We start from the raw sequence: 54,543 nt of genomic DNA, 5'->3' as shown, positions 1-54,543 counted from the left end.
GATGGTGCGCCGCCAACGGGCATGGGGGCGACGGGTATGGCGCGCGCAACACTGATCGGCTTCTCCGCGGTCGCCATGTGGGCGCTGCTGGCGCTGCTTACGGATGCTTCGGGCGCCGTGCCGCCGTTCCTGCTTTCGGCAATCACCTTTACGATCGGCACCTGCGTCGGGCTGGTTGCCCGGCTGTTCATGCCGGCAGCCGGCGGCGCCGCGAAGATACCACGCAAAGTCTGGGTGATCGGCATTGCCGGCCTGTTCGGCTACCACTTCTTCTACTTCACCGCGCTGCGCAATGCGCCGGCCGTCGAGGCCAGCCTGATCGCCTATCTGTGGCCGCTGCTGATCGTGCTGGGATCGGCGCTGATGCCTGGCGAGCGGCTGGCCTGGAACCACGTCGCCGGCGCGCTGCTCGGCCTTGCCGGCACGGTCCTGATCGTCACCAAGGGCGGCGGGCTTGCCTTCGACGCGCGTTATGCCTTCGGCTACGCCATGGCCGGCGTCTGTGCGGTGCTGTGGTCGTCCTATTCGCTGTTGTCGCGGCGTTTCCCGTCGGTGCCGACCAGCATCGTCACCTGGTTCTGCGCCGCCACCGCGGCCCTTTCGCTGGTCTGCCATCTGTTGCTTGAACAGACGGTGCTGCCCGCCGGCGCCGGCCAGTGGCTGGCCGTGCTCGGCCTCGGTCTGATGCCGGTGGGGGCGGCGTTCTATGCCTGGGACATCGGCGTCAAGCGCGGCAACATCCAGGTGCTGGGCGCGGCGAGCTACGCCGCGCCGCTGCTATCGACGCTCGTGCTGATTGCCGCGGGCTTCGCCGAGCCGTCATGGCGCATCCTCGCCGCCTGCGTGCTGATCACCGGCGGCGCGGCACTGGCGGCGAAATCGCTGTTCCTGGGCAAGAGGGCCACGAGCGAGGCAAACGCATGATGCCGTTTCCCGGCGGCATCGATGCCAGTGCCAATGCGACGCTGGTGTTTTCGCTGGCGGCGGCGGTGATTTACGCGTTCAGCCTCGGCATGCCGCCGCGCCTTTCGCGATCGGCTGCAAGGACATTGGCGGTTGCGATGTTGGCGGTGCTGGTCGTGCAACAGGGCGGCCCATGGCTGCTCGTCGCCGCGCTGGGCGTCAGCGCCGTCGGCGACGCCTTCCTGTCGCGCGACGGCGAGAAGGCATTTCTTGGCGGCACGGCCAGTTTTCTTGCCGCGCATGTGCTTTATGTCGTGCTGTTCCTGCGTGCCGGCGGCGGCCTCGGGCTGCTTTCGGCCGAGCCGTGGCGGGTAGCGATCGTGCTGGCGATGATCGTGTCGGTGCTGGCCATGCTTTTCGCGCTCCGGCGCCGCGTCGGCCCGGGCTTGCGTTTGCCGATCGGTGTGCATGCCGCGGCACTGCTTGCCATGGGCATTGCGGCGCTCAGCCTGAACAGCGTCTGGGTCGTCGGCGGCGTCGTCCTGCTCATGCTGTCCGACGGGCTGCACGCCGCGGAAAAGTTCCTGCTGCCGGCAATCTCGCCGCACCGCATCTGGGTGCGCCATGCGGTCTGGGCGCTGTATTACGTCGGCCAGCTAGCGATCACGCTGGGTTTCCTGCTGGGCTAGGTGCCTAGGGCGTTCCCGGCAGCCAGCCTGGTTCGGCCAATTCGAAGGCCGCGAAATCGAACCCCGGCGCCACGGTGCAGCCGACCAGGGTCCATTCGCCGAGGCTGCGTGCCGACTGCCACCAGCCTGCCGGCACGACGATCTGCGGCCGCTCGCCTGCGGCAAGCGCCGTACCGAGGATCTCCTCGATGACGGGACCGCCTTCTCGATGTATCGACAGCGCCAGCGGCGCACCGTCATAGAAATGCCAGACCTCGGCCGCGTCCTTGACCCGGTGCCAGGCCGACAATTGGTCCTTCTCGAGGAGGAAATAGATCGCCGTCGAATGGCCGCGCGTGCCTGTCGCGCCGTCGCGAAAGGTCTCGGCATACCAGCCGCCTTCCGGATGCGGCTTCAGGCCGAGCAGGGCGATGATTTCGGCGGAACTGGTCATGACCCTAGCTCCTGGCGCCGCTCAGAAATTGTCCTTGCGCTTGCGGATCTCGGCGAACACTTCGGCGTCGGAGGCCTTCTCCAGGCCGAGATGCCTGCGGATCGCCGGATCGTGCCAGCGCAGGAACGGATTGGTCGACAGTTCCTCGCCGATCGTCGTTGGCAGCGTCGGTTTGCCGTCGGCGCGCAGCGCCTCGATTTTCGCGGCGCGCTCTTTCAGCGCCGAATTGGTCGGGTCGACGGTGAGCGCGAAACGGGCGTTGGCCAGCGTATACTCATGGCCGCAATAGACGACCGTCTCGGCCGGCAGCGCCGCGAGCTTCTTCAGGGATTCGTACATCACCGGCGGCTTGCATTCGAGCAGCCGCCCGCAGCCGAGCGCAAACAGAGTGTCGGCGGCGAATGCCACTTTCGACGCCGGCAGATGATAGGTGACATGGCCGGCCGTGTGGCCGGGTGTGGCGATGACCTCGATCCGCTCGTCGCCGAGGTGGACGACCGAGCCTTGCTCGACAGTTTCGTCAATGCCGGGAATCTTTGCCTTTTCGGCTTCCGGCCCGACAATGCGCAGCTTGAAGCGCTCCTTCAGCGCCAGATTGGCCTCGACATGGTCGAGATGGTGGTGAGTGGTCAGGATCATCGTCGGGGTCCAGCCGGTGCGCTTGATCGCCGCCAGGATCGGCGCCTCCTCGGGCGCGTCGATGAGCGCCGTCTCACCGCTTTTCGGGTCATGCACCAGCACGCCGAAATTGTCGCTGCGGCACATGAATTGTTCGATCTCGACGGGCATCGTATCTCTCCCTTTATTGCCGCAGACATAGGGCGCCTGCCAGCCGATGTCATCTGCCTTTGTTGAACTTGGACTGCTTCGAAGCTACCGTTCCGCCCATGCATTCTGACATTGTCGATCTCCGTTCGTTTTATTCGACCACGCTCGGCCGCCTGGCCGAACGCTCGATCACCATGGCGCTGTCCTCGATATGGGCCGTCGTGCCCAACGAGCGGCTGGTCGGCCTCGGCTACACCTTGCCGTGGCTGGAGCGCTTCGGCAGCGATGCCGAGCGTGTCTTTGCCTTCATGCCGGCAACGCAGGGCGCGGTGGTCTGGCCGGCGACCGGGCCGACGGCGACCGCCCTGGTCTTCGACGAGGAACTGCCGCTGGTCGATTCCTGCATCGACCGCATGCTCCTCGTCCATTCGCTCGAACATGTCGAGAACCCGCGCGAGACGCTGAACGAGATCTGGCGGGTGCTGTCGCCGGCCGGCCGTGTCGTCATCGTCGTGCCCAACCGGCGCGGCGTCTGGGCGCGCTTCGAGCACACGCCTTTCGGCAATGGCCGGCCGTTCTCGCGCGGCCAGCTCACCGAATTGCTGCGCGAAGCGAATTTCACGCCGGCGGCGTGGTCCGATGCGCTGTTCTTCCCGCCGTCGCCGCGACGTTTCATGATGCAGTTTCACAATGTGCTGGAACGCGCCGGCCGGCGCTTCTGGCCGATCTTTTCGGGCGTTATCGTCGTCGAGGCGCAGAAGCGGCTCTATCAAGGCGTGCCGGTTGCCCAGCGCGCGTCCCGCCGTGTCTTCGTGCCGGTTCTCTCGCCGCATGGCGCGCCGACGCTTGGCCGGCTGTCGCGGACCGAACGTCTGGCGCCGCCAAGATGACGCGTTCGTGATCCGACGCAGGCTTTTTCTCACCTATCTGTCGCGGACAGGTTGGCTGCCCGATTGAAGGCATACGCGGTCGATTCTATGACCGGGTTTCAGCACCGCTTCCGAATGCAAGGATCCACTCATGGCTGATCTTCCGGATGTCGAGGCCAGTGCCCAGAAGCTTGCCACGTCGATTGAAGCCAGCAGCCTGCGTGAGCAGCTGGCAACAATCAAATTGGCGCTGACCACCTCGCCAGTGCGAAAGCAATTGTTTTGGGCCGCGATCGGCATCGTCGCAGTCATCGTGGCGAGCTCGATCGGGCAGATTCTGCTCAATCGCTGGAACCAGCCTTTCTACGACGCGCTGGCGCGGCGCGACATGCCGGCTTTCCTGCATCAGCTTCTGGTCTTTGCCGGCATCGCCGGCGGGCTTGTGGTGCTCAATGTCGGCCAGACCTGGCTCGACCAGATGCTCCGCCTGAAGCTGCGCGAGGCGCTGACGCTCGACCTGATCGACGAATGGATGCGGCCGGCGCGTGCCTTCCGGCTGACCCATGCCGGCGCCATCGGCGTCAATCCCGACCAGCGCCTGCAGCAGGATGCCGGGCATCTCTCCGATCTTTCCACCGGCCTCGGCATCGGCCTGCTGCAGTCCTGCATCCTGCTTGCCTCCTTTGTTGGGGTTCTGTGGTCGCTGTCTTCCGGCTTCGTCTTCCACATAGGAGGCCATTCGCTGGCCATACCCGGCTACATGGTCTGGGCGGCGATCCTTTATGCTGGCACCGCCTCCTGGTTGAGCTGGCTGGTCGGACGGCCGCTGATCCGCTTCAACAACGATCGCTATACGCGTGAAGCGGAGCTGCGCTCCTCGGTGGTTCGCGTCAACGAGAACGTCGATGCCATCGCGCTGGCGCATGGCGAGGCCGATGCCAGGCGCCGGCTCGAATTCGATCTCGGCATGGTGCTGGGCGCCATGCGGCGCATCTACAGCGCCCAGATCAATCTTTCCTGGGTTACCGACACCTATGGCTGGATCACTGTCGTCGCGCCGATCCTTGTCGCCTCACCGGTCTATTTTGCCGGCGATATCAGCTTTGGCGGCTTGATGATGGCAGTCGGCGCTTTCAACCAGGTCCATTCCTCGCTGCGCTGGTTCATCAACAATATCGGCGGCATCGCCGATTGGCGCGCTACGCTGATGCGGGTCGCCGACTTCCGCATCGCGCTTGGCGACACCGACGCGCTGCACCATACGGAAAGGCGCATTTCGTTCGGCGAAAACCCGGACGGCAGCCTGACCTTCGAGAAACTCGAGATCGCCTCGCCGGAGGGATGCACCAAGCTTGCCGAGCCGCATGTCGAAATCCGCGCCGGCGACCGGGTCATGCTCACCGGAGATCCGGGCGCCGGCAAGACGCTGTTCTTCCGGGCCATTGCCGGTCTGTGGCCATGGGGCAGCGGACGGATCGGCATGCCGGCCGGAGAAGCGCCGATCTTTGTTCCGCGTACCCCCTATTTCCCGCTAGGCAAGCTGCGCGAGGTGCTCAACCATTCAGACGGCGCTGCGGAGGCGAGCGATGCCGAGATCTCGGAGGTGCTGGCCGATGTCGGGCTGCAACGCCTGTCGTCCTCGCTCGATCGCTCGGCGCGCTGGGAGCGTGAGCTCAGCGACGACGAGCAGCGTCTGCTGGCCTTTGCCAGGCTGGCCTTGCGACGGCCGAAATGGGTGATCATCGACGAGGCGCTGGACGCGTTCGACGGCCCAACGCTGAGGCAAGTGCTGTCGATGCTGGAGAAGCGCCTTCCCGACGCCGGGATCCTCAATATCGGCCGCGGCCAGCACTATGCCCGCTTCTTCCGCCGGGCGTTGACCATCGTCAAGGATGCCGGCCAACCGCCACTCAAGCCGGCCCGTATCAGGGCAGGTGCCATCGAACCGCCCCCGGCTATCGCCTCGGCCGGCCGAAAGAAATAGAAGGCAAGCTTTATTTCGCCGCGATCGCGGCGAAAAACTGTCGCGATCGTTTCAGATGGGAACGTTCCGATCGGCCATGCTTGACGCTCTCGCCCTGCTCGCCTGCCTTGCCTGCACCCCGGCGGCACCTGCGGCCGCGCCGGCCAATGCAATTGTCGTCGATGTCGAGCTGGTGCTGGCCGTCGACATCTCGCAGTCGATGGATGAAAGGGAGTTTGCCCTGCAGCGCGCTGGCTATGTCGCGGCGCTGCGCCACCCCGACTTCATCAACGCCGTGCGTGCCGGCACCTCCGGCCGCATCGCCATCGCCTATTTCGAATGGGCTGGCACCATCCGCGACGATGGGGTCATTGCCTGGCAGGTCGTCGACAGCAAGGAGAGCGCCAACGCTTTCGCCGACAAGATCGCGGCCCGCCCGTTCAGGAGCTTTCGCGGCACCTCGATCTCCGGTGCAGTGGCTTTCGGCGCCGAGCTTTTCGACGGCACGGCCTTCGCCGGCAAGCGCCGCGTCATCGACGTCTCGGGCGACGGCCCAAACAACACCGGCCTGCCGGTCACAACGGCACGCGATGCGGCGCTGGCGAAGGGCATCGTCATAAATGGGCTGCCGATCCTGATCAGCCCGTCACCCACCTTCAGCCATCTCGACCGGTATTATGCCGAATGCGTTACCGGCGGGCCGGGCTCGTTCGTGCTGCCGATCTATGCTGCTTCCGAATTTTCCACCGCCACTCGCCGCAAACTGATCCTCGAGGTCAGCGGCATCGAGTATCCCAAGGTGGATCCGAGGACGATCCGCATCGACGCACCGATCGACTGCCTGCAAGGCGAGCGCGACCGGCGGTTTTTCTCGGACCCATATTTCCCGGAACTTGACCGGTAAGGCTGGCCCAGGCGTAGGCTAGGCTGGCGGCAGGCCGAAGGCCGGGAACAGAGATGGCCCGAGCGGCCCTATGAAGATCGTCAAGGAAGCGATCCCGCCCTCGGCCGCGTCGAACACATGCAGGGAATGGCCCCGCCATTCAGGGCCATCGTGGCTGCGGGAATAAACCCCGACCGCCGGCTGGGCATTGGCGCGGGTGGCCAGTGTGCGGAAGCCGCCAAACCTCGGCCAGACGGTCTCGAAGAAACCGCGGATCGCTTCGCGGCCTTGATACCATTCGCGCCAGGGCGGCATTGTATAGATGGCGTCCTCGCGCAGCAGCTCGATCAAGCTGTCGAGATTGGCGGCCTGCCAGGCCTGCATGTAGCGTTCGAGCAGCAGGCCTTCTTCGGGGCTGGGCCGTGATCGGCTGGCCGGCCGTCCCTGAGGATAGCGCGCCGCCAGCGTTGCGCGGGCGCGCTGCAACGCGCTGTTGATCGAAGCCGTCGATCCTCCCAGCAAACGCGCCGTCTCGACAGCCGACCATCCGAGGACGTCGGCAAGCAGCAGCGCGGCGCGCTGCCTGGGCGGCAAATCCTGGATGGCGGCGACGAAGGCGAGCTGGACGGCCTCGCGGCTCTCGTAACGGGCTTCCGGACCTGGCTCGCTGCCGGCAATGTCTGGAAGCTCGGCGTCGGGGTAGGGCTCCAGCCAGGCGATGTCGGCTACCGGCCCGCCTATGGCCGCTCCGTGCGAGGGCGGCCGTCCGGGTTCCCGGAGAATGCGGTGCGCCCTCGACCTCGCCTTGATGGCGTTGAGGCAAGCGTTGGTCGCGATCATGTAGAGCCAACCGCGAACCGAACCTCGCCCGTCGAACTCCGACCTGGCGCGCCAGGCGCGAAGCAACGTGTCCTGGACGAGGTCGTCGGCCTCGTGCAACGAACCCATCATGCGATAGCAATGCAGCTTGAGCTCGCGGCGATGGGCGGCCGTGACCTTCTCGAAGGCCAGCCGATCGAGGATCGGCTGGCCTGCTGGTTCCAGAGGTGGTTGAGCGTCTGTCATGCTACTTTCGGGCTGCATCCGGATTCCGGGTCAGGTTCGCATTACGCGCGCCTCAGGCGGCCGGGGCAAGCCCGCTACCGCTCACCATGAAGGAACTGCCTTGCGGCTGACCGGTGGCCAGCGCGACCACCGCCCGTCCGACATCGGCCGGCGTTTGCATGTCGGTCATGGCGGCGATGAAGTCCGCCGGCTGGATGCCCATATAGGCCGCGATGCTGTCGACGCCGGCCTTGCCCACGCCGGTCTCCGGCATGATGCGCATCGGCGCGAGCGCCATGAAGCGCAGGCCGAGGCCAAGTCGATCGGCCTCCTTCTGGCTATGACCGGCCAGGAACATCTGCATGCGTTTTGCGCCGGCATAGCCGCCGGCGTTCGGTGGTCCGCCGGTCAAGGCCGCGCCGCTGGAGATCAAGACGATCCGGCTCCCCGGCTTGAGCGGACGCCGCAGAGCGGCCCGGCAAAACAGGAACGACGCCTTGACGTCCGTGTCCCAGTTTGCCGAGAACGCCTTCCAGTTCTGTTCGCGCACCGGCGCGGAAGGCGCCAGCGCGCCTGCGCAGATCACCAGCACGTCCGGCTCCAGCGCGCCGAATACCTTGTCGGGGGCGGAGTCCACCGTCGCATCGACCGCGAGCGTCTTCACGCCCGAGACCTCCCAGGCAAATTGCGCCAGGGCCTGTTTTCCGCGGGCGACGGCCAGCACCGTCGCTCTCTCCTTGAGGGCGGCCTCCGCGATCGAGCGGCCGACACCACGGCTGCCTCCGACGACGACGACATTCTGATTTTGCAACGATCCCATGGATCACCTCTCTGTTCCCGGCCGCCGGACCATCCAGGCGCGCTCATCGATAAGGACAGCGCAGGCGCGCCAAAATCATCGGTGCCAGGCAGAAATATCTTCAGGTGACGGCAGCGGCGCGCCGGTTTTGTATTCAGTGTCATTACCTCTGGGGTAATCGACCAGCGCACTAGGTCTCGGCAAACTGCTCCCATCAAGCCGGTTGTCCGGCTTTCGACCATCAGGGAGTTACGCCATGACCGCCTACGCCGTCGCCCATATGCGCCAGGTCACGCCGGGGCCGCAGATCGTCGAGTACCTGCACAAGATCGATGCCACGCTGGAGCCGTTTGGCGGGCGTTTCGTGGTGCACGGAGGCGAGGTGGAAGTCGTTGAAAACACCTGGCCGGGTTACCTCATAATCATCGAGTTCCCCGACAGGCAGCAGGCGCGCGCATGGTACGACTCGCCCGCCTATCAGGAGATATTGCCGCTGCGCACCGGCAATTCCCAATCCGACGTGGTCTTGGTCGACGGCGTCCAGCACCCGCACAAGGCCACCGACGTTCTCGAATAAGGGGGCGATTTGCTACGGTTGGCTTTTATCGTTTCAACAGGAACACCGCCTGCTGGCCGAAAAAGTTCCAGAACCACCACGGCATCGAGAAGCCGATCCGCTGACCGTTGGCGTCGAGCGCGGTTGCCTTTTCCACCGTCGCGCCAAGCTCGTCGCACAGATTGACGAAATCGCGAATGGTGCAGAAATGGATGTTGGGCGTGTCGTACCAGGAATAGGGCAGGTCCTTGGTCACCGGCATGCGGCCGTTGAAGAGCAGCGAAAAGCGCACCCGCCAATGGCCGAAATTGGGGAAGGAGACGATGGCGCGATTGCCGATCCGGAGTAACTCGTCGAGCACCAGCTTCGGATTGCGGGTCGCCTGCAAGGTCTGCGACAAGACGACGAAATCAAAACCCTTGTCGGGATAGAATTGGAGATCCTTGTCGGCATCGCCCTGGATGACCGACAGGCCCCGCGCCACGCATTCGTTGACGCCGCGCTGCGACAGTTCCAGCCCGCGGCCGTCGACCTTCTTGGTCTCCTGCAGCAATTCGAGCAGCAGGCCGTCGCCGGAACCGACGTCCAGCACCCGCGACTGCGGCGGGATGAGATCGGCGACGACTTCGAGGTCGACGCGCTGGGCGCGGTTGACGCTCATGCGTTCGGCTCTTGCCTGGCGCATGGTCCTGATCCGAAAAGTCTGCAACTTTTCGGGGTCATGCGCCAAGCCCTCTCGCGCGCGCGGCCGAGGCGATGAAGCCTCTGATGGCGGCGAACAGTTCCGGCTCGTCGAGCAGGAAGGCGTCGTGGCCGCGGTCGGTCTCGATCTCGACGAACGAGACCGAGGCGCCGGCCGCGTTCAGCGCGTGCACGACCGAGCGGCTCTCCTCGGTCGGGAACAGCCAGTCGCTGGTGAACGAAACCAGGCAGAAGCGCGTCTTGGTGCCGGCGAAGGCATCGGCCAGACGGCCGCCATGGTCGGCGGCGAGATCGAAATAGTCCATCGCCCGGGTCATGTAGAGATAGGAGTTGGCATCGAAGCGGTCGACGAAGGTCATGCCCTGATGGCGCAGATAGCTCTCGATCTGGAAGTCGGCATCGAAGCCGAAGGTCAGCGCTTCGCGGTCCTGCAGGTTGCGGCCGAACTTGCGGTGCAGCGCTGCTTCCGACAGATAGGTGATGTGGGCGGCCATGCGCGCCACAGCCAGCCCCTTTTCCGGCCGCTTGCCATGCTCGAAATACTTGCCGCCATGCCAGTCGGGGTCGGCCATCACCGCTTGCCTGCCGACCTCGTGGAAGGCGATGTTCTGCGAGGAATGGCGGGCGCCGGTGGCGATCGGCAGCGCCGAGAAAACGCGCTCGGGATAGCTGGACGCCCATTGCAGCACCTGCATGCCGCCCATCGAGCCGCCCAGCACGCTGAACAGCTGTTCGATCCCGAAATGCTCGACCAGCATCAACTGCGCCCGCACCATGTCGCGGATGGTGATGATCGGCAGGTCGAGCCCGTAAGGCTTGGCGGTGGCGGGATTGGTCGAGGCGGGGCCGGTGGAGCCGAGGCAGCCGCCGATGACGTTGGACGAGATGACGAAGAAACGGTCGGTGTCGATGATCTTGCCGGGGCCGATCAGCACTTCCCACCAGCCCGGCTTGCCGGTCACCGGATTGGTGTTGGCGACGTGCTGGTCGCCGGTCAGCGCATGGCAGACGAGGATTGCATTGGAGCGGGCGTCGTTGAGCGTGCCATAGGTCTGGTAGGCGATCTGGAACGGCGACAGCAGCGTGCCGGCGTCGAGCTTGAGCGGCTTGTCGGCGCCGAAACGCAACACCGGGCTCGACGGCTGGTCGGCCTCGTTGTTGGTTTTTCGCGCGCGCAAAGCGACCATCACATCTCCTTGCCCGGCCTTCAGCTGTCCACCGGTCTGGGCAACAGCCAGCCAGGGCAACAAAAAACCGGCCATGCCTTCGCAAAGCCGGTTACAGGATGCAAACGGCCCTTTAGCAAGTTGTTTAACGTGGCTGCAAGCCGACCGGCCAAATCACCACGGAACTTTCGCTGCTCTTCTAGGACTGACGCATGGCTTCGTCAACGGCAAGTTCTTGATCCCGAATTGCCGCCCCTCGACATTCCGGGCCACGGCTTGTATTTCCGCTGCGGCCTCCGGATGGAGGCACTCTCGACGGATTTCATGGAATGAGCCAGACACCGGATCAGACACGTCCAAGGCCCCGCGCCGGCATCATGGAGATCGAAGCCTATGTGCCCGGCAAGAGCGCGGCGCCTGAAGGTGTCGCCAAGGTCCACAAATTGTCGGCGAACGAAAACCCGCTCGGCCCTTCGCCAAAGGCGATAGAGGCCGCGCGCGCGGTCGCCGACAAGCTCGCGGTCTATCCCGACGGCAGCGCCAGGCGCCTGAGGGAAGCGATCGCGGAGGTGCACGGGCTCAACCCGGCGAACATCGTCTGCTCCAACGGCTCCGACGAGATTCTGGGCCTGCTTGCGCAGACCTACCTCGCGCCCGGCGATGAAGCCATCATCACCGAACACGGCTTCATGGTCTACAAGATCTACATACAGTCGGCCGGTGCCGTCCCGGTAACGGTCAAGGAGACCGATGAACGCGCCGACATCGATGCGATCCTAGCCGCGGTGACGCCGCGCACCAGGATCATCTTCCTTGCCAATCCAAACAATCCAACCGGCACCTACGTGCCGTTCCAGGAGGTGCGCCGCCTGCATGCCGGCCTGCCGCGAAACGTGCTTCTGGTGCTGGATGCCGCTTACGCCGAATACGTCCGGCGCAACGACTATGAAGCCGGCGTCGAGTTGGTGGGCAGCGCGGAAAACGTGGTCATGACCCGCACCTTCTCCAAATTGGGCCTGGGCGGCGCGCGGATCGGCTGGATGTATGCTCCAATGCACGTCATCGACGCGATCAACCGCGTGCGCGGGCCTTTCAACGTCAATGCGACGGCGATCGAGGCCGGCATCGCGGCGATCCGCGACCGCGCGCACATCGAACGCAGCGTCGCGCATAACGAGACCTGGCTGGCCTGGCTGAGCGAGCAATTGGCGGGGCTTGGGCTGCGGGTGACGCCGAGCGTCGGCAATTTCATCCTCATCCACTTTCCCGAGGACAAAAAGCATTCGGCGGCGGCCGCCGACGACTACCTCAGCCAGCGCGGCTACATATTGCGGCGCGTTTCCGGCTACGGTTTTCCCAACGCGCTGCGCATGAGCATCGGCACCGAAGAGGCCAATCGCGGCGTTGTCGCAGCACTCGCGACATTCCTGAAAAGCTAGAGCACCATGACTTCACCGATGTTCGAAAAGATCGCGCTGGTCGGCATCGGCCTGATCGGCTCGTCACTGGCCCGCGTCATCCGCCGCGAGGGGCTCGCCGGCCAAGTCGCGATTTCGACGCGCAGCGACGCGACGCTGGCAAGGGCGAGCCAACTCGGCCTTGGCGACACCTACACGACGGATGCCAAAGAGGCGGTTCGCGACGCCGATCTGGTTATCGTTTCGGTGCCGGTCGGCTCTTCAGGTACGGTCGCCGAGGAGATCGCGCCGGCGCTGAAGAAGGGCGCCATCCTCACCGATGTCGGCTCGACCAAGGCCTCGGTCATCGCGCAGATGCAGCCGCATGTGCCTGATGGCGTGCACTTCATCCCCGGCCATCCTTTGGCCGGCACCGAAAAATCGGGACCGGATGCCGGTTTTGCCGAACTGTTCGAGAACCGCTGGTGCATCTTCACGCCGCTGCCCGGCACCGATCCTGCGGCACTGGAAAAGCTCTCGGAATTCTGGCGCCGCTGCGGCTCCAACATCGACACGATGGACCCGCAGCATCACGACATGACGCTGGCCATCGTTTCGCACCTGCCGCACATCATCGCCTATAACATCGTTGGTACCGCCGATGATCTGGAGTCGGTGACCAAGTCCGAGGTCATCAAATACTCGGCTTCCGGCTTTCGCGACTTCACCCGTCTTGCGGCGTCCGACCCGACCATGTGGCGCGACGTCTGCCTGCACAACAAGGACGCCATTCTCGAAATGCTGGCGCGGTTTTCCGAGGATCTTTCCTCGCTGCAGCGGGCCATCCGCTGGGGCGACGGCGAAAAGCTGTTCGACCTGTTCACCCGCACCCGCGCCGTCCGCCGCTCGATCATCGAGGCCGGCCAGGATATCGACGTACCCGATTTCGGCCGCCAGGCAGTCGAACACCCGCCGAAGGGATAAGCCGCTGCAGGCCGGTTGCAGGCCAGACCTCTAGTCGAGCGGCTTGATCTTGCCGAGCGGGATGAAGCCGAGCGAGGCCTTGCCCCTGACGATCTTCAGCGGCATCGACGGCTGGTTGCCGAGCAGCGCCAGTCCGGCAAAGCCGGTTTGGATCTCTTTCTTCTGCTCGGGGATGGCGGTGGCGAGGATCGCCGCCACGGCCTTTGGATCATTGAGCCTGATCGTCAAGTCGGCATTTATGAGACCGTCGTCATCGACCGACAGGGGTCCGGAAACGGTGATGCGCGCAGTTCCGGACGACAGATCGAGCTCGTGGATTTCGGCCGCCTGGCCGCGCAGGCTCTTCGGATTTGCCTTGATCAGCGTCACGCCGTTCTTCAGCGTCACGTCGCCGCTGCCGTCGAGCGGCGGCAAGACGCGCCCGTCGATGGCCGCCGCGTCGATTTCGAGATCGGTGAAATTGCCGGCATAGTCGATGTCCGGGCCGTTTGGGCGCAATTGCCCGATGGCAGTTCCGGCGCTGAACAGCGAGACGGGATCGGTGTCGTCTGCCGGATCGGTCTGGCCGGACAGGCCTTCTGCCTGCAGCGAGAGGCGTCTCGGCAGCGGCCAGGAGAGCTTCATGTCGGCCCGCAGATTATCCCAGTCGATCCAGAGCGGGGTCATGCCGGGAACAGAGGTCCTGAGCGGCCCCCTGAGCTCGGCGGCAGGCGACAAAAGCCGGGTGATCTGCGTGGCGGCGTTGATCTTGCCTGTCGATGCCGCGACGTTGCGGCTGTCGTCCTCGTAAGCCAGGCTGTCGCAGGAAAGGGTGAAGCTGAAGGGATAGCCGCTGACCGCGAGATTGGCGCAGTCGGCCTTGATGCCGTTGCCGTCGAGATCGGCGACCGCCTTGTCGGTTGCACTCTCGACCAGGTCCGCCAGGTAGAACCAGCCGGCGCTGTAGATGCCGAACAGCACGAGGATGAAAGCAGCAAGCCACAACAAGCGGCGACGTTGGCTGGGCGGCGGGCGCTCGTCACTTGACGTCATGCTGCGGCTTTCGTTAACGCGGGTGGCACGGGCGGGCTGTCGCTTGCGGCAACAACAGGTAGACGGACTGAAACACCACCGGTGGAGTGGTTCGTCACAATCAGGCTTGGCGATATGGGCGATTTTTGGGTTTTTGGCTACGGCTCACTGATCTGGCGGCCCGGATTCGCGCATGTCGAGACGCGGCGTGCCCGCCTGCATGGCTACCGCCGTTCGCTCTGCGTTTATTCTTTCGTGCATCGCGGCACGCGCGAACGGCCGGGCCTGGTGCTCGGGCTCGACCGCGGCGGCTCCTGCATCGGGCTGGCGTTCCGGGTCCCAGGCGAGCTGCGCAACGAGGTCATCTCCTATCTGCGCGAGCGTGAACTGGTCACCAACGTCTATCTCGAACGTGTGCTCAGCGTTCGCCTCGACAAGAGTGAAACGGATGGGAGCGAGACGGTCGAAGCCGTTGCCTATGTCGTGGACCGCAGCCATGAGCAATATGCCGGTGCGCTCGACCCGGCCGAGGCGGCGGCCGTCGTTCGCGGCGCCGTCGGCCAGTCGGGCAGGAATGAGGATTACGTGCTCAGCACGCTGGAGCACCTCGAAGCACTGGGTATAAGCGATCACTGGCTGGAAGACGTGACGAGACGGATCGCGTCGTAGCTTCGGTGTCGTGACGCGGGCTACATCCTGAAAATCTGTTTGCCAAGATCGGCGCGATCCAGGCTGTTTGCCACGGCAAGCTTGAACCCGGTCAGCGCGTGGAGACCGCCGACAGGAATGTGGAAGCCCGGCTGGCCGAAGATGTCGATGATCTCGCGTAGGACAGGCCGGTCGGCTTCGGCCGGCGGCGAAAAGAAATAGCGATAGATATTCGCCCTGATCTCGACGCCGCTCAGCAAGACATCGAAATTGTGCAGTTCGAAGCGCTCGGCACTCATGCCGCCATTGATCACCATCTGTCCGCCAAGCGCCAGGGTGCGGATCAATTCGCCGCTGACAGGTCCGCCGACATTGTCGATAATCCCGTTCAATCCGGCGCCACCGGTGATATCCATCACCGCTTCCCGGATACTTGCCTTCAAGTCCGAAAGGTCAAGAATGGCGGCGACGCCAAGCGTTTTCAGGTCGAAGCTTTGGTGCGAGCGCCGCACAAGTGCGATGACGTTGATGCCGCGTCGTTGGGCGAACTGCATCACCATTGTCGAAATCGACGAATAGCCGGCCGTGACAGCCAACCACTGGCCGGGCCGCACACGGGAATCCGTCAGCAGATCCCACGCGGTAATGGGGTTCACCATCTGCCCGGCGCGTTCGACGGGATAGCCGGCAGGCAACAGGATCAGCCGTTCGGCGGGAATGGCCGCGTACTCGGCCCAACTGCCATAATAGCTGAACGCTACAAGCGTGCCCGGTTCCAACGGGACGTTTGCGCCGACGGCCTCGACGATGCCGGCGCCATGATTTCCGGCGATCTGCTGGGGAAAATGCGGCTTCTTCGGTTCGGGATAGAGGTTCTGGATAAACAGGAAGTCGCCCGGATTGATCGAGGCCGAGACCATCCTGACCAGCACCTCGCCGTCGCCGATCCGCGGCATCGGCAGGTCGCCCATGTAGAGCACGTCGCGCGGCGAACCGATGGCGTCAAATACAATTGCTTTCATGCCGTTCTCCATAACAAACGATCCGAGGCCAACAGTCTGGGCCCGGCCAGACCGTTCCGAGACTTGCGTCGGCGCCGCGGAACCTACGATCGGCCGGCAAAAGTCAGAATTGGCAGATTTGACAATCTATGTGCTAAACTTGCCAGATCGTTTCTTCAGAGGCTGCTGGTTTGGATATCCGGGACGCGGCGCGGCGGGTCGCGGTTTTGTGAAGCGCCGGCGGGCTGGAAAGGAGGCTATGCGTTTGACGTCGCCGCGGCGCGACATAGGTTAGCCCGGTCGGCGGCTCCCACCCGCCCCAGCATGAATCATCATGGAGATCAGCCTTGCAGAAGCGTCGTCTCGGTCGCACCGACCTATCCATCGCGCCATTGGTTCTGGGCGGCAACGTGTTCGGCTGGACTGCCGATGAGAAAACCTCGTTCGACTTGCTCGACCGCTTTGTCGACGCCGGTTTCAACGCCATCGATACGGCCGATTCCTATTCGCGCTGGATTGCCGGCCACCAGGGCGGCGAATCCGAAACCGTCATCGGCAAATGGATGAAGAGCCGTGGTAACCGCGACAAGGTTGTCGTCATCACCAAGGTCGGTTCGGATATGGGACAGGGCAAAAGGGACCTGTCCGCCGCCTATATCGAAAAGGCCATCGACGCCTCGCTGAAGAGGCTGCAGGTCGATACTGTCGACCTCTATCTGTCGCACTGGCCTGATCCGGCCACCCCTTATGAGGAAACGCTCGGCGCTTACCAGAAACTGCTCGACAAGGGCAAAATCCGCTATGCCGGCGCCTCCAACCTCGACGCCGCCCAGTTGCGCGCCGCACTCGACGTGGCAAGCCTGCGCGGCCTGCCGCGCTACGAGGTGCTGCAGCCGGAATACAATCTCCACGACCGCTCGTCCTTCGATGGTCCGCTGCGTGACCTGTGCGTGGCCGAGGACATCGGCGTCATCACCTATTTCAGCCTCGCCAAGGGATTTTTGAGCGGCAAGTACCGCAGCGAAGCCGACCTCGGCAAAAGCCCGCGCGGCGGCGGTGTGAAAGGCTATCTCAACGCGCGCGGCATGCGCATTCTCTCAGCGCTCGATGCCGTTTCAGCCAGACATTCGGCCAAGCCGGCGGAAGTGGCGCTTGCCTGGGTAATGGCGCGGCCCGGCGTCACCGCTCCGATCGCCAGCGCGACGACGCTCGACCAGGTCGACAGCCTGGTGCGTGCCGCGTCGTTGCAGCTCAGCCCGGACGATATCGCCGAGCTCGACAAGGCCAGCGCATAGCCGCGCACGATCGTTCAAGACCGGCACCGCTGCCTTGTCCTACCGTCCCTGCATCGTCACAGGATGCAGGACGCCGCATGGCCGGACAGGTTCTTCTCGATCAGCAGCTATGGCAGCAATTGCTGGCGCTCGTGCTGGCATCGGCCATCGTCATGGGCAGCCCGGGGCCGGCGACGATAAGTGTCACCGCGGTCGGTGCCGCGTTCGGCCTGCGCGATTCGCTCCGCTATGCCTCGGGGATCGTTGTCGGCACGGTCCTCGTGCTTTTGGTGGTGGCGACGGGCATCATGGCTGTTCTCACCGCGCTGCCAAAGGTCGCAGCGCTGCTGGCGGTTGCTTCGGCAGCCTACATCCTCTACCTGGCGTTCAAGATAGCGACGGCGCCGCCACTGACGGCGCGCGTCGGTGGAGTGGCGCTTCCCACCTTCCTTGGCGGGTTCCTTCTGGCGGTTGCCAACCCGAAAGCCTATGTGGCGATTGCCGCCGTGTTCGCCGGCGCGTCTTCCGGCGCCGGCGGTCTTGGTATTTCAGCCAAGCTGACGGTTCTCGCCTTGATGATCGTTGCCATTCATCTCTTGTGGCTTCTCGCCGGCGCGGCTTTTGCACGTTTGCTGCGCCAACCGCTGGCCTCGCGGATCATCAATCGGGTGTTTGCGGTGACGCTGATTGCAACAGCCGCCCTGGCTGCCCTGCCGTGAGCCCTTCTGGCATCCGCGGCCGTTGCCTCAGCCTTTCAATTCAGGTTTCGCGTCCAGCTCACCAAGCCGTTTCACCGCCGTCGGCGGCATCGGCGGCGGGTACGGCGTCTGCGACGCCTCGACGAGGAGCTGGTCGCAGGCGGCCTCCGTCTCGGCGATCAGCCGTTGCATGAATTCGTCCTTGCCGAGGCCGGGCGGGATCGGCGGCAGGAAGCGCGCCTTGATCGTGCCGGGATAGCGCAGGAATTTGCGGCGCGGCCAATAGAGGCCGGCGACGTGAGCGACCGGCACCACCGGAATGCCAAGTTGCGCATAGAGTTCGACGATGCCGTATTTGTAGACCGGTTCGTCGCCCGGCGCCCGGCGGGTGCCCTCGGGATAGATGATCAGCTGGCGCGGATTGCGCGCCAATTCCTGTTTGGTCGCGGCGATCACCGTCCTCAATGCCTTCGAGCGGCTGCCGCGGTCGACAGGAATCATCCGCATCTTCAAAATGTACCAGCCGAAGAACGGGATCCAGGTCAGCTCCCGCTTCAATATGTAAACGGGATCGTCGAGATACGGCAGGAAAGCGATCGTGTCCCAGAAGGACTGGTGCTTCGGCGCCAGGATGAAGGAGCCTTCAGGCAGGTTTTCCTGGCCCATGATCTCACTTCTGGTGCCGGCGATCTTGTCGTAGAGCCACATGCTGGTGCGCGACCAGAATTTCGGCACGAACCAGGCGCGATGGCGCGGCGACAGGAAATAATACGGGGTCCAGAGGATCATCTGGACGATCAAATTGAGGTAGAAGGCGAGATTGAACGCCAGCGAGCGGAGATAGAGCATACAGCGATTGCCCGGTGAGGAGGTGTGCGTTGGTTACACCAAGCGCCGGCAAAAAGGAAACGCTGCGAGGCGGGCGATCGGCCCGGCCTTGCGATGGGCCGTCTTCGTCACGTTTGCCACGCCGCCTGCAGCAGGCGCTGTCTCAGGCGCGGGGCGGCGAAGTCGAGGAATGCGCGCAGCTTCACCGGCAGTAGCCCCTGGCCGGCATGGACGAGGCTCACCGGCCATGGGTCTGGCTCAAACTCTTGCAACACCGGGCGCAGCGTACCCGACCGGACGGCGGTGGCGATCTGGTAGGAAAGCAGCCTCGTCACGCCGACGCCGGCAATCGCCGCATCGATTGCTGCCTCAGCCGTGTTGACCCGTAACCTGGAGCGGACCGGCACGCTGAATTCAGTCTTGCCGGTGGCGAAGCTCCAGGCTGCGGCGGTGAGCCCTTCGAAGGTGATGGCACTGTGTGCTGCAAGCTCTTGCGGCGTTTGCGGTGTGCCGTGCTCGGCGAGATAGGCCGGGCTCGCGCAAACGACGCGGCGGATCGAACCCAGGCGGGTGGCGATCAGGCTCGAATCGGCAAGCTCGCCGATGCGGATGGCGAGATCGATGTGCTCTTCGACCAACTGGGTTATCCGGTCGGCGAGTGTCAGCCGCACACTTACCTCAGGATAGACGGAGAGGAAGCCGGTGATGACCGGTAGCACATGCAGGCGGCCGAAGACGATCGGCGCAGTGACGATCAGTTCGCCGGTCGGGGCGCTGTATTCGCCGGCGGCTATTCGCTCGGCCTCGCCGACCTCATCGAGAATGCGACGACAGGCGGCGAGATACGCGTGGCCTGCATCGGTCAGCGACAGCTGCCGCGCCGAGCGGTTCAACAGCCGTGTCTTCAGGTGCCTTTCCAGGTCCGAAACCTTGCGGCTGACCGTCGTCAGCGGAATGCCGAAGCGGCGCCCGGCAGCCGAGAGGCTGCCTGTCTCCGCCGCGGCAACGAAAAGCGACATAGACTGGAGGCGATCCATAGTTCTCCCGAAAAATTTGCCCTTCCGAAAAACGGAAGGGTAGATTGCAGATATGGCATCTGCATCTCGAAGACGGAAGGCCCTATTTCGTGGGCGAACAATGCAGCGCAACTCGGCGCGTAAAGGAGGGCTTCCATGAACGCTCACACCAGCGATGTCGCCTTCACCCCGACGGTGAAGGCGATCCAGGCCCGCAAGGGCTCGCGCCAGGCCTATGCCCGTGTCGAGGAGCGTGGCGGCTGGCAGGCGGTAATCACGCCCGATCTCGCCGCCTTCATCGAGGGGCAGACCAGTGTCTTTCTGTCGACCGCCAATGCGGACGGGCAGCCTTACATCCAGCATCGCGGCGGGCCTGCCGGTTTCCTCAAGGTACTCGACCAGCGGACGATCGGCTTTGCCGATTTTTCCGGCAACAGGCAGTTCATCACCCAGGGCAACCTCAGCGACAACCCACAGGCTTTCCTGTTCCTGATCGATTATGCGCACCGGCAGCGCATCAAGATCTGGGGCAAAGCGCAAGTCGTCGAGGGCGATGCCGAGCTGACGGCAAAGCTGATGCCGCAAGACTATAAGGCGCGACCCGAGCAGATCATCCTGTTTACGGTTTCGGCTTGGGATTCAAATTGCTCGCAGCACATACCGCAGCGTTTCGAAGCGGCCGACGTGGCGGCGGCGCTCGGCGAACGCGACAAGCGCATCGAACGGCTCGAACGGGAGATCGCACGCTTGCGATCGGATGCAGCGGCCAGGGGATAAGAGCAAGGGAATAAAAGTGCCGGTGCCGTTCAGCTTCCGCCCGCGGCGTCGGCCAGCGTCACGCTGTCGGTTCGCTTCACCGGCATGATGCCGCGCGCCAGCGCCAGCAGGTATTTGTTGTATTCGGTGAACAGCACGCGCAGCGCTCCCGGTTTGGTCAGCCAGCCGCCATTCTCGAGGTTGGTGTTGACCACCGGATAGGGCTCGAGCCTTGCGCCGTGCAGCAGCCGGCCCATTTCCAGCAGGCTGCGCGGCATGTGATAATTGTTGGTGACGAGAATGACGGTGCCGTAGGCATGGTCCTCGACCCATTTGGCGCTTTCCTCGGCATTGCCGATCGTGTCGAGCGCGGCGCGGTCGATGTCGACGCAGCAGGAAAACAGCCTCTTGTCGCCGCCGGTCGCGGCCTGAAGCTGGCGGCGGCTGGCGGAGGGATGGACGCCGCTGATCAGCAGCCGCTCGCCCTTGCCTGAGGCAAGCAGGCCCATCGCAGCGTCGAGGCGCGACTGGCCGCCGGTCAGCACGATGATAGCGTCGGCCCTGGCCGGATTGGCGGGCGTCGTCAGACGGCTGACGGTATTGGCGAACCAGCCGAAGCCGGCGATAAACAGCGCCATAAAGGCGAGCAGAAGGAGAGCCGAGATGCGCAAGGAGCGGGCTGCCAGCAGCCGCCCATGTTTGGCGAACTGATCCGGCTTGGCAAATTCATCAGGCTCGGCGAACACGGGCGGGCGCGCAACCAGCACTGGCATGCATCCAGCGGTATCGGTCGAGTCCCGAACGTCCATCATGAAATGGTTAATCCCGAAATACGGCCTTTGGTAGGAAAAAAATGCAATTTTCGTGACGATGAGTTTTCATCCGTGATCGATCTTTCCTTTAGCCGGCGTCCGGCTGGCGAATGTCGATGTCGCTGAGATAGGTAACCACGGTGAAATGGGAGGTTGCCGCCGTCAGCGCGCCGATCACCAGCACCATGACAGCGACCCCGAGATAACCCGCCGAGCCGATGGCGAAATTGCCGAACAGGGCAGTCGCCTGATCGGCCTGCGGTGTCGCCATGTTGCGTGACGACCACCAGGAGAAGACGATGAAGACGAGGATCGCCGCGGCGCCGCCTGCCGCGGCGCCCTTCATGCCGGTGACCAGAAAATGCCGGCGGAATTCGCGCGCGATGAAGCGCGCCTCGGCGCCGACGAAATGCAGCACCTCGATGATGTGACCATTGCCGGCCATGGCGCCGCGCGTCGCGAATACAACGGTCAGCACCGTCGCAGACAGCATCAGCGCCAGCACTGCGATACCGATCGTAACCGTGGTGCGGGCCATGGCAACCAGCCGGTCGACCCAGGTGCGATGATCGTCGAGCGAGGCGCTCGGCAGCTTCGGCGTGATTGCCGCGCGCAGTGCGGCGAAATCGGGCGGACTATTCTCGTCGATGGTGATGATGATCAAGCGCGGCACCGGCAGCTCATCGATGTTCAGGCCCGAGCCCAGCCAAGGCTCGAGCAGCCGGGCCGTCGCTTCGCGGTCGACGATCCTGGCGCTCTTCACGCCGGGGAATTCGCCGGCGATCTGCGAGGCCAGTGCAAGTGCAGCCTCCATGTCGAGGCCGTCGACCGGCTTGATCTGGATGGTCGCTTCGCGCGAGATCTGGTTCTCCCAGACGGAGGCGGTGTCACGCACCAGCGTGACTGCGCCAAACGTCAGGCAGGATAGAAACGTCATGATGGCGATGACCAGCACCAGCGCCCGGCCGGCGATGTTCTGCGCCGGCACGATCGGCGCCATTTTGCGCTGGACGCGGGGCTTTGCCGCCGCGGCGTCCTGACCCTCGAAATGTTCGACGGAGAGCTCAGTCATAGATGTCCAGCCTTCCGCCGGCCAGGATCATTCGCCGTGCATCGACCTGTTCCATCAGGCCGAGGTCGTGTGTGGCGATCACCACGGCGGTGCCCAGCCGGTTGAGCTCGATGAACAACCGCAGCAAGCGTCGCGCCAGCGGCGGGTCGACATTGCCGGTCGGCTCGTCGGCGAGCAGGATCTCGGGCTGCTCGATCAACGCCCGGGCTATCGCGGCGCGCTGCTTCTCGCCGCCAGACAGCACCGGCGGCAGCACATGCATGCGCTCGCCGAGGCCAACCCATTTCAGCAGCTCGGTGACGTCGGTGCGGTAGGTCGCCTCCTCGCGGCCGCGCACGCGCAGCGGCAAGGCCACGTTCTCGTAGGTGGTCATATGGTCGAGCAGGCGAAAATCCTGGAACACCACGCCGATGCGTCGTCTCAGATGCGGCAATTCGGTACGCGAGATGCGCGAGCGGTCCTTGCCGAAAATGGTGATCAGGCCGCGCGTCGGCTTCAGTGACATGAACAAAAGCCGCAGCAACGTCGTCTTGCCGGCGCCTGAAGGCCCGCTCAGGAACTGAAAGGAGCGCTCCGGAATGTGCAAGGAGATGTCGCGGAGAATCTCCGGACCCATGCCATAACGGAGGCCGACATTTTCGAAGCGGATCACTTTCGACGACCTGAAATTCTCGGCGGCAAGATGCCAGCCCCTTCTGTGGAAAGACCATCGGCCGGCATGGTTAACCGACGGTTAATTTGGGGGCTTTTCGAGCGAGTCACAGGGGTTCCGGTGGGGAAGCGTTAACCATTTCCGTTTACCCAAAAGAAACGAACAGCGAACAGGTGCCGTAGTGTTGGGCCATGATGGCTGAGGATCGAACCGCGCGCCCGGTTTCCGGCGAAATCATGACCGATCCGGCCGCCGAGCCGGAACGCATCATGCATGACGTGACCGCCGACGTCATCGATGCCGACTATGAGGTGCTGCCCAGCCATTTTACACGTCCAGACTTTACGCCGCCGCCTGCGCGCATGATTTCCACGCCTTCGATCGAAGGCATGGACATGTTGCGCAAGCCCGAAACCGCCATCGAACGGCCGTTGTGGGTGCATGGTGGGCCGATCTTCTGGATTGTCGGCGTCGGTGCCGCCTTTGCCGCTTTCTGGATTTCGGGCGGCCATGCGCTGGTTCGTTAGAGCGGCGGCAGAAAATCAACAGGTCACCAGATAAACGATTCGCGACGCGCTGGGATATCCGACCGTTCGCGGGCGCCCTGCGAAAGATTTGGCCTTGCCAGATGGCACGACAGGCCTAGAAACGGGTTGAAGACCGTTTCGGTCGGCTTCGCCTGCAAAGGCGATCATTTCTGGAAAGGCAGCCAATGCCAGTTGTGCGCGGCAAGGACATCGAAGTCCTGTTTTCGGCGTCCGCCATCGCGCGGCGGAACCTGGAACTTGCCAAGGAGATCGCCTGGCACGACTACCACGACCTTCTGGTAATCTCGGTGCTGAAGGGATCGTTCATCTTCGCCGCCGATCTTATCCGTGCCATGCACGATGTCGGCCTGTCGCCGGAGGTCGAGTTCATCTTCATCTCCAGCTATGGCGCCGGCACGACCAGCGGTGAGGTGAGGGTGCTGCGCGACATCGACAACGAGGTCGCCGGTCGCGATGTGCTTTTGATCGACGACATTCTGGAATCCGGCAAGACGCTGAGTTTCACCCGCGACCTCATGCTGTCGCGCGGCGCGCGGAGCTGTGCCATCACCGTGCTGCTCGACAAGCGCATGCGCCGCCAGACCACGCTCAACGCCGACTATGTCGGCTTCGACTGCCCCGATTATTTCGTCGTCGGTTATGGCATGGACGTCGCCCACGCGTTTCGCGAATTGCCTTTTGTCGGCGTCGTCAAGGGCGACGCCTAAAAGCGAGTCGCGCTCGACCGGCCTTATGCGACGCGCTTTAGGTCCTTGTTTTATATCGCAAAACCGCTGCACACTTTTGCGCGGCATGCATTGGTTGGGTTGTCGCCGCTCGCGGTTCAGAAAACATCAACTTTTCCCCGCCAAATATCCTGCCCATGGCAAAGCTCCTGATCGTCGAGGATGATGAATCCGTCCGCACTCTCGCCGCTCGTGCGCTCGAACGCGCCGGGCATAATGTCACTGTTGCCGCCGACGGCGCACATGGCCTTTCTCTGATCCGGGCGGCGCAAGGGAGCTATGACCTTGTGCTGTCCGACATCCGCATGCCGGAAATGGACGGCATCGAGATGGCCAAGGCGGCAGCGGCGCTGTTCCCGGCGATGAAGATCATGCTGATGACCGGCTATGCCGACCAGCGCGAGCGCGCCGAGGAATTGAACGGCATTATTCTGGACGTCGTGCAAAAGCCGTTCACGCTGGCTGAAATCCGCGCCCGCGTCGAACAGACGCTCGCCTGCTTCGCCTAAAGCCCAAGGCCGACCGCCTTCAGGCAGGGTCGCAGGTCGCCGCAATGGCTGGCGCGCCGCTCCGGCGCCGGCTGGCATTGAGCGCAAACAGGCCGGCGCCGATGATGAGGGCTGCGCCGGTCGCCGTCGCTGGTCGCGGCACTTCGGCAAAGAACAGAAAACCCCATAGCGGCGACCAGATGATACCGGTGTATTCGAAGGTGGCGACGCTGTTGGCGGGCGCCAGCCGGTAGGCCTGCGACAACAGGATCATGCCGGCCGAGGCAACGAAGCCGCATGCTCCCATCTTGAGCAGATCCGGCGTCGTCGGCCAGACCCATGGCCGGACGAGGAATTCGAGGCTCGGATGCATGGCGTGGTCTATGCCTGCCAGCCAAAACAATCCCGCCACCAAGGCGGCGCCGACCAGATAGGCGCCGTTCTGATAGAACGCCATGACAGTCGAGGATTCGGTGTCGCCGATCTTGCGTGCCATCAGCTGCGAGAAACCGTAGAGCAGAGCCGAGCCTAGCGACAACAGCGCTGCCCAGTCGAACAAACCGGCACCCGGGCGCACCATCACCAGCACGCCGAGCATGCCGACCAGGACGGTGGCGAGCGCCTGCCAGGACACGCGTTCGCCGAGATAAGGGCCGGCCAGCGCCATGATGAACAGCGGCGCCATGAAATAGAGCGCTACCGCGTCAGCCAGCGGCAGGGCGGCGATTGCCAGATAGTAGGCCGTATAGGAGGTGAACTGGATGAAGGCGCGCATCGTCAGCATGCCGAACCGCTTCGACAGGATCGCCTGCAATCCGACATCGGCGTGGACAAGGAAAACCAGGATCGGCAGGGCGACGATCGAGCGGATCGCCATCACCTCGGTGACCGGATAGTGGCTCGACACCGCCTTGACCAGCGGATCCTGCAGCGAAAAGACCAGCACGCCGAGACAGAGGCTGAGGATGCCGAGCACAAGCCGATTCTGCATAGGCGCTCCTGATCTCCCGCGTGCGCGGCCGAAAGCAGGCCTGCATCCGGGTAAAAAGAACCCGCCACCGTTTCGGGCAGCGGGTACGAGTGAGGACTTTGATTGGTCCGCAGCCGATTTCGCGGCCGCATATCCAATGGGTAAGGCGACTATCGTCCGCCGTTTGACATGTTGCAAACGAATTGGAATGATGCCAGCAATCAGATTTCCTTATGGCGGGCACATGCGACCCAATCTCGACAGCGACCTGTTGCGCACCTTCGTGGCGGTCGCCGACACCGGCAATTTCACCAAGGCGGCGGAGCGGGCCGGCCGCACCCAGTCGGCGGTCTCGATGCAGATGAAGAAGCTCGAAGGCATGGTCGGCGACAGCCTGTTCGAGCGCGGCTCGCGCGGTGTGGCGCTGACGCGGCGCGGCGGCGAGCTCGTCGCCAACGCCAGGCGCATCGTTTCACTGCTCGACGAGACGGCGGCATCGATGGTCGCGGCGCCGCTTGGCGGGCCGGTGCGCATCGGTATCCCGGAGGAATATGGCCACGCGATCCTGTCGCGCGCGCTCGGCGCCTTTGCCAAGCGCCATCCTCAGGTCGACATCACCGTCCGCTACGCGCATTCCGGTGCGCAGATCGCGGCGCTCGCCGCCGGCGATCTCGATCTGGCGGTGGTGTTCGAATGGCAGGATCTGTCGGGCGGTGAAGTGCTGATGCATGACCCGACCGTATGGGTGACGTCGGAGCTGCATCACATGCATGAGGAGCGGCCGGTGCCGATCGCGCTCTACAACCGTGCCGGTTGGTGCAAGGATTTCGCGATAAAGTCGCTGGAACAGCGCGATCTCGCCTATCGTGTCGCCTACACCAGCGATACCAACGGCGGCCTGCGGCTCGCCGTCACCTCCGGGCTGGCGATTGCGCCGATCTCGCGCAGCAACATCCCGGCCGGCTGCCGCGAGCTTACGGCCGCCGACGGGTTCGGCGACATCGATTCCTCGAACGTGGTGCTGCGGCGCAACCCGAACGCTTCCGGCGAGGCCATCGACGGTATGGAAGAGGCGATCCGCGAAGCGTTCACCAACCGTTAAAGCATGCCACTCGGTCCGGCGATGGCGGCCGACCCGGACCCCGCGCAGCGATCTTCCGAATATAGGCAGCCCTACTTCAGCTCCAGCAACCGCTCCAGATAGCTGCGCTCGATATCGGGGCTGAGCGCATTGCCGAGCCGCTTGCGGATTGCTTCGAGGATCTGGCGGGCACGCTGCACATCGATCTCGTCAGGCACCCTTACCGAACTTCCGTCGTCGGGACCCTCGCTGGTGCGGGGCCGCCCGAGCGGGTCACGGTCGGCATTCTGCTGGCGTCCGCCTTGCCCGTTGCCGCCCTGGTCGCCTTGCATCGCCTGCAATTGCTTCATCATGTCCTTGGCGCCCCTGCGCAAGGCTTCCAATGCGCGGCCCTGATGACCGACGGCCTGGTCGCCTTCGCCCTCGCCGAGCGCCTGTTCGGCATTGCCCATGGATTTGCCGGCCTCGCCAAACCCCTCATTGGGGTCGAGGCCCATGCCTTCGAGGCTCTTCCTCAATTGATCGAGCTCGCTCTGCAGCTTGCCCTGACCTTCCTGCAATTGCTTCAGCGCATCAGCAAATTCCTGCGGCGTCATCGGGTTCGGCCGGCCGAGCGGATCGCGGTCGTCACCCGGGCCGGGTTTGCCCTCTTCGCCCATCGGGCCTGGCTCACCGTTCTCGCCGAGCTGCTCGTCGCGGTTCTGCCCGCGCTGTTGCTGGCCGCGCTGCATCTGGTCCATACGGAAAGTGTCGTTCATCATCTCCTGCTGGCGCCGCATGATCTCGCCCAGCTTGTCCATTTGCTGGCGCATCTCGCTGTCTTGCTGGCCGCCTTGCTGCTGGCGGCCTGCCTGCAGATTGTTCATCATGTCCTGCAGTTCGGACAGCAATTGCTGCGCCTGGTCGCGATTGCCGGATTTCGCCAGGTTCTCGATCTGGTCCATCATGCGGTCGATGTCGCTCTGGCGCAGTTCCTGGCCGTTCTGCTGCATCTGTGGCGCATTCGGATTCTGCTGCGCCCGCGCCGCGAATTCCTGCAGGAACTGGTTCATCGCCTCGCGCAGTTCCTTCATCGCCTTTTCGATCTCTTGGTCGCTGGCGCCATTCTTGATCGCATCCTGCAGCGCTTGCTGCGCCTGGCGCAGCCGCTTCTCGGCCGCCGAAAGATTGCCTTCCTCGATACCGAGCGCGATCTCCCAGAGGTAAGCGACCTCGTCGCGCAACTGGTCGTCGCTGTCGGCCATCTTCAGCCGGGTGCGGGCGCTCATGATGGCGAGGTAGTGCGCCATGTTGTCGAACGTGTCTTCGGGCCTGAGCGTGATCGCATCCATCAGGTCGAGCACTCGGTCCTTGGCATAGGCGTCGAGCGCCAGTATGCGGCGCTGCTCGACCACCGCCCGCGCCAACGGGTTGGAGAATGGCCGCTCCGGCATCACCAGCGTCTTGGTTTCGCTGGTCGCCGTGTGTCCGGCACCGTCGGTGGCGACAAGCGACAGCTTGACGTTGCCGCCGGCCCAGACATGGTCGGTCAGGTCCTTCGTCGTCCTGGCGGCATTGGCCTTGCCGCCGCGGCGCGGTAACGTCAGCGGCATTTCCGGCGGGCCATAGAGCGGATGCGCGTTGGGCGCCGGCGGATCGGCCAATGCGAAAACCGCCTTTGCGGAGGCCGCGCCATAGTCGTCGTCGATCTGGTAGTTGAGCTCGAAAGCACCGTTGACGGCGCGTTTCGGCTCGCCGACAAAGCGGATCTGCGGCGGCTTGTCGGGAATTATGGCGAAGGCCCAGCGGCCGAGCTCGCCGTCGCCGGACTGCAGCGTCAGCGTGCCATCGGCCGTCAACTTGCCGCTGAACTGGCGCACGGTGGAAGGCGTTGCCGGACTTGCCTCAGTCTTGGCGGCTTGCGGCCCGGTCGGATCGATGGCGCGGGTGTTACCGCCGGTGTCGGCGTAGCTCAGCGTTTCCTCGCCCGAACCGCCGGTGACGCGCAGGGACACGTCGCTGCCCTCCGGAACAGTGAAGGTCGCCGCCGTTTGAGTGGCGTTGTTGGCCAGGGCCGGGGCGTTCAGGAATACCGGCGGCCTGCCGGTATAGGCCGGCGGCGTCACCCAGGCATCAATGCGCGGCGGCACGACGTCGCGGGCGGCACGGGCAACAAAACCGTCGCTCAGCCTGCCGCCCGATGGCCCAAAGGAGAAGGCAAAGGCAGTTACCAACAAAAGCGCGGCAACGGCGCGCAGCGCCCACGGGTCGCGTTCCGGCACGCGTGTGCGCGGCACGTCGCCGCCAAGCTCACCCAGCCGGTCCGCCATGCGCCGCTGATGCTCGCGCCACAGGGCTTGCGAAAAAATGCTTTCCTTGCCGCTCGGGCGATCGGTCTGGACCTGCACCGGGCTGTGCAGCAATCGGTTGGCCGCCTCGATGCGGCGGTCGACCTCGGCACTGGATGGCGTGCGGAAGAAACGCAGCGGGTAGAGTGCGGCAAGAGCTGCGACGCCGAATGCCGTGATGAGACCGATCCGCGCCAGATCGGGCAAAAATGGGAACAGGCCGAGCCACGAGATGCTGAGGAACAGGCTGGCGACGACGATCAGTGGCAGCAGCAATGGCCAGCCGCGTTCGACGATTATCGAGACCTGCGTTCCCAGCCGGCTCAGGGCAAGTCGCCTGGCCAGACTGCGATCGCTGGTGAAGATGGGTCGTTGTGTCATCGGCCCTTCCTGGCCGGGCGGATAGCCCGGGCCTCACGAGTCTATCGCATGGGCCCGAAAAGTCGATTTTCGGGAAGCACGATGCGAAGACCTAAAATCTTAGCGCGTACTTCGTGCGTCCAAGCGGATGCACATCGTCCTAAGGATACCAACAAACACGGCGAAGGCGAGGCGGTTCCCCAAAACGTGAACAATAATGCCCCGGATATTGTCAGAATTTCGCCGGATTGGCGTTTGCGCCGCAGACCAGCACGGCAACGCGCTCGCCTGCAGCCGGTGCGTAGCGGCCGGACAGGAGCGCCGCGAAGGCGGCCGCACCACCCGGCTCGGAGATGATTCGCACGCGGTCCCAGAGCGCCGCCTGGGCGGCGATAATGTCGTCGTCGCCGACAAGGATCGAGCGCTCGACGAATGCCTCGGCGATAGGAAACATCATTTCGCCGACACGCTTCGGCGCGAGCGAATCGGCGGCGATGCCCTCCGCCGGCGCGTCGACGGGTCGGCCCGCCTCGAAGGCGCGATGAAGCGTCGGCGCACCCTCCGGTTCGACGGCGATGATCCTGATGCGGCCGGAAAACCAGGCGGCGATGCCGCCGATCAGGCCGCCCCCACCGACGGCGACCAGCAGGGTGTCGAGCTTCGGCAGGTCGGCCTCGATCTCGAGGCCGAGCGTGCCTTGCCCGACCAGCGTCTCCTCCTGGTTGAAGGCGTGGATCTGCAGCGCGCCGGATTTTTCGGCGAAGCTCTCGCTGGCGGCCAGCGCCTCGGCATAACGGGCGCCGCCGACGATCAGCTCGGCGCCGTAACCGCGGATGCGGTCCAGCTTGGCCGGCGGGCTCACCTCGGGAACAAAGATGGTCGCCTTGTGGCCGAGCCGCATGGCGGCATAGGCGACGGCGGCGCCGTGGTTGCCGCCCGATGCGGCGACGACGCCGGCCGCAGGAACCGGCCGTTCGAGGAGATTGGTGAACGCACCACGCGCCTTGAACGAGCCGGAATGCTGCAAGCACTCAAGCTTCAGGTCGACAGGTAGAGGCGGGCGGCCGAAATCGGCCATGTCGACGCGCAGCACCGGCGTGTGGCGCACGTAGGGCCGGATGCGCGGCTCCATTGCAGCGATGCGCTCGCGTGTGATCGTGTGGCCGTGCGGCATGCTTTCACTCCCCAGAGCTGACATTCAGAGTTGACATTACTTAGTAACTTGGCAAAGTACCTAAATGCAAGAGGTCGACGTCTTCAAAGCGATTGCCAACGAGCGCAGGCTGCAGATCCTCGATTGGCTCAAGGACCCGCGCGCGCATTTTCCGCCGCAGACGGACGGCGATCTGGTCGAGGACGGCGTCTGCGCGCTGCTGATCGCGGAAAAGCTGGGGATCACCCAGGCAACGCTCAGCGAGCATATGCGCGTGCTCACCCAGGCAGGGCTTTTGCGCAGCAAGCGCATCAAGCAGTGGATATTCTATCGCCGGAACGAGGACAGAATCGCCGAGACCAGGGCGCTCATTCAGCACCGGCTGTAGCTGCAGAGTTCTACTTCAACCAGTCCGGCACCGAATCCAGTCCGATCAGCTCGTCATAGGTCCGGCGCGGGCGCACAACGTGGAAGCGGTCGCCGTCGACCAGCACTTCCGGTACCAGCAGCCTGGTATTGTAGGTGCCGGCCTGGACGGCGCCATAGGCGCCGGCGGTGGCGACAGCGATCAGGTCGCCGGATTTCAGCCGGGGCAGGTCACGGTCGAGCCCGAGATAGTCGCCGGTCTCACAAACCGGGCCAACGACGTCGACCTTCATGCGTGGTGCTGCGGCCGGCTGCTGCGCCACCGGCCTGATGTCGTGGAAAGCGTCGTAAAGCGTCGGCCGGATCAGATCGTTCATCGCGGCGTCTACGACGAGGAAGTTCTTGGCGTCGCCGTCCTTCACGAAGATCACCTGCGAGACCAGGATGCCGGCATTGCCGACGATCAGCCGGCCTGGCTCGAACATCACTTTCAGCCCAAGTTTGGCAACATGCTTCCTGACGATCTGGGCATAGGCATCGGGCAAAGGCGGCGGGTTGTTGTCGACGCGATAGGGAATGCCAAGGCCGCCGCCGACATCGATGTGCTCGATGGCATGACCGTCGGAGCGCAAGGCGCCGACCAGCTCCACCAGCAGCGCAAAGGCGTCGTCGAAGGGCTGCAATTCGGTGATCTGACTGCCGATATGGGTGTCTATGCCGGTCACCTTGATGCCCGGCAGCTCAGCCGCGCGGGAATAGACCTTCCGCGCCTGTTGCCAGGGAATGCCGAACTTGTTCTCGGCCTTCCCAGTCGAAATCTTCTTGTGCGTCCTGGCGTCGACATCCGGATTGATGCGCAGCGAGATCGGCGCGATCTTGCCCAGCGCGGTGGCGCGAGCCGACAGCAGCTCCAGCTCCGGTTCGGATTCGACGTTGAAACAGAGAATGCCGGCCGAGAGCGCAAAATCCATTTCGCGCGCGGTCTTGCCGACGCCCGAAAACAGGATCTTGCTTGCCGGGATGCCGGCCGCCAAAGCGCGGCGCAATTCGCCCTCCGAGACCACGTCGGCGCCGGCGCCGAGCCTTGCCAGCACCCTCAGCACGGCCTGGTTGGAATTCGCCTTCATGGCATAGCAGACGAGAGCGTCGAGCCCGGCAAAGGCCTCTGTGAAGACGCGAAAATGCCTGGTCAGCGTCGCCGTCGAATAACAATAGAACGGCGTGCCGACGCTAGCGGCGATGTCTGATATCGCCACGTCCTCGGCATGCAGCGCGCCGTCGCGGTAGTCGAAATGGTTCACGAGATTGGTCCGAAAAATCAGAGCAGCGGGTCGAGGATGAATTTCTTGTCCTCGACAGGTTTTTCCGGCTCCGGCGGCAAAGGTTGCTTGGCCTTCTCGGCGTCCTTGCGGGCCTGCACGGCTGCCGCGTAGGGCGTATCGAGCGCAGCCTTCCTGCCGCAAGCCGCAACGGTGGCCATTGCTGCCACCAGCGCCAGCGTCACCAAAATCCTGCTTCCGGTCATCGTGCCATCCGTCCGAAACTGTTGCCCGCAGCCGCTTCTAGCCGAGTTTTGCGGCCATTGCACCCCGCGTTCTACGCCTTGGCGAGCCGCTTTTTCCAGTAGCGGATCTGCCTGCGCACCTCGGACGGCGCGGTGCCGCCGAAGCTTGTGCGGCTCTTCACAGAATTCTGCACGGCGAGAACCGAAAACACGTCGGCGCTGATACCGGGGTGAATGGACTGCAGGTCCTCCAGCGAAAGCCTGTCGAGCCCGACCTTCCTGTCCTCGGCCAGCGCCACCGCCCGGCCAGTGATATGGTGCGCCTCGCGGAACGGCAGGCCGAGCGTGCGCACCAGCCAATCGGCGAGGTCGGTCGCAGTCGAATAGCCGGCGCCGGCCGCCTTTTTCATCGCGGCAGTGTTCACCGTCATGTCGCGCATCATGCCAGTCATCGCCGCCAGCATCAGGTCGAGTGTCTCTGCCGCATCGAAGACGGATTCCTTGTCTTCCTGCATGTCCTTGCCATAGGTCAGCGGCATGCCCTTCATCACCGTCAGCAGACCGACCAGATGGCCGGTGACGCGGCCAGTCTTGCCGCGAACCAGTTCGGCAGCGTCGGGGTTCTTCTTCTGCGGCATGATCGAGGAACCTGTCGAGAAACTATCCGACAGCCTGACGAAGCCGAATTGCGGCGTCGACCAGATGATGATCTCTTCGGCCAGCCGCGACAGATGCGTCGCGCAGATCGCCGCCAGGCCCAGGAACTCGAGCGCGAAATCGCGGTCCGAAACGCTGTCGAGCGAATTGCGCATCGGCTCGCGGAAGCCAAGCGCCTTCGCCGTCTGGTGCCGGTCGATGGGAAAGCTGGTGCCGGCAAGGGCGGCAGCGCCGAGTGGGCTTTCATCCATCCGCTCGATCGCGTCGCGTACGCGAGACAGGTCGCGCGCAAACATCTCGACATAGGCCATGCAGTGGTGGCCGAAGGTCACCGGCTGCGCTGCCTGCATGTGGGTGAAGCCCGGCATGACCGTTGCCGCATGCTCCTCGGCCCGATCCAGGAACGCCGTGATCAGTCCCTTCAGCGCCTCGGCGACGCGAAAGCACTCGTCCTTGACCCACAGCCTGAGGTCGACCGCCACTTGGTCGTTGCGCGAGCGGGCGGTATGCAGGCGGCCGGCGGCGGGGCCGATCAGATCGGCCAGACGAGCCTCGACATTCATGTGGATGTCTTCCAGCCTGGTCGAGAACTCGAATGTGCCGGCCTCGATCTCTGCCAGGATCGTGTTCAGTCCGTGAGCGATTTTTTCTTGATCGGCCGCCGAAATAATGCCCGTTTGCGCCAGCATCTGGCTATGGGCGATCGAGCCGCGAATATCCTGCGCATAGAGTTTGCGGTCGAACGAGATCGACGCGTTGATCGCTTCCATGATTGCGGCCGGACCCGAGGCAAAACGTCCGCCCCACATCTGGTTGCTGGCCTTCTTGTCGTTCATCGCTATAACCCGTGCTCCGGAGCAATTTTTCAAAAATGGCAGACGGCAATAGATTTTTCCCGGCTTTGCGTCTCATCCTCGCCGCTTTGGTTGCGGGCGTGCTGGCCGGCGCGGTCGCGGTATATGTCAGGGAAAGCAGTTCTGGCAACAAGGCGCCCGCGCAAGTGGCCGCCGGCGGCGGCAAGGACGACGTCGCCTGCGCCGCCAAGACCGACCGTGCCAAGAAGATCGCCTCCGCTGCCACCGGCCAGGTTGCCGCGCTTTTGCCGGCGGATCCGCCGCAATCGCTGAAAAGCCTTGCCTTCAACGGCCCGGACGGCAAGCCGACGACGATCGCCGATCATGCCGGCAAGACGGTGCTGCTCAATCTGTGGGCGACATGGTGCGCACCTTGCCGCGCCGAAATGCCGGCGCTCGATGCGCTGCAGAAGGAGATGGGCAGCGATGCGTTTCAGGTTGTTGCCGTCAACGTCGATGCCGGCGACGATGCCAAACCGAAGAAGTTCCTGGAGGACACCGGCGTCAAGTCGCTCGGCTACTATCGCGATGCCACCATGGCGCTGTTCAATGACGTCAAGACACGTGGCCTTGCGCTCGGTCTACCCGTCACCATGCTGATCGATCGGCAAGGCTGCCTGATCGCCCATATGAACGGCCCGGCCGAATGGTCGGGGCCGGATGCCAAGCGTCTGGTCGAGGCGGCGCTTCAGCCAGGATAGGCTCAGACCGTGCGCAGGCGCGGCTTGAGCACGGCAATGCTTGCGCCGCGTCGGCTGGCGGTGCGGATTGCCGGAGCGGCCACGCCCGTCAGTTCGCCGAATGTTTCGATCGGAGCCGGTTTGCCGAGGTAATAGCCTTGCCCGATCTCGCAAGCCTCGGCGTCCAGGAACTGCAATTCACCCGGCGTCTCGATGCCCTCCGCAAGGACTGGCAGGCCGAGACCGCGTCCAAGCCCCAGCACGGCGCGAACGATCGCCGCGAACTGGGCGTTCTTGTCGACCGATTTGATGAACGACCCGTCGATCTTGATCTTGTCGAAGGGAAAGGCGCTAAGGTTGGACAGAGAAGAGTAGCCGGTGCCAAAATCGTCCATCGCCACATGCACGCCAAGCGCCTTGACCTGCCTCAAGGTTGCGAGCGCGCGCGGCATGTCCTTCACCAGGGCCGTTTCGGTGATCTCCAGTTCGAGCCTGCCGGGGGCCAGGCCGGATCTCGACAATGCGTCGTGCACCTTGCGGCTGAAGTTCGGATTGTGAAGTTGCACGGCGGAGACGTTGACGGCGACCATTAGCGGGTTTGTCCAGCGAGCAGCATCGTTACAGGCCGTCGTCAGCACCCAGTCGCCGATCTGGGCGATTGCGCCACTGTCCTCTGCCACGGGGATGAAAACGGCCGGAGAAATGTCACCCCGCTCCGGATGCTGCCAACGGACCAGGGCTTCGAAGCCGATCATCCTGCCGCCGCGGATCTCCTTCTGCGGCTGATAGACGAGGTGGAACTCCTTGCGGGCGATCGCCTGGCGCAGTTCATGCTCCATCACGCGCTTGTCGCGGGCCGCGGTGCCCATGGCTATCTCGAAAAACCGATAGGTGTCCCGGCCTTCGGTCTTGGCGCGATGGAGTGCCGTATCGGCATGGCTGATCAGTCAGGCCTGGTCTTCGGCATCCAGCGGAAAGAAGGCGATGCCGATGCTGGCCGAGACGAGGCCGGAGCCGACCGAAACCCTGTTTTCCTCGCGGATCGCCGCCAGCAAGTCCTCGGCTATCCTGCCTGCGGCCAGGGGGTCGGGGAGGTTCGGAGCTATGATGGCAAATTCATCGCCGCCGAGACGTGCGAGCATCTGTCCGTGGCGCGGGATGCCGGAAATGCAGTGCGCCAGCTTCTGCAGCATGGCATCGCCGGCGCCGTAGCCATAGAGGTCGTTGACCTGTTTGAACCGGTCGAGGTCAAGCAGCAGGAGCGCCAGATATCCGTCCTTGCCGCCACGATCCATCGATGCGAATTCTGCTTCCAGCCGGGAAGAAAAGCTCCGCCGATTGGCAAGCCCGGTAAGTGGATCGAAATGCGCGAGGCGGAGGATCTCTTCTTCCGCCTTCTTGCGCTCACGGATGTCGCGGACGGCAAGCACCGTATGAGGCCTGCCGCAGTAGGTGATCTTCCTGGCGATCAGCTCGACAGGAATTCTCGCGCCGTCGCTGCCCCTTAATTTCGCTTCCTGCGCCTGTTCGCCGAAGCCGGATATATCGGCTGCGCTCCGTCCGTCGAAAAGCTCGCCGAGTTGCATCGTGTTGAGGGTGGCTGTCGCTGTTCCGGTCAGCTTAGCCATACTGTCATTGGCGCTGACGATGCGGGTGCCATCGCAAACGATCAGACCTTCCACCGCGGCATTCGCGAGATCGTGCATGCGATCGGCCTCGAGCTTCTGGCGGCGAAAGCGCAGGTCGATCCACAGGGCGGTGCCCGACAGCACAAGGATTATCAGGCTGGCGACCGCTGCAGCAAAGGCCTGGGAAACGGGATCGATTGAATGTGCCGATATTTCAATCGCGGAATCCGGAATGATCGACACCGCGGCCATCGCGATGAAATGCAGGCTGCAGATCGCCAGCGTCAAAAGCGCGGCGCCGCCGAGAGTGGCGAGCGCTGACGGGCGGCGCAAGACTACAAGAAGCGCCAGTGCCGCAAGGGTCACGCCGGCCAGAAGCGATATCGCGACAAGGAGCAGGTTCCATACGACCCGGCCTTCGACCTCGAAAGCGGCCATGCCGATGTAGTGCATCGTCGCGATGGCGCCGCCCAGGATGGCGCCACCGACGAGGAAATGGTCGATGCCGCGGCGCAAAGTGGCGACCCACATCCCAAGCGCGGTCAGGATGACGGCGGCGGCAAGCGAAAAGGCGGATAATGCCGGATTGTATGCGTTAGGTATTCCCGGCGTAAACGCGGTCATGGCGATGAAATGCGTCGCCCATATGCCGAACCCGGTCGAGGCCGCGGCGATCATCAGCCAGGCAAGCCGGTTTCGCTCGGTCGATCGGCCGACATGCTTAAGGAGATTAACCGCTGAGAAGCAAGAAATTCCACAGACGAGTGCGGCAAGCGCAACCAGTCTCGGATCGTGCTGACTTACAATACAATTATAGACCGTCAGCATCCTGGTTCACTCGGTCTGCCAAATCTAACAGGGGAGGTGCGACTGATTAGCTCTTGGAGATTTTAACGAATGGTTAACCCGCGGGCCATGAGGCGGGTCTTCGGGGGAAAACCGACGCCGCTGCGCCGAAAAGGCGGTGATGTAGTTTCTGACGCCGCGTTCGGTAGCGAGTGCACTTTAGTAAAGAATGATGTTCATTGATCCGCAACAAAACCGTTGTCCGATTGTCATCAGCGCCACATATTGGCTTTGCGGAAGTGCCCCTTTCGCCAATGACAAACGGGAGATGAAACATGAAGTTCTTCGGCTTCGCGGCCGGTATTGCCGCCACCTTGACCCTGCTTTCCACCACATCCGCCTTCGCCGTCACGCAGATCAGTTGGTGGCACGCCATGACCGGCGCCAACGCCGAGGTCGTTGACAAGATCTCCAAGGATTTCAACGCCAGCCAGAGCGACTATGAGCTCGTTCCGGTGTTCAAGGGCACCTATCCAGAGACGCTGAATGCGGGCATCGCTGCATTCCGCGCCGGCCAAGCGCCCGATATCCTCCAGGTGTTCGATGTCGGCACCGGCGTGATGATGGCGGCCGAGGGTGCGATTAAGCCGGTGGCCGATGTGATGACCGGTGCCGGGATGACCTTCGACAAGAGCCAGTATCTGCCCGGCATCGTCGGCTATTATTCGAAGCCGGACGGCACCATGCTGTCGTTCCCCTACAACTCTTCCTCACCGATCCTCTACTACAACAAGGACATCTTCCAGAAGGCAGGCCTCGACGTGAAAAATCCGCCCAAGACCTGGAACGAGGTGTGGGAAGCTGCCAAGAAGATTAAGACGAGCGGCGCCGCCTCTTGCGGTTATACCTCGACCTGGCTGACCTGGATCCACTTGGAGAATTTCGCGGCGTGGAATGACGTGCCTTGGGCCAGCCAACAGAATGGCCTGGCCGGCGGTGATGTCGAACTCAAGATCAATGCGCCGATTTTCGTCAACCACTTCCAGGCGCTCGCTGACCTGGCCAAGGACGGCACGTTCAAATATGGCGGACGCACCTCCGAAGCCAAGCAGATATTCCTCGCCGGCGAATGCGGCATCTTCACCGAATCGTCGGGCGGCCTCGGCGATATCGTCAAGTCCGGCATGAACTATGGCATCGGCCAGCTTCCTTACGACAGTGACGCCAAGGGGGCCCCGCAGAACACGACGCCGGGCGGTGCCAGCCTGTGGGTGTTCGGCAACAAGTCGGACGAGGAATACAAGGGCGTTGCCGCCTTCTTTGCCTATCTGTCCAAGACCGATGTGCAGGAATATCTGCACCAGAAGTCGGGATACCTGCCTGTGACGCTCGCCGCATATGAGGCGACCAAGAAATCAGGCTTCTATGACAAGAACCCCGGCCGCGAGACACCCATCCTGCAGATGATCGGAAAGTCGCCGACCGACAATTCGAAGGGCGTGCGCCTGCCGAATCTGCCGCAGGTGCGCGATATCCAGAACGAGGAGCTGGAGAAGATGCTGGCCGGCCAGCAAACCGCCCAGCAGGCGCTCGACAATGCGGTCGCGCGCGGCAACGCCGCGATCAAGGAAGCCCTGGACAACTAACGAGACCATCACGGTTAAAGCGCGTCGCGTTTGAATGGCCACATGCTACGCGCTTTAAGCTCTTGTTCTTATGAATGTCGTTATCCCAAAACCGCTGCGCACTTTTGGGCGACATGCATTAGTCGGTTGGAATATCGCCCGCGCGAGCGCGCGTGGGCGATGCCTGGATAGCGAGGGAAATCAGCCTGTCTGCACGCATCGTCTTTCCCAACAAGATCCTGCCCTACCTGCTGGTGGCACCACAACTCGCCATCACCCTGGTTTTCTTCTACTGGCCGGCCGGTCAGGCGCTTTACCAGTCGATGCTCAGGCAAGACCCGTTCGGGCTGAAGAGCAGGTTCGTCTGGTTTGCCAATTTCCGGAAGGTGCTGGCCGATCCGGCCTACCTCAACTCGATCAAGGTCACAGTGGTGTTCTCGCTTGCAACCGCGATCGTTGCCATGGTTGCGGCCCTGTTGCTGGCGGCCATGGCCGAGAAGGCCGTGCGCGGCAAAGGCCTCTACCGCACACTATTGATATGGCCTTACGCCGTGGCGCCGGCGATTGCCGGCATGCTTTGGCTTTTCCTGTTCAATCCCTCGATCGGCTCGTTGGCCTATTTGCTGAGAAGCCTCGGCATCGCATGGGACCCACTGCTCAACGGCAACCACGCCATGATCCTGCTGGTGTCGGCTGCTGCCTGGAAGCAGATCAGCTACAATTTCCTGTTCTTCGTCGCCGGCCTGCAGGCGGTGCCGAAAACGCTGATCGAAGCGGCGGCCATGGACGGCGCCGGCGAAACCAAGCGCTTCTGGACCATCGTCTTCCCGCTGCTTGCGCCGACAACCTTTTTCCTGCTGGTCGTCAACACCGTCTATGCCCTGTTCGACACGTTCGGCATCGTTCATGCCGTCACCGGCGGCGGGCCGGGCAAGACGACCGAGACGCTGGTCTACAAGGTCTACAATGACGGCTTCGTCAATCTGATCCTGGGCGATTCGGCGGCGCAGTCGGTCATCCTGATGGCCATCGTCATCGCGCTCACAGCGATCCAGTTCCGCTATGTGGAACGCAAAGTCCATTACGGCTAGGGCAGCGATGATCGGCCAGTCCCCGCTCCGCACCTTCATCGCCCATGCCGTGCTCATCCTCGGCATATTGATCGTGGCTTTTCCGATCTACTACACCTTCGTGGCCTCGACGCACACGCTGCAAACGATCCTCAAGCCGCCGCTGCCGCTGTTGCCCGGCGGCCAGCTATTGAACAATTACAGCGAGGCGCTGTTCGGCGGCATCGGTCGTATCGGCGGTGTTAGCGTCGGCAGGCTGCTCCTCAACACCACCATCATGGCGCTCGGCGTCGCGGTCGGAAAGATCTTCATTTCGATCCTGTCAGCCTACGCGATCGTGTTCTTCCGCTTTCCGCTGCGCATGACCTTCTTCTGGCTGATCTTCATCACCTTGATGCTTCCAGTCGAGGTGCGCATCCTGCCGACCTACAAGGTGATGGTCGATCTCGGCATGATCGACACCTATGCCGGCCTGATCATCCCGCTGATCGCCTCGGCCACCGCAACGCTGCTGTTTCGCCAGTTCTTCATGACCATACCGGGTGAATTGGTCGAGGCGGCGCGTGTCGACGGTGCCGGGCCATGGCGCTTCTTTTTCGATATTCTGGTGCCCCTGTCGCGGACAAACATCGCCGCGCTGTTCGTGATCCTCTTCATCTATGGCTGGACGCAGTATCTTTGGCCGCTGCTCGTCACCAACAGCAACGACATGAACACCATCGTCATCGCGCTGAGAAAGATGGTTTCCTTTGCCGATGCCGACACCCAATGGCACCTGGTGATGGTCACGGCAATGCTGGCCATCGTGCCGCCGATCCTCGTCGTGGTGCTGATGCAACGCTGGTTCGTGCGCGGCCTGGTCGAATCCGAAAAGTGAGAAGCTAATGGCGGCCGTCGATCTGAAGGACGTGAAAAAGGTCTATCCCAGCGGTGTCGAGGCAGTGAAGGGCGTCTCCATCGCCATTCCCGACAAGGAGCTTTGCGTGCTGGTCGGCCCATCCGGCTGCGGCAAGTCCACGCTGCTGAGGATGATCGCCGGGCTGGAGACGATTTCTGCCGGTACAGTCGCCATCGACGGCAAGGTGGTCAACGCCATTGGCCCGACCGAACGCGACATCGCCATGGTGTTCCAGAATTACGCGCTCTACCCGCATATGAAGGTCTACGACAACATGGCCTATGGCCTGCGCAACCGCGGCACGCCGAAGGACGAGATCGACAGCAGGGTACGCTCGACAGCCAAGGTGCTGGAGCTTTCGGCGCTTCTCGATCGGCGCCCGCGCGAGCTTTCCGGCGGTCAGCGCCAGCGTGTCGCCATGGGCCGCGCCATCGTGCGCAACCCGAAGGTCTTCCTGTTCGACGAACCGCTGTCCAACCTCGATGCGAAATTGCGCGGGCAGATGCGCATCGAGATCAAGAATCTGCAGCGCTCGCTTGGCGTCACCTCGGTTTATGTCACGCACGACCAGCTTGAGGCGATGACGCTGGCCGACATCCTCGTGGTCATGAACGCCGGACTGGTCGAGCAGACCGGCGCGCCGCTTGATGTGTACGAGAAGCCGGCCTCGACCTTCGTCGCTTCGTTCATAGGTGCACCGCCGATGAATCTGCTGGCGCTCACAGGGGCCTTCCCAAGCTTGGTATTGGCGGACGGTACTGTGATTGGCTTGGCGCCTCGACAGGGCAAGGCGGTGACACTCGGCTTTCGTCCGGAGGACGCCGATATCACCTTCGCGGCAGAGGCGCCGGCCGGCGCGCTCGGGCTGCCGGCGACAGTGGAAGCGGTCGAACCGGTGGGTGCCGAAAGCTTTCTCCATTGCGTGGCAGCCGGCAGCCGCATCGTGGTGCGCGTCTCAGGCCGCGCCAGCGCCAAGCCAGGCGACCAATTGCGCGTCGTGGCCAGGTCCGAAAAGCTGCATTGGTTCGATCAGGCCGGCAAACGGGTCGATTGAGACTGGTCTTTCATCTGCCGAGCGGTGCTATGCGTGTCCAAAACCGTTCAGGCAAACACATGCGCCTTGCCCGACACGGTCAGCCGGACGATCTCGCCGATCGCCGGCGCGTCCATGCCCGGCTTGCGCAGGATCAACGGCGTGTTGCCGATGGCGGCGGCGTCAGGCGGATCGGGGCTGTTCAACAGACGCACCGCGATGGTGCACATCGAGCCGGCGAACTCCGATTCGGTCACCTCGCCGAACAGCATGTCCGGCGTGCCGGACATGCCTTCACGCGATGTGCGTTTCAGCAACACCTGCTCCGGCCGCAGCATGATGCGGGCGACGTCGCGCCGCTCCGGGCTGTCGACGGCGATGCGGCCAAGCGGCGAGATGGCGAAGCCATCGGCGATCCTTGCCGGCAGGACGATGGCGTCGCCGAGGAACTCGGCGACCATCCTGTCCTTCGGCTTGAAATAGAGCTCGCGCGGCGTGCCGACCTGCGAGAAGTTGCCGTCGCGCATCACCGCGACCTGGCTGGCGAATGACAGCGCCTCGGCCTGGTCGTGGGTGACCAGAATGGTGGTGATGCCGGCTGTTTCGAGGAGCTCGGCCACGGCCTTGCGCATCGAGGCGCGCAGGCCGGTGTCGAGCGCCGAGAATGGCTCGTCGAGCAGCATCAGCCGCGGCTTCATCGCCATGGCGCGGGCGAGCGCGACGCGCTGCTGCTGGCCACCGGAGAGTTCGTGCGGGCGGCGCTTCAGGATCCCTTTGTCCAGCCCGACGACATAGGCGAGCTCAGTGATGCGCTCACTGCGCTTTTCCTCGTGACGGCCCATGCCGAAGCCGATATTGGCGGCGATGCTCAGATGCGGGAATAGAGCGCCGTCCTGCGCCACCAGCCCGATGCCGCGGCGATGCGCCGGCACGGCCGTGTCGCCATCGGCCAGCACCTCGCCGTCGAGCACGATGCGGCCCTGGTCCGGCGCCTCGAAGCCGGCGATCAGCCGCAGCAACGTGGTCTTGCCGCAACCGGACGGTCCGACGATTGCCGTACGGCTGCCGCTGGCCACGCTGAGATCGACGCCGGCAAGTGCTGCGACGGGCCCGTAGTGCTTGTGGATGCCGCTCAGCTCGAGAAAGCTCATCGCCCGGCCATCCGCTTCGACTGGACGTAGAGCAGCCAGGTCAAGGGCAGCGACATCGCCACCATGATCAGGGCATAAGGCGCCGCCGACGCATAGTCGATCTCGCCGCTATAGGACCAGAACGCCATGGCCAGCGTGCGGGTGCCGTTGGGCGCCAACATCTGGGTTGCGGTCAATTCGTTCATGATACCCAGCGCGACCAACGCCATGCCGGCTGCGGCGCCCGGCGCCGACAGGCGGATGGTCGTCGACCACAGCGCCTTGAGCGGCGACCGGCCGAGGCTGGAGGCGGCGCGCTCGAGCTCGACCGGCGCCTGTGCGATCGACGCCCTGAGGCTAATCAGGGCGCGTGGCAGGAACATCAGCGCATAGGCGACCAGGATGGTGAACAGGGTCTGGTAGAGCGGCATGGCGATACGCACGGCGGTGGTGACCAGCGCCAGGGCGATGACGACGCCGGGCAACGCGCCGACGATATAGTTGCAGCCCTCCAGGACGCGTTGCAGCCGCCCCGGCGCGCGGATCGAAATCCACGCCATCGGCATTGCCGCGACGGTGGCGAGCAGCGCGCCGGCAATCGCCAGGAACAGCGTCTGGCCAAGCGCCAGGCCGATCTCGTCGAGCCGCCAGACATCGGCGCCGCCGGCCACAAGCCAACGGCCGATAGTGACGAACGGCACGCCGAGCGCCAGCAGCGTGGTAATGGCGGGCAGCAGCAGGCAAGGAATGGTGGCGCGCCCTAGGTTCGTGCGCTGCTGGTGGCGCGCGGCACCCGAGCCGACGCGGGCATAGCGCTCCTCGCCGCGCACCAGCACCTCCAGCCCGAGCAGCACAAGGCAGCAGGTCACCAGCACGCCGGCCAGCGTGTTGGCGGCGGGACCGTTGAAGGTCGACTGAAACTGGTCGACGATCGCGGTGGTGAAGGTGTCGAAGCGGATGAAGACATAGAGCCCGTATTCGGCCAGGAGATGCAGGCCGACCAGCAGGGAGCCGCCGCAAATGGCGAGCCGGAGCTGCGGCAGCACGACACGCCTGAACACACGCCACGGGCCGAGACCAAGGGCTGCCGCTGCATCCTCGAGAGCGGGATCGAGCCGACGCAAGGCCGCCGCCACCGGCAGATAGAGGAACGGGAAATAGGCAATGACCGACACAAGCACGCCGGCCCACAGGCCGTGCAGTCTGGGCACCATGGTGATCCAGGCGTAACTGTGGACGAAGGCGGGAATGGCGAGCGGCGCGACCGACAGCCAGGCCCATAGGCGGGCACCCGGCAGATCGCTGCGCTCGGTCAGCCAGGCCAGCGCCACCGACAGCACGATCGAGATCGGCACCGCCAGCACCACCAGCAGGCTGGTGTTGACCAGAAGTTCGCCGACGCGCGGCCTGAACACCAGCGCCGCCACGGTTTCCCAGCCGGTGTGCATCGCCACCCAGACGATGAAGGCAAGCGGCAGCAGCGCAACCAGCGAGACAAAGACGGCGGCCAGCGAAATCCATGAGACCGACCAACGACGTGCCCGCACGGCCGTGGTGTCGGCCGGCAAGCCTGGGCGTGCGAGATCGATCGTAGATTGCATCAGATCAGACGTTGTGCCAGCTCCGCCCGGAGGCGGAAACGATCGGCGGCGGATAATCTCGCGAGTAGCTTGTGGTCATAGGCAAATGCCATCTTGAAAACAGAGCGCTCGCGCGGAAAGCGAATTCCCACAGGAGCGCAGTCGGTTGCCCTTTTAGGACGAACGCCGGCTAAAGCAAGCCGGCCGCCGTCATCAGGTCGGTCACCTTTTTCGAGTTCAGCGTCGTCGCGTCGACTTTCGGCGCCTGCAGATCGGCCAGCGGCACCAGCTTCGGATTGGACTCGGCGCCCTTGCCGACTGCGTATTCGAAGGAATCACCCGTTTTCAGCACGTCCTGGCCGCTCTTGCCGGTGACCCATGTCAGGAAAGCCTGCGCTTCCTTCGGGTGCTTGCTCGAGGCCAGCACGCCACCGCCGGAAACCGAGACGAAAGCGCCGGGATCCTGGTGCTTGAAATAGTGCAACTCGACGTTCTTGCTGTTTTCGCCGGTCTTGGCCTGATCGCCGTAGTAGTAATAGTGATAGATCACGCCGCCTTCGACCTCGCCGGCATTGACCGCCTTCATCACCGTGCTGTTGCCCTTATAGGCGGTAAAATTCTCCTTCATTGCCTTTAGCCATTCGGCCGTCGCTGCCTCACCCTTGAGCTGCAGAAGCGCGCTGACGATCGCCTGGAAATCGGCGCCGGAGGGCGAAGCGGCCCAACGGCCCTTCCAGCTCGGATCGGCGAGATCGAGCAGCGATTTGGGCAGCTGGTTGGCGGTCAGCTTGGTCTTGTTGTAGGCAAAGACGGTGCTGCGCGCGGCGACGCCGACCCATTTGCCGCTCGCCGGCTGGTACTCCTGCGGAACCTGGGCCAGCGTCTCGGTGTCGACCGGTGCGAACAGGCCGGCCGCCTCGACCAGCGCCATGGCCGGCGAATTCTCCGTCAGGAATACGTCGGCGGGCGAAGCGGTGCCTTCCGCAACGATCTGATTGGAGAAATCGCTGTCGCCGCCATTGCGGACGGTGACCTTGATGCCGGTTTCCTTGGTGAATCCCTCCGCCCAGGCCTTGGTCAGGTTTTCGTGCTGGGCGTTGTAGACGACGATGCCCTCGTCCTCTGCTATTGCCGGGCCGGCGATCAGGCTGATTGCAAGTGCTGTCGCACCGGCAAGGGCGGAAAGAGCATACTTCATGGCGTCGTCCTCGATTTCGATGGTCTTTGGCTTTGCAAGCTGCACCTACCAATACCTGACTAGTGCAGTCAACATTGCTGGCCCACTCAATTGCTCAAAAGGAGCAAACTTTCGTGATGTTCAGCTAATTTGCCTTGGACATTATTTCGCCGGCCCCGTAACAAATCAGCGCCGAGACGCGAATATCGGGGAGTGAACTCTTGTGAGCGGCAAGGACGAAGCCGAGCTTTCACGGCTGCTGCGGGCCGCGATCGCCGGAGACGAAAGGGCCTATGCCGACTTTCTGCACCGGATCGCCGCGCTCGTTCGTGGCTTTGCCCGGCGCAAGATTGTGCAGGGCGGGGTGGATCCCGAGGATGTCGTGCAGGAAACCTTGCTGGCCATTCATGTGAAACGACACACCTGGCGCCGTGATGCGCCGGTGCTGCCTTGGGTCTATGCAATAGCCCGCTTCAAGCTGATCGATGCGTTCCGGCGGCGCGGCCGGCGGATCGAGGTCGAGATCGACGAAATCGCCGAGACCTTTGCCGAGCGGGAATCGGAGACGGTGAGCGAGCGCGACGTCAACCGGGCGCTTGACAGCCTGTCGCCGGCACAGCGTTCCGTCGTCTCGGCCGTATCGGTCGAAGGCCGGTCAATCGGTGAGACCGCGGCCAAATTCGGCATCAGCGAGACGGCTGTGCGGGTGTCACTGCACCGCGGGCTTGCCGCCATTGCCAAACGGTTCAGGGCGGGGCGGGAATAACATGAGGACCGAAGATCTCATCAAGGCGCTCGACGCCGATGCCCGCAGCGAGGCGCTGCCGCTAGGCGCCGCCTGGTGGCTTGCTGCCAGCGCGGCCATCGTGATCGCGGCCGCGGTTTTCTGGCTGACGATCGGCCCGCGCCCCGACATTGCGATCGCTATGCACACGATGCGGTTCCTGTCCAAATTCGTCTTCACGATTGCTCTTGCCGCCAGCGCCTTTGTCCTGGTGCGTGGACTGTCGACGCCCGGTGCATCGACCGGCCGGACGGCAAGCTGGATGATCGCCGCGCCGCTGCTGGTGCTTGTGGCCGTGATTCTCGAACTCTTCGCCGTGCCTGCGTCCGACTGGGGCACACGCTTGGTCGGTACAAACATGGTCATCTGCCTGACCTTCATTCCGTTGATCGGCATCGGCCCGCTTGCCGTCTTTCTCGCGGTGCTGCGCCATGGCGCGCCGACACGGCCGGTGCTTGCCGGTGCGGCGGCGGGCCTGCTTGCCGGCGGGCTGGCGGCGACCTTCTATGCGGCGCATTGCTTCGACGATTCGCCGCTTTTTGTCGGCACCTGGTATACGATCGCAATCGCCGGCCTTGCCGTGCTCGGGGCGGTCGGCGGACGGCTTTTCGTGCGCTGGTAGCGATAGGGATCAGCGCGTCGGAACGGGATGCTCGCCGCGATAGTCGTAGAAGCCGCGCCCGGTCTTGCGGCCGAGCCAGCCGGCCTCGACATATTTGACCAGCAGCGGGCAGGGGCGGTATTTCGAATCCGACAGCCCGTCATGCAGCACCTGCATGATCGACAGGCAGGTATCGAGCCCGATGAAATCGGCAAGCTGCAGCGGCCCCATCGGATGGTTGGCGCCGAGCTTCATAGCGGTATCGATGGCGTCGACCGAGCCGACACCTTCATAGAGCGTGTAGATCGCTTCGTTGATCATCGGCAGCAGGATGCGGTTGACGATGAAGGCCGGGAAATCCTCCGAGACGGTGATCGTCTTGTCGAGTTGCTTCACATATGTTTTTGCCGCTTCGAAGGTCTGGTCCTCGGTGGCGATGCCGCGCACCAGTTCGACCAACTTCATCACCGGAACCGGATTCATGAAATGTATGCCGATGAAGCGTTCAGGGCGGTCGGTCTGCGAAGCCAGCCGCGTGATCGAGATCGATGACGTGTTCGTCGCCAGGATAGCCTCGGGGTTGAGTTGCGGGCAGAGCTGGGCATAGATCTTGCGCTTGACCGTCTCGTCCTCGGTCGCTGCTTCGATCACCAGATCGGCGCCCGCAAGGTCGGCCATGGCCGGTGCCGCCGAAATGCGCGCCATCGCCTCATTGCGCAGCTTTTCCTCGAGTTTGCCGGAGCCGACCTGACGGGCCATGTTGCCGCTGATAGTAGCGATGCCCTTTTCGATGCGGTCGGGCGAAATATCGTAAACCAGCACCTTATAGCCCGCCAGCGCCGACACATGGGCGATGCCGCCACCCATCTGGCCCGCGCCGATGATGCCGATCGTCTCGATCTTGCTCATTACCCGATCCCGTCGAGGCCTTTGCGGCCCGTTTTTTGTGCAGTGCAAACTAAAAGGGCGGGGCGACTTCGTCTACCCCACCCCTCAGAATTTAATACGCTTTGGCAGAAGGCGTCAAAGCGCCTTTTGCAGTTCCGGCAGAATGACGAAGAGATCGCCGACGAGACCGTAGTCGGCGACCTGGAAGATCGGCGCTTCCTCGTCCTTGTTGATGGCAACGATCACCTTCGAATCCTTCATGCCGGCAAGGTGCTGGATAGCACCGGAGATGCCGACGGCAATGTAAAGGTCGGGCGCTACCACCTTGCCGGTCTGGCCGACCTGCCAGTCGTTCGGCGCATAGCCGGCATCGACGGCGGCGCGAGATGCACCAACCGCCGCACCGAGCTTGTCGGCGACCGGCAGGATGACCTCCTGGAACTTTTCGGAGGAGCCCAGCGCACGGCCGCCCGAGATGATGATCCTGGCCGAGGTCAGCTCTGGACGGTCGGTCTCGGAGAGCTTGTTCTCGACAAAGCTCGACAGGCCGGGATTGGCCGGCGCCTGGACCGTCTCGACCGGCGCGGAACCGCCCTCGGGTGCTGCCTGGAAGGAAGCGGTGCGCACCGTGATGACCTTCTTGGCGTCACTCGACTGCACCGTCTGGATGGCGTTGCCGGCATAGATCGGCCGCTTGAAGGTGTCGGGCGACACGACTTCGATGATTTCCGATATCTGGGCGACATCGAGCAGCGCCGCCACGCGGGGCGCGACGTTCTTGCCCGACGAGGTCGCCGGCGCGATGATCGTCTCGTATGGCTCAGCAAGCGAAACGACGAGTGCCGCCAGCGGTTCGGCGAGACGCTCGGTCAGTTCGTCGGCGTCGGCGAGCAGCACCTTGGTGACGCCCTTGAGCTTGGCGGCGGCGTCCGCTGCCGGCTTGGCACCTTTGCCGGCAACCAGCACATGCACGTCCGAACCGATCTGCAGCGCCGCCGAAAGCGCCTTGGCGGTCTGGTCGGAAAGCGTCGCGTTGTCATGTTCGGCAATCAGAAGAATTGTCATCTCTTTATTCCTTGATCCACTTCAGTGGGGACGTTCGAATTCATGTCAGGCCGAGTCGAAAACGGTTGGGTTCGAGAACCGGAGCGGAGCGTACTTCAGTAGGTGAGCACCGGAAGCGGAGAACCCTGCCGTTTGCAGGCCGGCATCACATGAATTCCTACAGCACGCCGGCTTCATTCTTCAGCTTGTCGACCAGTTCGGCGACGCTCTTGACCTTGACGCCCGCCTTGCGGCCGCCCGGCTCCTCGGTCTTGATCACCTTCAGCCGCGGCTTGACGTCGGCGCCGTAGTCGGCAGGGCTCTTCTCGTCGAGCGGCTTCTTCTTGGCCTTCATGATGTTGGGCAGCGACGCGTAGCGTGGCTGGTTCAGCCGCAAATCGGCCGTGACGATTGCCGGCATCTTCAGTTCCAGCGTCTGCAGGCCGCCATCGACCTCGCGCGTCACGGTGGCCTTGTCACCGTCGAGCACGATCTTGGAGGCGAAGGTGCCCTGAGCCCAGCCGAGAAGTGCGGCCAGCATCTGGCCGGTCTGGTTGGAATCGTCGTCGATCGCCTGCTTGCCGAGAATGACCAGGCCGGGCTGTTCTGCCTCGACGACGCCCTTCAGTACCTTGGCGACGCCCAGCGGCTCAGTCTGCTCGTCGGTCTTGACCAGGATGGCGCGGTCGGCGCCCATGGCGAGCGCCGTGCGCAACGTCTCCTGTGCCTGCTGCGGCCCGATCGATACGACGATGATCTCTTCGGCCTTGCCAGCTTCCTTCAGCCGGATCGCCTCTTCCACCGCGATCTCGTCGAACGGGTTCATCGCCATCTTGACGTTGGCGAGTTCCACCGCCGAACCGTCCGCCTTCACCCGGACCTTGACGTTCGCATCCACAACCCGCTTCGCGGGCACAAGGATCTTCATTTGCCTGTCACCTCTTTCACGATAGTCTCTTTACGCTCGTCGGGCGCGCTATAGCAGCGTGCACCTCTTCAGAGTTGTCGAAAGCCGACATTCCGGACGGAATTCTGGTCTTCGCCACGCCAGTAGGGTGGCGCTTCCGTAGTTGCGGCGACCTCGCGCGTCAATATCCGGGGCGCACTCGGATCTTCGGCGAAGCACTCAAATCGGTTCAGTCCGGACCGGAAACGGTCCCCCTGCCCCAGCGCGGCGCCGGCTGCGCAGGTTGTGGGTCGCTTGGCGCCGGCTCCACGGCTAGGGGCACCGGACCGGCGACCACGGCCGGCTCCTCGTCTGCGCCGGCGAGCAGCGGCACGCCGCGGCTGCGCAAGATAAGCACCAGTACGGCTCCAGCGATGATGCCGCCAATATGGCAGGCCCAGGAAACCTGATCCTCGCCTCCCTGGGCAAACATGAAGATCTGGAACAGGATCCACAGGATGAGCGGTATGAAGGCCGGGATGCGCAACGGGATGCGTGCGAAGACCAGCACCCATACCTTCACCCGCGGATAAAGGATCAGGTAGGCAGCGACGACACCGGCGATGGCGCCCGACGCGCCGATCAGCGGCACTTGCGAATCCCAGGCAACCAGACCCTGGAAGAAAGCGCCGGCGATGGCGCAAAGCAGGTAGAAGACGAGATAGCGGACATGGCCGAGTGCATCCTCGACATTGTCGCCGAACACCCACAGGAACAGCATGTTGCCGCCGAGGTGGAAGATATCCGCGTGCAGGAAGGAATAGGTCAGATAGCTCAGGCTCTCCGGAATGACGACAAATTGCGGAGCGAGCTCGACGCTGTCATGCACAACAGACGGGATGAAGCCGAGGCCCAGCACCGCGGCGTTGGCGAAGTCCTCGCCGCCAAGCGTTGTGACAAAGTAGATCAGCACGTTTAGCGCGATCAGGCTGATCGTCACATATTGCAGCTTGATGTGCCGCAGCCGGTTGGTGTCGTAAAGCGGGATGAACATCGGGCCTCTCCCGCTTCCGGCGGATTCAGCGGTTCTTGCCGGGAACCCATAGCACGTCGGCGTTTCCGTTGTCATTGACCGCGCGTGCGGCGACGAACAGAAAGTCCGAGACACGGTTGATGTATCTTATCGCCTCGCGGTTGACGTGCTCGTCCGGGTCTTGCGACAGCGCCACCATGATGCGCTCGGCGCGGCGGGCCACCGTGCGGGCGAGGTGAAGGGCAGCCGCTGCCGGCGTACCGCCGTTGAGCACGAAGGATTTGAGCGGCTCAAGGTCCTTGTTGAGGAGGTCGATATCCTGTTCGATGCGGTCGGTCTGCGAGGCGATGATGCGCAACGGCTCGTAGTCGAGCGGCTTGCCATCATCGGGGACTGCCAGATCGGCGCCGAGATCGAAAAGGTCGTTCTGGATGCGGCCGAGCATCGCATCGATCGCCGGATTTACTGCCGCTGTATGAATGCGGGCCATGCCGATGCAGGCATTGGCCTCGTCGACGGTGCCGTAGGCCTCGATTCGAAGGTCGGATTTCAGCCGCCGCTCACCAGAGCCGAGGCCGGTGGTGCCATCGTCGCCGGTGCGGGTGTAGATCTTGTTGAGCTTGACCACGGGTTACCTCCCGGCTGGTGGCTGCTGCGTCACTTACGGGTGAAATATACCGCCAGCATGATCAGCACCAAGGCCACGAACTGCAACAGCACGCGCGTCTGCATCAGCTTGTTGGAGGTCATGCTGGAGCCGCCGCGCATCATGTTGATGAGACCGCGGATCAGCACGATCACCACGGCAACCATGACGAGAACGGCGAGGATGTTGAAGACGGTTGCCATGGTGTGTCCCAGGTGAATTGCGTTCAGGCGCGTTTGGCGAGCAGACGGTAGAGTATCGATGACGGCACGATGCGTTTAAGGATTGCGCCGATCCTGGCCGGCACCGTTACCACATAATGCGGGCGCGGGCGCCGCGACAGAAGGGCATGGCGCAAGGCGGCATAAACCACCTCCGGCCCGGGCTTCAGCCGCGATGTGCTGCCGCCGGCCCGCAGCCGTTTGAGTTGCGCCGCATAGGCGAGGCGATGAACGGAATTCTCATGATCGATATTTGCCAGGAACCATGCAAGGCTGTTGCTAGCGATCTTCGATTTCACCGGCCCCGGCTCAATCAGCGAAACATGGATGCCGCTGCCGAGGAGCTCTTGATAGAGGGACAGCATCAGCCCTTCGATAGCGTGCTTCGATGCCGAGTAGGCGCCGCGAAAAGGCACCGGCGCGAGGCCGAGGATCGATGAGCAATGAACGAGACGACCATGGCCCTGGCGGCGCATCACCGGTACGACACGGCGAGTGAGATCATGCCAGCCAAAGACATTGGCCTCGAACTGCTGCCGTAAAGCCTCGACCGGCAGGTCCTCGACGGCGCCGGGCTGTCCGTAGGCGCCGTTGTTGAAGAGCGCATCGAGCCGGCCGCCGGTCCGTTCCAGCACCGACGCCACCAGCGCCTCGATCGATCCGGGCTCGGTGTAGTCCAGATAAAAGGCCTCGATGCCGTCGGCCTCTAGCGCGGCGATATCTTCGGGCTTTCGGGCCGTTGCGAACACCCGCCAGCCTTCCGCCTTCAGCGCTCGGGCGCAATAGGCACCTATTCCGGAAGAGGCACCTGTGACAATGATGGTGCGCAACTTTTCTCCGGGAGGAATGGTGGTTTGACCTAGGGTTGTCATTTACCGCAAACCCTTCCCATATTCGCGGCGTCGGGACAATCGAAGGGAACGCGGTTCTTGTTGCGGAAGATCGTAGCCCTCAAACGCGTCCTCTACGACGCGCTCGGCCATTTCAACACCGACGACGGCTGGGCAATGGCCAGCCATCTGGCGATCACCGCGCTGATGGCGCTTTTTCCTTTCCTGATCTTCGCCACGACGCTGGCGAGTTTTTTCGGTGCGCAGGCTTTCGCCGACACCGCCGTGCACCTTGTATTCGACACATGGCCGGAGCAGATCGCCAAACCGATCGCGCGCGAAGTGCTCAACGTGCTTACCGTTCGGCGCAGTGACCTGTTGACCTACGGTATCGTGCTTGCCGGATACTTCGCCTCGAACGGGATCGAGGCGCTGCGCACTTCGCTCAACCGCGCCTATCGTGTCTCGGAAACGCGCGGCATCATCTACCGGCGAGTGCAGAGCATCATCTTCGTGCTGATCGCGACGGCCGGGTTTTTGGCGATCAGCGTGCTGCTGGTCTTCGCGCCATTGCTGGCACGGCTGGCCGAGTCGCATTTCGAATGGATAAAACCCTATATGGGCACGATCACGCTGTGGCGTTACGTTATAGCCTCGGTCGTCATCATCGGCGGTCTGTTCGCCGTGCATTTCTGGTTGCCGGCCGGCAAGCGCCGCTTCGTTTCGATCGTGCCTGGCATCATCTTCACGCTGGTCGGCTGGCTCATCGGGTCGACCATCTTCGCCGCCTATCTCGATCATTTCTCGTCCTATGTGACGACCTATGCCGGCCTCGCCTCGATCATGATCGCCGTCGTGTTCCTCTATATCGTCTCGGCGATCTTCATCCTCGGTGGCGAGCTCAACGCCGCGATCAGCCGCTATTTAGAGGCACGTGCCCGCGTCGGCGGCTGAGCCGTCGCCAGCCCGACGCCGAGCGTCGCGATCGCCATGCCGGCGATCTGGAGCGGGCTCAATTGCTCACCGAACAATGCCCAGGCGATGACCGCGGTGACGGCCGGCACGAGGTAAAACAGCGAGGCGACTTTCGACATCTCGCCGTCGCGGATCATCACCATCAACAGGAAGATGGCGCCGATCGACAGCACCAGCACGAGCCAGGCCATAGCGAACATCAGTTCGCCATTGACGATGACCGTTCGGGTCTCGAAGGCGAGCGAGGCCAGAGCCATCACCGATGCGCCGCCGACATATTGCCAGAACGTGGCAGCCACCAGATCTCCGCCGGAGGCGAAACGCTTCTGCCAGATCGTACCGGCGCTCATGCCGAGTACGGAGACCAGCGAGGCGCCCAGTGTTTCGGCCGTCACGCCGCCGCCGAGCGCGCCGAGCTTCGGCCAGAGCACGATCACCACGCCGATCAACCCGAGGCCGAGACCGGCCCAGTGGCGCGGCAGGATGGCCTCGCCCAGAAGCCGGCCGGCGAGCACTGCCGTGATCAGCGGCTGCAGGCCGACGATCAGGGCTGAAAGCCCGGCGGGCATGCCCCGGTGGATGGCCCAGAACACGCCGCCGAGATAGACCCCATGCATCAGGATGCCGGCACCCGTCGCGTGCAGCGCTTCATCGCGGGTGGCGCGGCTCGAACCAAGTGCGGCCATCAAAGCGACAAGCAGGATTGCGGCCAGGACAAAGCGCGCGGCCAGGAACGTAAAGGGCTCCGCCCACGGCATGGCATAGCGTGCGCCGATGAAGCCGGTCGCCCACAGGACGACGAAAGAGGCGGGGATGAACCGCTTGAGGCTGTGCATTTTCCGGAGGCCGCGTTGAATTCGGGTGGGGGATCGACTGCGGCGACTGCTTAATGCCGTTCGGGCCGGCAAGCAAAACCAAACGGTTGATCCATAGAGTCATTTGAATTGAAGGAGCGCCGTTGATGGCCGTCAGCTCACCGGTCTAGTCTAGTTTCCGTCCACAAACGTCAAACTGTTGATTTTATTGCCTAAATCGTGACTTTGCGCGGGCAAGGCCCGGCGGTTTCAGGTA

Annotated in this window: 55 protein-coding genes, 1 pseudogene and 1 riboswitch; of the genes and pseudogenes, 25 read left to right on the top strand and 31 right to left on the bottom strand. The window is 63.5% G+C overall.

All coding sequences use genetic code 11. The features are described from left to right. The first annotated feature begins 36 nt into the window (after positions 1–36). Both yddG and NKJ46_RS27145 read left to right on the top strand, forming a co-directional pair. Positions 37–924: an aromatic amino acid exporter YddG gene (gene yddG, locus NKJ46_RS27150; protein WP_352669000.1), complete on the top strand. Its 888-nt coding sequence runs from the start codon at positions 37–39 to the stop codon at positions 922–924. Continuing rightward, positions 921–1,592: a lysoplasmalogenase family protein gene (locus NKJ46_RS27145; protein WP_352668998.1), complete on the top strand. Its 672-nt coding sequence runs from the start codon at positions 921–923 to the stop codon at positions 1,590–1,592. Before yddG ends, NKJ46_RS27145 begins: the two co-directional genes overlap by 4 nt. Positions 1,593–1,596: 4 nt before the next feature. Here the strand turns inward: NKJ46_RS27145 and NKJ46_RS27140 are convergent, their stop codons facing one another. Further along, positions 1,597–2,025 (bottom strand): cupin domain-containing protein, encoded by a 429-nt coding sequence (locus tag NKJ46_RS27140; protein WP_352668996.1) that lies wholly within the window; start codon positions 2,023–2,025, stop codon positions 1,597–1,599. A gap of 21 nt (positions 2,026–2,046) precedes the next feature. After that, a complete protein-coding gene (gene gloB, locus NKJ46_RS27135; RefSeq protein WP_352668994.1) occupies positions 2,047–2,814 on the bottom strand; it encodes a hydroxyacylglutathione hydrolase in 768 nt (255 codons plus the stop codon). 98 nt (positions 2,815–2,912) lie between these two features. Here gloB and NKJ46_RS27130 point away from each other — a divergent pair, with 98 nt between their 5' ends. The 3 genes from NKJ46_RS27130 to NKJ46_RS27120 all read left to right on the top strand — a co-directional run bounded on the left by NKJ46_RS27130 (position 2,913) and on the right by NKJ46_RS27120 (position 6,529). Further along, positions 2,913–3,683: a class I SAM-dependent methyltransferase gene (locus NKJ46_RS27130; RefSeq protein WP_352489400.1), complete on the top strand. Its 771-nt coding sequence runs from the start codon at positions 2,913–2,915 to the stop codon at positions 3,681–3,683. Between the two features lie 130 nt (positions 3,684–3,813). Continuing rightward, the gene (locus NKJ46_RS27125) at positions 3,814–5,646 is read left to right on the top strand and encodes an ABC transporter ATP-binding protein/permease (protein WP_352668991.1); all 1,833 of its coding nucleotides are present in this window, start codon (positions 3,814–3,816) and stop codon (positions 5,644–5,646) included. A 76-nt stretch (positions 5,647–5,722) separates the two neighbouring features. Further along, entirely contained in the window at positions 5,723–6,529 is an 807-nt protein-coding gene (locus NKJ46_RS27120) for a DUF1194 domain-containing protein (RefSeq protein ID WP_352668989.1), read from the top strand. Positions 6,530–6,547: 18 nt separating this feature from the next. Here the strand turns inward: NKJ46_RS27120 and NKJ46_RS27115 are convergent, their stop codons facing one another. Together NKJ46_RS27115 and NKJ46_RS27110 are read right to left on the bottom strand one after the other, a co-directional pair. Beyond that, a complete protein-coding gene (locus tag NKJ46_RS27115; protein ID WP_352668988.1) occupies positions 6,548–7,573 on the bottom strand; it encodes an RNA polymerase subunit sigma-70 in 1,026 nt (341 codons plus the stop codon). Between the two features lie 52 nt (positions 7,574–7,625). Next, positions 7,626–8,372: an SDR family NAD(P)-dependent oxidoreductase gene (locus NKJ46_RS27110; RefSeq protein ID WP_352668986.1), complete on the bottom strand. Its 747-nt coding sequence runs from the start codon at positions 8,370–8,372 to the stop codon at positions 7,626–7,628. Positions 8,373–8,607: 235 nt separating this feature from the next. Between NKJ46_RS27110 and NKJ46_RS27105 the strand changes: the two genes are divergently transcribed. Beyond that, positions 8,608–8,928 (top strand): DUF1330 domain-containing protein, encoded by a 321-nt coding sequence (locus tag NKJ46_RS27105; RefSeq protein WP_352668984.1) that lies wholly within the window; start codon positions 8,608–8,610, stop codon positions 8,926–8,928. A 25-nt stretch (positions 8,929–8,953) separates the two neighbouring features. Here NKJ46_RS27105 and metW read toward each other — a convergent pair whose 3' ends face one another. Next, entirely contained in the window at positions 8,954–9,568 is a 615-nt protein-coding gene (gene metW, locus NKJ46_RS27100; protein WP_352489406.1) for a methionine biosynthesis protein MetW, read from the bottom strand. 58 nt (positions 9,569–9,626) lie between these two features. Continuing rightward, entirely contained in the window at positions 9,627–10,796 is a 1,170-nt protein-coding gene (gene metX, locus NKJ46_RS27095) for a homoserine O-acetyltransferase MetX (RefSeq protein ID WP_352467542.1), read from the bottom strand. Positions 10,797–10,888: 92 nt separating this feature from the next. Beyond that, positions 10,889–10,966, bottom strand: a riboswitch (SAM riboswitch). Positions 10,967–11,104: 138 nt separating this feature from the next. On the opposite strand from metX, the gene hisC reads away from it, so the two are divergent. Together hisC and NKJ46_RS27085 are read left to right on the top strand one after the other, a co-directional pair. Continuing rightward, positions 11,105–12,214 (top strand): histidinol-phosphate transaminase, encoded by a 1,110-nt coding sequence (hisC, locus tag NKJ46_RS27090; RefSeq protein WP_352668982.1) that lies wholly within the window; start codon positions 11,105–11,107, stop codon positions 12,212–12,214. A 6-nt stretch (positions 12,215–12,220) separates the two neighbouring features. After that, complete coding sequence (locus NKJ46_RS27085) at positions 12,221–13,156, top strand: prephenate/arogenate dehydrogenase family protein (RefSeq protein ID WP_352668980.1); 936 nt, start codon at positions 12,221–12,223, stop codon at positions 13,154–13,156. 30 nt (positions 13,157–13,186) lie between these two features. On the opposite strand, the gene NKJ46_RS27080 is transcribed toward NKJ46_RS27085, so the two are convergent. Then, on the bottom strand, positions 13,187–14,188 hold the full coding sequence (locus NKJ46_RS27080; RefSeq protein ID WP_352668979.1) for a DUF2125 domain-containing protein: 1,002 nt from the start codon (positions 14,186–14,188) through the stop codon (positions 13,187–13,189). Positions 14,189–14,302: 114 nt separating this feature from the next. On the opposite strand from NKJ46_RS27080, the gene NKJ46_RS27075 reads away from it, so the two are divergent. Then, positions 14,303–14,836 (top strand): gamma-glutamylcyclotransferase, encoded by a 534-nt coding sequence (locus NKJ46_RS27075; RefSeq protein WP_352668977.1) that lies wholly within the window; start codon positions 14,303–14,305, stop codon positions 14,834–14,836. A gap of 20 nt (positions 14,837–14,856) precedes the next feature. Here NKJ46_RS27075 and NKJ46_RS27070 read toward each other — a convergent pair whose 3' ends face one another. After that, positions 14,857–15,837, bottom strand: coding sequence for a quinone oxidoreductase family protein (locus NKJ46_RS27070; protein WP_352668975.1), 981 nt, complete (start codon positions 15,835–15,837; stop codon positions 14,857–14,859). Between the two features lie 326 nt (positions 15,838–16,163). On the opposite strand from NKJ46_RS27070, the gene NKJ46_RS27065 reads away from it, so the two are divergent. Together NKJ46_RS27065 and NKJ46_RS27060 are read left to right on the top strand one after the other, a co-directional pair. Next, positions 16,164–17,111: an aldo/keto reductase gene (locus tag NKJ46_RS27065; RefSeq protein WP_352668973.1), complete on the top strand. Its 948-nt coding sequence runs from the start codon at positions 16,164–16,166 to the stop codon at positions 17,109–17,111. Between the two features lie 77 nt (positions 17,112–17,188). Beyond that, positions 17,189–17,809, top strand: a complete 621-nt coding sequence (locus NKJ46_RS27060; protein WP_352668971.1) for a LysE family translocator — start codon at positions 17,189–17,191, stop codon at positions 17,807–17,809. 27 nt (positions 17,810–17,836) lie between these two features. Here the strand turns inward: NKJ46_RS27060 and NKJ46_RS27055 are convergent, their stop codons facing one another. Beyond that, on the bottom strand, positions 17,837–18,637 hold the full coding sequence (locus tag NKJ46_RS27055) for a lysophospholipid acyltransferase family protein (RefSeq protein WP_352668969.1): 801 nt from the start codon (positions 18,635–18,637) through the stop codon (positions 17,837–17,839). Positions 18,638–18,744: 107 nt separating this feature from the next. Continuing rightward, positions 18,745–19,653 carry a LysR family transcriptional regulator gene (locus tag NKJ46_RS27050; protein WP_352668967.1) on the bottom strand — a complete coding sequence of 303 codons (909 nt, stop codon included), beginning with the start codon at positions 19,651–19,653 and terminating at the stop codon, positions 18,745–18,747. Between the two features lie 135 nt (positions 19,654–19,788). On the opposite strand from NKJ46_RS27050, the gene NKJ46_RS27045 reads away from it, so the two are divergent. Beyond that, positions 19,789–20,409, top strand: a complete 621-nt coding sequence (locus NKJ46_RS27045) for a pyridoxamine 5'-phosphate oxidase family protein (RefSeq protein WP_352668965.1) — start codon at positions 19,789–19,791, stop codon at positions 20,407–20,409. 29 nt (positions 20,410–20,438) lie between these two features. On the opposite strand, the gene NKJ46_RS27040 is transcribed toward NKJ46_RS27045, so the two are convergent. The 3 genes from NKJ46_RS27040 to ftsE form a co-directional block, all read right to left on the bottom strand. Then, entirely contained in the window at positions 20,439–21,200 is a 762-nt protein-coding gene (locus tag NKJ46_RS27040; protein ID WP_352668963.1) for a YdcF family protein, read from the bottom strand. An 88-nt stretch (positions 21,201–21,288) separates the two neighbouring features. Then, entirely contained in the window at positions 21,289–22,272 is a 984-nt protein-coding gene (locus NKJ46_RS27035) for a cell division protein FtsX (protein ID WP_352505094.1), read from the bottom strand. After that, the gene (gene ftsE, locus NKJ46_RS27030; protein WP_023677923.1) at positions 22,265–22,924 is read right to left on the bottom strand and encodes a cell division ATP-binding protein FtsE; all 660 of its coding nucleotides are present in this window, start codon (positions 22,922–22,924) and stop codon (positions 22,265–22,267) included. The genes NKJ46_RS27035 and ftsE overlap by 8 nt, the downstream gene beginning before the upstream one ends. Positions 22,925–23,160: 236 nt before the next feature. On the opposite strand from ftsE, the gene NKJ46_RS27025 reads away from it, so the two are divergent. The 3 genes from NKJ46_RS27025 to NKJ46_RS27015 all read left to right on the top strand — a co-directional run bounded on the left by NKJ46_RS27025 (position 23,161) and on the right by NKJ46_RS27015 (position 24,706). Next, entirely contained in the window at positions 23,161–23,451 is a 291-nt protein-coding gene (locus NKJ46_RS27025) for a hypothetical protein (RefSeq protein WP_352668960.1), read from the top strand. Positions 23,452–23,636: 185 nt separating this feature from the next. Next, positions 23,637–24,179 carry a hypoxanthine phosphoribosyltransferase gene (gene hpt / locus NKJ46_RS27020; RefSeq protein ID WP_352668959.1) on the top strand — a complete coding sequence of 181 codons (543 nt, stop codon included), beginning with the start codon at positions 23,637–23,639 and terminating at the stop codon, positions 24,177–24,179. A gap of 155 nt (positions 24,180–24,334) precedes the next feature. Then, entirely contained in the window at positions 24,335–24,706 is a 372-nt protein-coding gene (locus tag NKJ46_RS27015; RefSeq protein WP_352668957.1) for a response regulator, read from the top strand. Positions 24,707–24,725: 19 nt separating this feature from the next. On the opposite strand, the gene NKJ46_RS27010 is transcribed toward NKJ46_RS27015, so the two are convergent. Then, positions 24,726–25,676: a DMT family transporter gene (locus NKJ46_RS27010; protein ID WP_352668955.1), complete on the bottom strand. Its 951-nt coding sequence runs from the start codon at positions 25,674–25,676 to the stop codon at positions 24,726–24,728. A 223-nt stretch (positions 25,677–25,899) separates the two neighbouring features. On the opposite strand from NKJ46_RS27010, the gene NKJ46_RS27005 reads away from it, so the two are divergent. Continuing rightward, positions 25,900–26,757 carry a LysR family transcriptional regulator gene (locus NKJ46_RS27005; RefSeq protein ID WP_352668952.1) on the top strand — a complete coding sequence of 286 codons (858 nt, stop codon included), beginning with the start codon at positions 25,900–25,902 and terminating at the stop codon, positions 26,755–26,757. 71 nt (positions 26,758–26,828) lie between these two features. Here the strand turns inward: NKJ46_RS27005 and NKJ46_RS27000 are convergent, their stop codons facing one another. Continuing rightward, a complete protein-coding gene (locus NKJ46_RS27000; RefSeq protein WP_352668951.1) occupies positions 26,829–29,444 on the bottom strand; it encodes a TIGR02302 family protein in 2,616 nt (871 codons plus the stop codon). Between the two features lie 211 nt (positions 29,445–29,655). Further along, positions 29,656–30,597 (bottom strand): threonine/serine dehydratase, encoded by a 942-nt coding sequence (locus NKJ46_RS26995; RefSeq protein ID WP_352668950.1) that lies wholly within the window; start codon positions 30,595–30,597, stop codon positions 29,656–29,658. 64 nt (positions 30,598–30,661) lie between these two features. On the opposite strand from NKJ46_RS26995, the gene NKJ46_RS26990 reads away from it, so the two are divergent. Continuing rightward, the gene (locus NKJ46_RS26990; protein ID WP_023677929.1) at positions 30,662–30,964 is read left to right on the top strand and encodes an ArsR/SmtB family transcription factor; all 303 of its coding nucleotides are present in this window, start codon (positions 30,662–30,664) and stop codon (positions 30,962–30,964) included. 10 nt (positions 30,965–30,974) lie between these two features. Here the strand turns inward: NKJ46_RS26990 and lysA are convergent, their stop codons facing one another. From lysA to argH, 3 genes are all read right to left on the bottom strand, one after another. After that, complete coding sequence (lysA, locus tag NKJ46_RS26985; RefSeq protein WP_352668948.1) at positions 30,975–32,243, bottom strand: diaminopimelate decarboxylase; 1,269 nt, start codon at positions 32,241–32,243, stop codon at positions 30,975–30,977. A 17-nt stretch (positions 32,244–32,260) separates the two neighbouring features. After that, complete coding sequence (locus NKJ46_RS26980) at positions 32,261–32,467, bottom strand: hypothetical protein (RefSeq protein WP_352668945.1); 207 nt, start codon at positions 32,465–32,467, stop codon at positions 32,261–32,263. Positions 32,468–32,538: 71 nt separating this feature from the next. Beyond that, positions 32,539–33,939 (bottom strand): argininosuccinate lyase, encoded by a 1,401-nt coding sequence (gene argH, locus NKJ46_RS26975; protein WP_352668943.1) that lies wholly within the window; start codon positions 33,937–33,939, stop codon positions 32,539–32,541. Positions 33,940–33,974: 35 nt separating this feature from the next. Between argH and tlpA the strand changes: the two genes are divergently transcribed. Further along, positions 33,975–34,658, top strand: a complete 684-nt coding sequence (tlpA, locus tag NKJ46_RS26970) for a thiol:disulfide interchange protein TlpA (RefSeq protein WP_352668941.1) — start codon at positions 33,975–33,977, stop codon at positions 34,656–34,658. Between the two features lie 2 nt (positions 34,659–34,660). Here the strand turns inward: tlpA and NKJ46_RS26965 are convergent. Continuing rightward, positions 34,661–37,093 (bottom strand): annotated as a pseudogene (locus NKJ46_RS26965) (EAL domain-containing protein). 293 nt (positions 37,094–37,386) lie between these two features. On the opposite strand from NKJ46_RS26965, the gene ugpB reads away from it, so the two are divergent. From ugpB to NKJ46_RS26945, 4 genes are all read left to right on the top strand, one after another. After that, positions 37,387–38,697 (top strand): sn-glycerol-3-phosphate ABC transporter substrate-binding protein UgpB, encoded by a 1,311-nt coding sequence (ugpB, locus tag NKJ46_RS26960; protein WP_352668939.1) that lies wholly within the window; start codon positions 37,387–37,389, stop codon positions 38,695–38,697. Positions 38,698–38,882: 185 nt separating this feature from the next. Then, entirely contained in the window at positions 38,883–39,767 is an 885-nt protein-coding gene (gene ugpA / locus NKJ46_RS26955; protein WP_352669005.1) for a sn-glycerol-3-phosphate ABC transporter permease UgpA, read from the top strand. Between the two features lie 7 nt (positions 39,768–39,774). Beyond that, complete coding sequence (ugpE, locus tag NKJ46_RS26950; protein ID WP_352668937.1) at positions 39,775–40,623, top strand: sn-glycerol-3-phosphate ABC transporter permease UgpE; 849 nt, start codon at positions 39,775–39,777, stop codon at positions 40,621–40,623. Positions 40,624–40,630: 7 nt separating this feature from the next. Then, on the top strand, positions 40,631–41,698 hold the full coding sequence (locus NKJ46_RS26945; RefSeq protein ID WP_352668935.1) for a sn-glycerol-3-phosphate import ATP-binding protein UgpC: 1,068 nt from the start codon (positions 40,631–40,633) through the stop codon (positions 41,696–41,698). 47 nt (positions 41,699–41,745) lie between these two features. Here NKJ46_RS26945 and NKJ46_RS26940 read toward each other — a convergent pair whose 3' ends face one another. The 3 genes from NKJ46_RS26940 to NKJ46_RS26930 all read right to left on the bottom strand — a co-directional run bounded on the left by NKJ46_RS26940 (position 41,746) and on the right by NKJ46_RS26930 (position 45,585). Beyond that, positions 41,746–42,828, bottom strand: a complete 1,083-nt coding sequence (locus NKJ46_RS26940) for an ABC transporter ATP-binding protein (RefSeq protein WP_352668933.1) — start codon at positions 42,826–42,828, stop codon at positions 41,746–41,748. Beyond that, positions 42,825–44,408: an ABC transporter permease gene (locus NKJ46_RS26935; RefSeq protein WP_352668930.1), complete on the bottom strand. Its 1,584-nt coding sequence runs from the start codon at positions 44,406–44,408 to the stop codon at positions 42,825–42,827. The genes NKJ46_RS26940 and NKJ46_RS26935 overlap by 4 nt, the downstream gene beginning before the upstream one ends. 169 nt (positions 44,409–44,577) lie before the next feature. Beyond that, the gene (locus tag NKJ46_RS26930; RefSeq protein WP_352668928.1) at positions 44,578–45,585 is read right to left on the bottom strand and encodes an iron ABC transporter substrate-binding protein; all 1,008 of its coding nucleotides are present in this window, start codon (positions 45,583–45,585) and stop codon (positions 44,578–44,580) included. 202 nt (positions 45,586–45,787) lie between these two features. Here NKJ46_RS26930 and NKJ46_RS26925 point away from each other — a divergent pair, with 202 nt between their 5' ends. Both NKJ46_RS26925 and NKJ46_RS26920 read left to right on the top strand, forming a co-directional pair. Next, complete coding sequence (locus NKJ46_RS26925) at positions 45,788–46,330, top strand: sigma-70 family RNA polymerase sigma factor (RefSeq protein ID WP_352668926.1); 543 nt, start codon at positions 45,788–45,790, stop codon at positions 46,328–46,330. Between the two features lies 1 nt (position 46,331). Continuing rightward, positions 46,332–46,970, top strand: a complete 639-nt coding sequence (locus NKJ46_RS26920; protein WP_352668924.1) for an NrsF family protein — start codon at positions 46,332–46,334, stop codon at positions 46,968–46,970. A gap of 9 nt (positions 46,971–46,979) precedes the next feature. Here NKJ46_RS26920 and NKJ46_RS26915 read toward each other — a convergent pair whose 3' ends face one another. From NKJ46_RS26915 to NKJ46_RS26885, 7 genes are all read right to left on the bottom strand, one after another. Further along, positions 46,980–47,858 (bottom strand): 3-hydroxybutyryl-CoA dehydrogenase, encoded by an 879-nt coding sequence (locus tag NKJ46_RS26915; protein ID WP_023677945.1) that lies wholly within the window; start codon positions 47,856–47,858, stop codon positions 46,980–46,982. A gap of 114 nt (positions 47,859–47,972) precedes the next feature. Continuing rightward, a complete protein-coding gene (locus NKJ46_RS26910; protein ID WP_352668921.1) occupies positions 47,973–48,902 on the bottom strand; it encodes an electron transfer flavoprotein subunit alpha/FixB family protein in 930 nt (309 codons plus the stop codon). 157 nt (positions 48,903–49,059) lie between these two features. Next, positions 49,060–49,809: an electron transfer flavoprotein subunit beta/FixA family protein gene (locus NKJ46_RS26905; protein ID WP_352668920.1), complete on the bottom strand. Its 750-nt coding sequence runs from the start codon at positions 49,807–49,809 to the stop codon at positions 49,060–49,062. A gap of 208 nt (positions 49,810–50,017) precedes the next feature. Further along, a complete protein-coding gene (locus tag NKJ46_RS26900; RefSeq protein ID WP_352668919.1) occupies positions 50,018–50,821 on the bottom strand; it encodes a rhomboid family intramembrane serine protease in 804 nt (267 codons plus the stop codon). Between the two features lie 25 nt (positions 50,822–50,846). Then, positions 50,847–51,428 carry a cob(I)yrinic acid a,c-diamide adenosyltransferase gene (locus NKJ46_RS26895; RefSeq protein ID WP_352668918.1) on the bottom strand — a complete coding sequence of 194 codons (582 nt, stop codon included), beginning with the start codon at positions 51,426–51,428 and terminating at the stop codon, positions 50,847–50,849. A gap of 29 nt (positions 51,429–51,457) precedes the next feature. Continuing rightward, on the bottom strand, positions 51,458–51,649 hold the full coding sequence (locus tag NKJ46_RS26890; RefSeq protein ID WP_023677950.1) for a twin transmembrane helix small protein: 192 nt from the start codon (positions 51,647–51,649) through the stop codon (positions 51,458–51,460). A gap of 23 nt (positions 51,650–51,672) precedes the next feature. Next, the gene (locus NKJ46_RS26885) at positions 51,673–52,539 is read right to left on the bottom strand and encodes an SDR family oxidoreductase (protein WP_352668915.1); all 867 of its coding nucleotides are present in this window, start codon (positions 52,537–52,539) and stop codon (positions 51,673–51,675) included. Positions 52,540–52,596: 57 nt separating this feature from the next. Here NKJ46_RS26885 and NKJ46_RS26880 point away from each other — a divergent pair, with 57 nt between their 5' ends. Further along, positions 52,597–53,451: a YihY/virulence factor BrkB family protein gene (locus NKJ46_RS26880; protein ID WP_292656768.1), complete on the top strand. Its 855-nt coding sequence runs from the start codon at positions 52,597–52,599 to the stop codon at positions 53,449–53,451. Here NKJ46_RS26880 and NKJ46_RS26875 read toward each other — a convergent pair. Further along, positions 53,418–54,308, bottom strand: coding sequence for a DMT family transporter (locus NKJ46_RS26875; protein ID WP_352668914.1), 891 nt, complete (start codon positions 54,306–54,308; stop codon positions 53,418–53,420). The two genes, NKJ46_RS26880 and NKJ46_RS26875, sit on opposite strands and share 34 nt — an antisense overlap. Between the last annotated feature and the right edge of the window lie 235 nt (positions 54,309–54,543).

Origin of the sequence: Mesorhizobium sp. M0166 (assembly GCF_040322255.1) — a bacterium.
Classification (GTDB): Bacteria; Pseudomonadota; Alphaproteobacteria; order Rhizobiales; family Rhizobiaceae; genus Mesorhizobium.
Note: the sequence above shows the minus strand (reverse complement) of the source record. Positions and strands in the feature narration are given on the sequence as shown.

What these genes read in the sequence shown, in the direction of transcription:
- yddG (WP_352669000.1), top strand. Translation starts at nt 37, where the DNA reads ATGGCGCGCGCAACACTGATCGGCTTCTCCGCGGTCGCCATGTGGGCG.
- NKJ46_RS27145 (WP_352668998.1), top strand. Translation starts at nt 921, where the DNA reads ATGATGCCGTTTCCCGGCGGCATCGATGCCAGTGCCAATGCGACGCTG.
- NKJ46_RS27140 (WP_352668996.1), bottom strand. Translation starts at nt 2,025, where the DNA reads ATGACCAGTTCCGCCGAAATCATCGCCCTGCTCGGCCTGAAGCCGCAT.
- gloB (WP_352668994.1), bottom strand. Translation starts at nt 2,814, where the DNA reads ATGCCCGTCGAGATCGAACAATTCATGTGCCGCAGCGACAATTTCGGC.
- NKJ46_RS27130 (WP_352489400.1), top strand. Translation starts at nt 2,913, where the DNA reads ATGCATTCTGACATTGTCGATCTCCGTTCGTTTTATTCGACCACGCTC.
- NKJ46_RS27125 (WP_352668991.1), top strand. Translation starts at nt 3,814, where the DNA reads ATGGCTGATCTTCCGGATGTCGAGGCCAGTGCCCAGAAGCTTGCCACG.
- NKJ46_RS27120 (WP_352668989.1), top strand. Translation starts at nt 5,723, where the DNA reads ATGCTTGACGCTCTCGCCCTGCTCGCCTGCCTTGCCTGCACCCCGGCG.
- NKJ46_RS27115 (WP_352668988.1), bottom strand. Translation starts at nt 7,573, where the DNA reads ATGACAGACGCTCAACCACCTCTGGAACCAGCAGGCCAGCCGATCCTC.
- NKJ46_RS27110 (WP_352668986.1), bottom strand. Translation starts at nt 8,372, where the DNA reads ATGGGATCGTTGCAAAATCAGAATGTCGTCGTCGTCGGAGGCAGCCGT.
- NKJ46_RS27105 (WP_352668984.1), top strand. Translation starts at nt 8,608, where the DNA reads ATGACCGCCTACGCCGTCGCCCATATGCGCCAGGTCACGCCGGGGCCG.
- metW (WP_352489406.1), bottom strand. Translation starts at nt 9,568, where the DNA reads ATGAGCGTCAACCGCGCCCAGCGCGTCGACCTCGAAGTCGTCGCCGAT.
- metX (WP_352467542.1), bottom strand. Translation starts at nt 10,796, where the DNA reads ATGGTCGCTTTGCGCGCGCGAAAAACCAACAACGAGGCCGACCAGCCG.
- hisC (WP_352668982.1), top strand. Translation starts at nt 11,105, where the DNA reads ATGAGCCAGACACCGGATCAGACACGTCCAAGGCCCCGCGCCGGCATC.
- NKJ46_RS27085 (WP_352668980.1), top strand. Translation starts at nt 12,221, where the DNA reads ATGACTTCACCGATGTTCGAAAAGATCGCGCTGGTCGGCATCGGCCTG.
- NKJ46_RS27080 (WP_352668979.1), bottom strand. Translation starts at nt 14,188, where the DNA reads ATGACGTCAAGTGACGAGCGCCCGCCGCCCAGCCAACGTCGCCGCTTG.
- NKJ46_RS27075 (WP_352668977.1), top strand. Translation starts at nt 14,303, where the DNA reads ATGGGCGATTTTTGGGTTTTTGGCTACGGCTCACTGATCTGGCGGCCC.
- NKJ46_RS27070 (WP_352668975.1), bottom strand. Translation starts at nt 15,837, where the DNA reads ATGAAAGCAATTGTATTTGACGCCATCGGTTCGCCGCGCGACGTGCTC.
- NKJ46_RS27060 (WP_352668971.1), top strand. Translation starts at nt 17,189, where the DNA reads ATGGCCGGACAGGTTCTTCTCGATCAGCAGCTATGGCAGCAATTGCTG.
- NKJ46_RS27055 (WP_352668969.1), bottom strand. Translation starts at nt 18,637, where the DNA reads ATGCTCTATCTCCGCTCGCTGGCGTTCAATCTCGCCTTCTACCTCAAT.
- NKJ46_RS27050 (WP_352668967.1), bottom strand. Translation starts at nt 19,653, where the DNA reads ATGGATCGCCTCCAGTCTATGTCGCTTTTCGTTGCCGCGGCGGAGACA.
- NKJ46_RS27045 (WP_352668965.1), top strand. Translation starts at nt 19,789, where the DNA reads ATGAACGCTCACACCAGCGATGTCGCCTTCACCCCGACGGTGAAGGCG.
- NKJ46_RS27040 (WP_352668963.1), bottom strand. Translation starts at nt 21,200, where the DNA reads ATGATGGACGTTCGGGACTCGACCGATACCGCTGGATGCATGCCAGTG.
- NKJ46_RS27035 (WP_352505094.1), bottom strand. Translation starts at nt 22,272, where the DNA reads ATGACTGAGCTCTCCGTCGAACATTTCGAGGGTCAGGACGCCGCGGCG.
- NKJ46_RS27025 (WP_352668960.1), top strand. Translation starts at nt 23,161, where the DNA reads ATGACCGATCCGGCCGCCGAGCCGGAACGCATCATGCATGACGTGACC.
- hpt (WP_352668959.1), top strand. Translation starts at nt 23,637, where the DNA reads ATGCCAGTTGTGCGCGGCAAGGACATCGAAGTCCTGTTTTCGGCGTCC.
- NKJ46_RS27015 (WP_352668957.1), top strand. Translation starts at nt 24,335, where the DNA reads ATGGCAAAGCTCCTGATCGTCGAGGATGATGAATCCGTCCGCACTCTC.
- NKJ46_RS27010 (WP_352668955.1), bottom strand. Translation starts at nt 25,676, where the DNA reads ATGCAGAATCGGCTTGTGCTCGGCATCCTCAGCCTCTGTCTCGGCGTG.
- NKJ46_RS27005 (WP_352668952.1), top strand. Translation starts at nt 25,900, where the DNA reads ATGCGACCCAATCTCGACAGCGACCTGTTGCGCACCTTCGTGGCGGTC.
- NKJ46_RS27000 (WP_352668951.1), bottom strand. Translation starts at nt 29,444, where the DNA reads ATGACACAACGACCCATCTTCACCAGCGATCGCAGTCTGGCCAGGCGA.
- NKJ46_RS26995 (WP_352668950.1), bottom strand. Translation starts at nt 30,597, where the DNA reads ATGCCGCACGGCCACACGATCACACGCGAGCGCATCGCTGCAATGGAG.
- NKJ46_RS26990 (WP_023677929.1), top strand. Translation starts at nt 30,662, where the DNA reads ATGCAAGAGGTCGACGTCTTCAAAGCGATTGCCAACGAGCGCAGGCTG.
- NKJ46_RS26980 (WP_352668945.1), bottom strand. Translation starts at nt 32,467, where the DNA reads ATGACCGGAAGCAGGATTTTGGTGACGCTGGCGCTGGTGGCAGCAATG.
- argH (WP_352668943.1), bottom strand. Translation starts at nt 33,939, where the DNA reads ATGAACGACAAGAAGGCCAGCAACCAGATGTGGGGCGGACGTTTTGCC.
- tlpA (WP_352668941.1), top strand. Translation starts at nt 33,975, where the DNA reads ATGGCAGACGGCAATAGATTTTTCCCGGCTTTGCGTCTCATCCTCGCC.
- ugpB (WP_352668939.1), top strand. Translation starts at nt 37,387, where the DNA reads ATGAAGTTCTTCGGCTTCGCGGCCGGTATTGCCGCCACCTTGACCCTG.
- ugpE (WP_352668937.1), top strand. Translation starts at nt 39,775, where the DNA reads ATGATCGGCCAGTCCCCGCTCCGCACCTTCATCGCCCATGCCGTGCTC.
- NKJ46_RS26945 (WP_352668935.1), top strand. Translation starts at nt 40,631, where the DNA reads ATGGCGGCCGTCGATCTGAAGGACGTGAAAAAGGTCTATCCCAGCGGT.
- NKJ46_RS26940 (WP_352668933.1), bottom strand. Translation starts at nt 42,828, where the DNA reads ATGAGCTTTCTCGAGCTGAGCGGCATCCACAAGCACTACGGGCCCGTC.
- NKJ46_RS26935 (WP_352668930.1), bottom strand. Translation starts at nt 44,408, where the DNA reads ATGCAATCTACGATCGATCTCGCACGCCCAGGCTTGCCGGCCGACACC.
- NKJ46_RS26930 (WP_352668928.1), bottom strand. Translation starts at nt 45,585, where the DNA reads ATGAAGTATGCTCTTTCCGCCCTTGCCGGTGCGACAGCACTTGCAATC.
- NKJ46_RS26920 (WP_352668924.1), top strand. Translation starts at nt 46,332, where the DNA reads ATGAGGACCGAAGATCTCATCAAGGCGCTCGACGCCGATGCCCGCAGC.
- NKJ46_RS26915 (WP_023677945.1), bottom strand. Translation starts at nt 47,858, where the DNA reads ATGAGCAAGATCGAGACGATCGGCATCATCGGCGCGGGCCAGATGGGT.
- NKJ46_RS26910 (WP_352668921.1), bottom strand. Translation starts at nt 48,902, where the DNA reads ATGACAATTCTTCTGATTGCCGAACATGACAACGCGACGCTTTCCGAC.
- NKJ46_RS26905 (WP_352668920.1), bottom strand. Translation starts at nt 49,809, where the DNA reads ATGAAGATCCTTGTGCCCGCGAAGCGGGTTGTGGATGCGAACGTCAAG.
- NKJ46_RS26900 (WP_352668919.1), bottom strand. Translation starts at nt 50,821, where the DNA reads ATGTTCATCCCGCTTTACGACACCAACCGGCTGCGGCACATCAAGCTG.
- NKJ46_RS26890 (WP_023677950.1), bottom strand. Translation starts at nt 51,649, where the DNA reads ATGGCAACCGTCTTCAACATCCTCGCCGTTCTCGTCATGGTTGCCGTG.
- NKJ46_RS26885 (WP_352668915.1), bottom strand. Translation starts at nt 52,539, where the DNA reads ATGACAACCCTAGGTCAAACCACCATTCCTCCCGGAGAAAAGTTGCGC.
- NKJ46_RS26875 (WP_352668914.1), bottom strand. Translation starts at nt 54,308, where the DNA reads ATGCACAGCCTCAAGCGGTTCATCCCCGCCTCTTTCGTCGTCCTGTGG.